Origin of the sequence: Dactylosporangium sp. NPDC006015, assembly GCF_040614215.1 — a bacterium.
Lineage (GTDB): Bacteria > Actinomycetota > Actinomycetes > Mycobacteriales > Micromonosporaceae > Dactylosporangium > Dactylosporangium maewongense.
Map to the genome: position 1 here is coordinate 172,212 of NZ_JBEXUD010000014.1, position 57,671 is coordinate 229,882.

Consider the following 57,671-nt stretch of genomic DNA (forward strand, 5'->3'; position numbering starts at 1 on the left):
TCGACGCGACCGACAGCCCGCAGCTCGGCCAGGTGGTCTTCGCCGCGCCTGACATCGATGCGGCCGTCTTCACCCAGCTGGCCGGGAAGTTCACGGGCAACGCCGCCGGCTGTACCCTCTATGCCTCGTCCAACGATCTCGCGCTGCGAGCCTCGGAGCAGTGGGCCACGCATCCGAGGGCCGGGCAGTCGGGTCCGGACATCGTGGTGGTCCCCGGCGTGGACACGATCGACGCCAGCGAGCTGGACACCGGCCTCATGGGCCACTCGTACTACGGCGACCGCCGGTCGGTGCTCGCCGACATGTTCTACGTGATCCGCAATGGCCTGGCACCCGCCGCCCGGTTCGGCCTCACCGCGATGAGCCACCCCAGTGGCCTCACCTACTGGAGCTTCACCCCCGGCGACGCCTGAGCGGTCACCCCAGGTCGGCAAAGATCTCGGCGAGGATCTCGGCGACGAACGCGGCCGCGTCTGCGTCGAGGCCAGCAAGCAGCGTGTCGCCGCGCTCACCGTCGACACGCCGAGCGAATGCCGGCGACAGCTCCTCCACATTGAACGGCCCGTAAGGTCGGTCAGCAGTACCCGCACAGTGCGGGCGCCGCAGTGTCGTTGGGGTGCCGGACGCACCGCGCGACGGTCTCCACGAGGGTGTTCACAGCGCCTCCCCATGGTCGGCGAGCGCGTCGCGCAGACCGGCGATGAGCGCATTCCGGTCTGCCCCGCGCTCCAGCGCCGTCAGTAACCGCAGATGGGCTTCGGCGTCGATGGCGTCCGTCGCGTCCCCGGGTGGCGCCGGCAGCTGCGCGACGACCTCCTCGGCGACGTCGATCAGGGCCGGGTAGCCGCCGGTCAACGTCAGCAGGCGCCGTAGCGGCTCACCGTCCCCGGTCGGGTCGCCGCCACCGGTACCGGACCGGGCGGGCCCCGCGACGGCGGGCAGCAGCCGGTTGAGTGCGTCGCGTTCGGCGAACGCCTGGACTCGCTCCAGCATGTTCATCGGTGGTACCGGCTGCACCTGCACCCGGCCGGTGTCCAGATCCGCAGGTGCCAGGCTGCCGGTGAGGATCACCCGCGAGTCACCGCCGTGGGCGGTGAGGACCGGGAACAGCCTGCTCCACCACGGGTCCCGCCAGGTCCCGGCCGAGGTCAGCAGCGCGTCCACGTCGTCGAGCACCAGCAGCAATGACCGCTGCTGCAGCAGCGCACGCAGCCGCGGCAGGAACGCGACCAGGGCTGCCTCACCGGCCAGGGCGTCCGCGAATGGCAGATCGAGCTGCACCTGCCAGGCGTCCGCCAGACTTTTGAGCGAGTCCCGCAGGTCACCGTCGCGGGGTGCCCGCCACCAGGCGAGCCCTTCCATCAAGTCCTTGTGCCGGTAAGCCAGCTCCAACGCGCACGAGGTGGTGCCGATACCGTGGCGGCCCAGGAACAACACGCCGTTGCGGCCGCTGTCCGGGCGCAGCGCCGCGCTCGCGGAGGCCAGGGCGGCGGTGCGGCCGACGAACGTTCGCGGCTCCGGCTCGAACCACGCCATCCGTTCCGCGTACGGGTCGAGGGTGATGACACCCTTCGGTGGGGCGAGGACCAGCCGGTCGGCCGCCGCACCGAACAGCACCGGTACCGCGGCCGAGGACGCCGCCACCGGAGCGTTCCGCAGCGCCGTTGGCAGGGCGAGGGCAACGGCACGGGCCACCGGCTGATGGTTGGCGAACAGCTGCGGATACAACTGGGCGCTGAGCTCTGCCGCGAACCGGTCCGCGACCGCGTACCGCATGGCGAGCACCACGGTGTCGAGCTCGGTGGCAAGGCCTTGCGCGAGCCCGATCGTCGGCGGGTGCGCAGCCGTCGCGGCCCGCTCCGCGTCGGCGACCTGCCGGGCCTCGTCGGCCTCGGGCAGGCCGGTACGCCGCAAGACCTCCGCCGCGGTGTCGGCGCCGGAATGACACACTGAGAGGTTCACCAGCTTGAGCGACGGACGGGTCGGGGCGAGCAGCTCGATCATGTCCTCGGTGGACACCTCGTCGGAGCCGCCGTCGGGCAGTTCCAGCAGCAGTGTGCCGAGCAGACCGTGGGCACTGACGTGCAACACGTCCCAGCCTGGCGCCTCCTCGACGATGTCCCGTAACCGTTCGCGGGTGACCCCGTACTGCAGGATCCGCAGCTCGATCGCCCGCCGTGAACTCGACGCCAGCCGCTGTAGGGTCCGCGTCAACTCATAGCGCTCCCGGCGCAATGCCAGCGGCAACTGCCGGGTCGGCATCGAGTACAGCGCGAGAATCCGCAGCGACGCGCCGACCGGCTGCTTCGGTCCAGCCGAGCCCAGGCCGTAGACCAGCGTCACACGACGCTCGGCCAACGATCTACCGTCCACTGTGGCCATTTCCAGCGGATACGCCGGCAGGAAGGCCGTCTCCGGCGAGACCGGCACGATAACGACGACGTCGCGGAGCCGCGCGCCGATCGTCGCCCCGAACACCGCCCGGCCGATCCACGCGGCAAGATCGGCCGCTGTGCGCTCCTGGTCGTCTCGCTGCAGGAACGCCACCATGTCTCGCAACGCCGCATACTCGGCGGAGTCCCGGTCGAGGTCGACCTGATGGTCGGCGAGCGCCGCACCGGCCTCGTCGGTGAGCAGCCACCGCCACCGGGTCGGCCCCACCACGTCAACGGCGGTCAGCGTCAGCGACACCAGACGATCCTCCTGCGTCGACATGATCGTTACTGAACGTAGGCTACCCATCCGGGCACGCCGACGCTCTCGGACCGTCGGCCGCCAAGCATCAGCCATTGAGGTCGACTTCCAGCACCGATCCCCACGCCCGACCTAGATGCGGGTCGATGCGGGTGAACCCTCGATGCGGAGAACACCGCCGGACGCGTCGCGGTCACGTAGGAAGTTGTCGCCCCACACGACTCGATCATGCGACTCCGACCGGACTTCCGTAACAGAGAAGTGTTCAGGGAACAGGCACGGAAGGTTGTCATCCTCGATCACGTCTCCGACCTGCACTTTGACGCCGTTGAACGCTGTTGAGCGCTGTTCGGCGACAACCTCCGTGTCAACTTTGCCCGGGCTGGCCGGTTGGCCTGCCGAAACGGCGTTTCGGCAGGCCAACCGGGTGCAGCAGGCGACCGTTGCCGACCGTTCGGCGCCGTTGATACCCGTTGGTTGCACCCACCAGACGGTCCGTGCCGGTGGACGGTTCGGGGAGCACAGCGACCGGCGTGATCGCCTGTGGGTGCCGTGTCATTGTGACGTGCTCCCGTGTTGCAGCGGCGGCACCGTCTTCACCAGAACAAACGCCTCAACGCGGGGAGCGTGCGCTCCCCGGCATCGGCGTCTTTCCATGGTCCTGCCGGAGGTCGGTGGTGGTCGGAGGGTTATGGGCGGGGCTGGTCGGTGTCGGTCGGGTTGGTTGGGTTGGTGAGTTGGGTGAGGACGGCGGTGGTGATGGCGGTGTCGGTGGGGTCCAGCCCGGTTTGGAGGGTGTGTCGGTTGCGTTGCCCGGCGATGATGTGCCGCAGGGTGGCGGCGAGCGTCGCCCACCCGTCACGGCTGGCGAGGTCGTCCAGGACAGGGTCGATATTGGTTGCGGCGGTGTGGTCGCCGTGTGCGGCGGCGACGACCGCGGCGATGATGGCGGGCCACGACTCTCGGGTTACCGGGTCAGGGTTTGGGTTTGGGGTTTCGAGGGGTTGGAGGGTGATGCGGCCGGTGACGGCGTCCAGGGCGCGGGTGACGATTGCGGTGTTGATCGGGTGGAGGTCGGTCCAGTCCTGACTGCCGGCCGTGTCGGTGAGGAGTTCGTCGAGGGCGGCAGCGGCGGCCTGGTCGCCATGAACAGCGGCGACCAGGACAGCGAGCGTCGGCTCCCACCGGTCCAGGGTGGTTACAGGTTGGAGATCTGGTCGGTGGGCAGGTTGTCGGCGGTGTGTAGCACGGTGTGGAGGGCGTGTTGGGCGGTGTCCGGGTCGCCGGCTAACGCGGTGACTAGGTCGGCGAATCGCACACCTTCCACCTGTTCGACGGTGGCGGTCAGGTCGGCGAGCGTCGCGGGCACCGCTGTGTCGGGTAGTTCGCGTAGCTGTCTCGCGAGTGTCCGAACGGCGTCGGTGAGCTGGTGGGTCTGTCCGGTGAGCTGGCTGATGACGGCGGCGGCGAGGTGGTGGGCGAGCTGGCCGGCCGGGTCGACGCCGGCCCCTCGCAGGTGGCCGGCCAGGTTGTGATGGGAAACGGCGAGGGCAGCGGCGTCGGGGTGGGTGTATGTGAGGCGGAGCGCGGCATGCTCCAGGCCGATCGCCTCGTCAAGGTGGCCGCGCTCGTCGGCCAGGCCGGCGCGGGCGCCGAGGGTCTTGGCCAGGTTGGGGACGTCGTGGTGCTGTTCGAATACCTGCTGGCAGGACAGCAGCAGTTGCTCGGCGTCCTCGAGGCGTCCGAGGCGGATCAGCGGGCCGTAGTCGATGAACCTGGCGGAGGCGATGGCGTGCTCGCCGGCAGCCCGGCCACGCAGGCTGGCGACGTTGCCGGCGTTGAAGTCCAGCGCCTCCTGCCATTGTCCCAGGGTGGTGGCGGCGTGGACGCCGAGGTTGAGCAGTATTTCCCGCACGTCGAACGGGTTAACCGCGTCGTCGGCGCCTGGCTGGGGCGGGAGTTGGTCCAGTCCGGCGATGAGTCGGCGGACCTCGGTCAGGACCTGCTCCGGCTGGCCCAGCAGGTAGACGATTTGCAGCCGGCGTGCCTGGTCGGCCAGTTGGGTCCAGCGGCCGCGTCCGGCCTGGCGGCTGTACTCGGCGGCCTGGCCAGCCAGGTCGAGCGCCTCACGCAGCCGTCCTAGACCGATGCACAGGATCACGAGATCCCAGGCGACAGCAGCGGCGTGCCGGTGGTCGCCCGCTGCGACGGCTCGGTCCAGGGCGGTGCGCAGCAACCGCTCACCCTCCACCACGTCCACCCCCGTGACAGCACGGCCCAGCGTGCCCAGGTACTTTGGATCGCCGGTGGCGGCGGCGATGCGGCGCAGGTGGGCGGCCGCGACCTGGGCGACCCCCGCCGTGGCGTCGCGCGCCAGGGCTTGCTCGACCGCCCACGCGGCGGTGTGCCATTCGGTGAGGCGGAGCAGGTAGGGGGCGGCGGACAGCCCAGCCAGCACCACCATCTGGGTGCGCTCACCATCCTGCTGCCGCTGCGCCTGGATGAGGCTGATCCAGAACGCGGCGAGCACGGTATCGATGGCGGTGCGCACGCTGGTTGGGGTGGCGGCGCGGACGGTCTCGGCCACCCCAGGATGCAACCGAAACCGCCACAGCGGCACCGCGTCACCGTCGGCGTCTCCGATGGTTTCCTGCTCTACCAGGGCGGCGGTCAGCAGCGGCGCCAGCGCGCCGGCGAGGACCGGCGCCGGATCGGTCAGCTCCAATCGCCGGCAGAGCTCGGGCCAGATCGGCTCGGCCACGCCGGAGAACCGGTCCTCGTCCTCGGTGCCGGCCAGTAGCTGCAGCAGCAACCGGGGCGCGTCAGGCAGAGTGTCCATTGCGGTGGTGGTCCAGCCGGCCAGCACCTGCATGAACCCGGCATCATCCAGAGCGGACTCACCCTCGGTGAAGAACGCCGTCAGGGCCTGCCCGCTGCCGTCCTGCCCGCTGGTGGTGGCGTGTTCGACGGCGTCGAGATGCCGGGCCAGGGTGGCCTCGTCGGCTGCGGCCCGATCGGCCAACTCCAGCAGTTTTGGGTGGCCCTGCACGAGGTGCAGGACCCGCCGCACCCGGGCCCGATCCGTCTCCACTACCGCGGTAGCGCGTTCGGGGCCGGGTTCGGCGTGCAGCAGCCGCCGCAGATTCGGCAACTCCCGCGCCAGCAACACCCCCTCATCCCGCGACAACGCATGCACCGCTTCCACCAACACACCCACCGACAACCCCGCCGGCAGGATGCGGCTGGTCAACACCACCCGCGACTCACCACCATGCCCGACAAGAGTGGTGATCAGGTCGGCCCAGCGCGGGTCCCGCCACCCACCATCAGCGGTGAGCAGGGTTTCCAGGTTGTCCAGCACGATGAGCAGGCCGTTGTCGCGCAGCAGCGCACGCAGCCGGGGCAGGAACCGGCGCAGCCCGTCCGTTGCGCCGATCTTGTCGACCATGGTGAAGCCCCGGTCACCGAGCTGGGCTTCCAGTGCGAGGGCGAGGCTGGTCAACGCGGTGGGCCACTCCTCCTCCCGCTGGGGGGCCTGCCACCACACCGGCTGATCGAAGCGATCCTGATGCCGATACGCCAACTCCAACGCACACGCCGTCTTCCCACCCCCCGCCATACCGTGCAACAGCACCCCACCCCGCCCGCTACGGGAGGCCAGAGCACGGCTGGCCCGGATCATCACCCCGCCGCGGCCCACGAACCGCTCCGGCTCCGGCGGAAACCCGTCCATCCGCGCCTCCGCCGGGTCCATCCGGGGGCGCCCGCTCGGCGGGGTCAGCACCATCCCAGCCGCAGGGCCGAGCAACGTCGGGGTAGCGATCGACAACGCCGGCCGCGCCGCAGACGGCCGCGACCCAGCCGCCACCGGCACCGCCCGACGCAACGCCACATCCACCGGCAGATCCAGCTCGAACAACCCCTCGTACAACGCCGACGTCAACGCGATGGCGAAGTCGTCGACCACCGGGTAGCGCATCGCTACCACCGCGCATCCCACCTGGTCAGCGACCAGGCTGGCTAGACCCGTCACCATCTCCGGCCCCTTGGCAGCGGTCAGTTCAGCGTCAGCGACCTCCTGCGCTGCGTCAGCAGCCTCGTCCAGATGCAGCCACCGCAGCGTCTCCGCTGTCGTGGCCGCGGCAGACTGGCATGCTGACAAGACCGCCAGGCGTAACCGGCCCCGCGCCGGCCGCAACAACCCCACCAGATCCGCAGCCTCGACCGTGTCCGCGCTGCCGTCCTCCGCCTCCAACAGGATCAACCCGCTGCCACCATGCCCGGACAGGTGCAACACATCCGGACCGCCCCCGGCCGTCATGCGCTTACCGAGCGATTGGCGGGTGACCCCGTACTGCAACACCTCCAACTCGATCATCCGCCGCGACCGGGCCGCCAGCGCATGCACCTGCCGGGCCAGCTCATACCGTTCCCGCCGCAACGCCAACGCCGAACTTTGCGTCGGCAAACTGAACACCGCCAACATCCGCAACCGACCCACTGGCACATCCGCCGCAACCGGAACTGTCGCGCCAGCAACCGACGGCTCACCGATATCGAAGACCAGGCTCACATCACCACGACGCGCCAACGGCACCCCACCCACATACGCCAACTCCAACGGCGCATACAACAAAAACCCCACCGCATCCGGCACCCGCACCCGCACCGTCACCGGCGCCCGCGCCGCGATCGCCGCGGTGATCGCCTCGCCGAGAACCCGATCCCCGATCCACTGACCGAGGCGGTCGACCCACTCCGCCTCCGACTCCACCCGCCGATCCGGCACCGCATTCCACCGCAGGAACCGATACAGATCCCGGAACGGCTCCACTTCTCGGTCACCAGCGAGGGCCTCGAAGTCGACCGTGTGATCGGCCAGCGCGGCGCCGGAACGCTCGTCGGTCAGCAGCCACCGCCACTTGGAACGGTTGACAACCTCGACCGCCTGCAACAGCAAACCCACCACACGCCCCCGTCCGAGACAGCCCGAAAGACTGACCGTAACCGGGGGAATACCGTGCCGATCAACCCTCGAACGGACAGAACCACCCAACCGCACGACATCCAACACCGACGATCAACCAACCGAACCCAGCGAACACCCGCGTACAAACCGGCACCCGAACGGCACATCACACCGACACACCGAACCACCACGTACGACTGTCACGGACGCACCGCAGCGAGCACTTTTACCATCCAGAAGCGATCACCCATGGGAGCGGGACTTCCACATCCCGAAAGCGCACACCGTCGCCCAACAGTTCGCCGAGGTCAGCGGTGACCTGCCGGGCTCTTCCACACCCCGGAAGTCGTCACAACCCCGTCGCCTGCAATGCGGAGAACACCGCTGAGCGGGCCGCGGTCACGTAGGAAGTTGTCGCCCCACACGACTCGATGACGCGACTCAGACCGGACTTCCGTAACGAAGAAGTGTTCGGGGAACGGACACGGAAGGTTGTCACCCTCGATCACACCTTCGACCTGCGGTTCAACGCCGTTCAACGCCGTTGAGCGCTGTTCGGCGCGGTTGAGCGACAACCTCCGTGTCAACTTTGCCCGGACTGGCCGGTTGACCTGCCGAAACAGCGTTCCAGCAGGTCAACCGGGTGCAGTCGGCGACCGTTGTCGACCGTTCAGCGCCGTTGACGCCCGTTGGTTGCACCCATCAGACGGTCCGTGCTGGTGGCCGGTTCGGGGAGCACAGCGATCGGCGTGATCGCTTGTGGGTGCTGTGTCATTGTGACGTGCTCCCGTAGTGCAGCGGCGGCACCGTCTTCACCAGTACCAACGTCCTCAACGCGGGGAGCGTGCGTTCCCCGGCATCGGCGTCTTTCCACGGTCCTGCCGGGAGTCGATGGTGGTCTGAGGGTTTATGGGCGGGGCTGGTCGGTGTCGGTTGGGTTGGTTGGGTTGGTGAGTTGGGTGAGGACGGCGGTGGTGATGGCGGTGTCGGTGGCATCCAGGTCGGTCTGGAGGGTGTTCGGGTCGCGTTGGCCGGCGATGATGTGGCGCAGTGCGGCGGCGAGCGCCGCCCACTCCTCGCGGCTGGCCAAGTCGTCCAGGACGGGGTCGATGGTGGCTGCGGCGGTGTGGTCGCCGTGGGCGGCGCCGACGACCGCGGCGATGATGGCGCGCCACGGCTCTCGGGTTGCCGGGTCGGGGTTCGGGGTTTCGGCGGGGTGGAGGGTGATGCGGCCGGTGACGGCGTCCAGGGCGCGGGTGACGATCGCGGTGTCGATCGGGTCGAGGCCGGTCAGCAGGGTGTCGGGGTCGCGGTCGCCGTTGAGGATGCGCCGGAGCGCGGCGGTGAGGTCGGCCCAGTCTTGACTGGCGGCAGCGTCGGTGAGGGTCTTGTCGAGGGCGGTGGCCGCGTCCTGGTCGCCGTGGACGGCGGCGACCAGGGCAGCGAGCGCCGGCTCCCACTGGTCCAGGAGTGGTTGCAGGTTGTAGGCCTGGTCGGTGGGCAGGTTGTGGGCGGCGTGGAGCACAGTGTCAAGGGCGTGTTGGGCGGCGTCCGGGTCACCGGCCAGTACGCCGATCAGGTCGGCGAATCGCACGCCTTCCACCTGTTCGACCGTGGCGGTCAGGTCGGCGAGCGTCGCGGGCACCGCTGTGTCGGGTAGTTCACGCAGCTCTCTCGCGAGCGCCCGAACGGTCCTGGTGAGTTCGTGGGTTTGTCCGGTGAGCTGGCTGATGATGGCGGCGGCGAGGCGGTGGGCGAGTTGGCCGGCCGGGTCGGCGCCGGTCCAACGCAGGTAGTTGGCCAGGTTGTGGTGGGAAACAGCGACGGCGTCCGGGTCAGGGTAGGTGTATTTGAGGCGGAGCGCGGCATGCTCCAGGCTGATCGCCTCGCCACGGTGGCCGCGCTTGTCGGCCAGGTCGGCGCGGGCGCTGAGGACCGTAGCCAGGCCGGGGATGTCCTGGTGCTGCTCGAACACCTGCTGGCAGGACAGCAGCAGTTCCTCGGCGTCGTCGAGGCGTCCGAGGCGGATCAGCGGTCCGTACTCGGCGAACCTGGCGAGGGCGATGGCGTGCTCGCCGGCGGCCCGCGTCCGCAGGCTGGCGACGGTGTCGGCGTTGAGGTCCAGCGCCTCCTGCCAATGTCGCAGGGCGCTTGCGGCGTGAACGCCGAGGTTGAGCAGCACTTCCCGCACGGCGAACGGGTCGATCGCGTCGTCGGCGCCGCGTTGGGGCGGGAGTTGGTCCATCTCGGCGATGAGTCGGCGGACCTCGGTCAGAACCTGCTCCGGCTGGCCCAGCAGGTAGACGATTTGCAGCCGTTGCCCCTTGTCGGCCAGTTGGGACCAGCGGCCGAGTCCGGCCTGGCGGCTGTGCTCGGCGGCCTGGTCAGCCAGGTCGAGCGCCTCACCCAGCCGCCCCGAACCGCTGCACAGGTTCACGAGCTCCCAGGCGACAGCAGCGGCAAGCCGGTGGTCGTCCGCTGCGACGGCTTGGGCCAGGACGGTGCGCAGCAGCCGCTCACCCTCCACCACGTCCACCCGCATGACGGCACGGCCCAGCGTGGCCAGGTCGTCGGGTTTGCCGGTGGCGGCGGCGATGCGGCGCAGGTGGGCGGCGGCGACCTGGGCGACCCCCGCCGTGACGTCGCGCACGAGGGCTTGATCGACCGCCCACGCGGCGTTGCCCCATTCGGCGAGGCGGAGCAAGTAGGGTGCGGCGGACAGCCCAGCCCGCACCACCGCCTGGGTGAGCTCATCACCCTGCTGCTCCTGCTGCGCCCGGATGAGGCCGGTCCAGAACGCGGCGAGTTCGGTGTCGATGGCGGTGCGCACGCCGGTTGGGGTGGCCGCGCGGACGGTCTCGGCCACCCCAGGATGCAACCGGAACCGCCGCACCGACACCGCATCACCGTCACCATCACCGTCGATGTCCCTGATGGTTACCTGCTCCACCAGAGCAGCGGTCAGCAGCGGCGCCAGCGTGCCGACGAAGACCGGCGCAGGATCGGCCAGCTCCAATCGCCAGCACAGCCCAGGCCAGACCGGCTCGGCCACGACCGAGAACCGGTCCTCGTCCTCGGCGCCGGCCAGCAACTGCAGCAGCAACCGGGGCGCATCCGGCAGGGTGTACATGGCAGTGGTGGTCCAACCGGCCAGCACCTGCATGAACCCGGCATCGTCCAGAGCCGACTCACCCTCGGCGAAAAACGCCGCCAAAGCCTGGCCACTGCCATCCTGCCCGCTGGCGGTGGCACGCTCGACGGCGTCGAGATGCCGCGCCAGGGTCACCTGGTCCGCTGCAGCCCGATCGGCCAACTCCAACAACTTGGGGTGGCCCTGCACGAGGTGCAGCACCCGCCGCACCCGCGCCCGATCCGTCTCTACCGCAGTGCGTTCGGGACCGGGTTCAGCGTGCAACAGCCGGCGCAGATTCGGCAACTCCCGCGCCAGCAACACCCCCTCATCCCGCGACAACGCATGCACCGCCTCCACCAACACCCCCACCGACAACCCAACCGGCGGAGTACGGCTGGTCAACACCACCCGGGACTCACCACCATGCCCGGCAAGAGTGGTGATCAGGTCGGCCCACCGCGGGTCCCGCCACCCACCATCCGCAGTCAGCAGCGTCTCCAAGTTGTCCAACACGATGAGCAGACCGTTGTCGCGCAGCAGCGCCGCCAGCCGGGGCAGGAACCGCCGCAACCCGTCCGCTGTGCCGACCTTGTCGACCATGGTGAAGCCCCGGTCACCGAGCTGGGCCTCCAACGCCAGGGCGAGGCTGGTCAACGCGATAGGCCACTCCTCCTCCCGCAACGGCGCCTGCCACCACACCGGCTGATCGAAACGATCCTGATGCCGATACGCCAACTCCAACGCACACGCCGTCTTCCCCCCACCAGCCATCCCATACAACAACACCCCACCCAGCCCACTACCAGAAGCCAGAGCACGGCTGGCCCGGATCATCACCCCAGTGCGGCCCACGAATCGCTCCGGCTCCGGCGGAAACGCAGCCATCCGCGCCTCGGCCGGATCGATCTGGGGCCGTCCGCTCGGCGGGGTCAGCAGAATCCCGGCCGCCGGGCCCAGCAGGGTCGGGGTGGCGATCGACACCGCCGGCCGCGCCGGAGACGGCCGCGACCCAGCCGCCACCGGCACCGCCCGACGCAACGCCACATCCACCGGCAGATCCAGCTTGAACAACCCCTCGTACAGCGCGGAGGTCAATGTGATGGCGAAGTCGTCGACCACCGGGTACCGCATCGCCACCACCGCGCACCCCACCTGGTCGGCGACCAGACGGGCCAGACCGGTCACCGTCTCCGGCCCGTCCGCAACTGCCAGTTCGGCGTCGGCGGCCGCCTGCGCCGTATCGGCGGCCTCGTCCAGATGCAGCCAGCGCAGCGTCTCCGCCGTCGTCGCCGCAGCCGACTGACACGCCGACAACACCGCCAACCGCAACCGGCCCCGCGCCGGTCGCAACAACCGCACCAGATCCGTCGCCTCGACCGTGTCCGCGCTGCCGTCCTCAGCCTCCAACAGCACCACACCGCTGCCACCATGCCCAGACAGATGCAACACATCCGGGCCGCCCCCGAACGCCATGCGCTCGCCGAGCGACTGGCGGGTCACCCCGTACTGCAACACCTCCAACGCGATCATCCGCCGCGACCGGGCCGCCAGCGCACGCACCTGCCGGGCCAGCTCATACCGCTCCCGCCGCAACGCCAACACCGAACTCCGCGTCGGCAAACTGAACACCGCCAACATCCGCAACGGGCCTGCCACAGGCGCATCCGCCGCGCCCGGAACCCTCGCGCCAGCAACCGACGGCTCACCGACCTCGAAGACCAAGCTCACATCACCACGACGCGCCAACGGCACCCCACCCACATACGCCAACTCCAACGGCGCATACAACAAAAACCCCACCGCATCCGGGACCCGCACCCGCACCGTCACCGGCGCCGCCGCCGCAATCGCCGCACCCACCGAACGGCCCAGAATCCGCTCACCGATCCATTGACCGAGACGGTCGACCCACGCCGCCTCCGACTCCACCCGCCGATCCGGCACCGCATTCCACCGTAGGAACCGATACAAATCCCGAAACGCCTCCGCCTCACGATCACCCGCAAGAGCACCGAAATCGACCGGGTGATCGGCCAGCGCGGCGCCGGAACGCTCGTCGGTCAGCAGCCACCGCCACCGGGAACGACCGACCACATCGACCGCCCGCAACAGCAAACCCACCACGCCACCACCGTCCAACACATCGGGAAAAGCTGACCGTAACCGGCAGCGCACCCTGCGGCACAACCCTCGAACAGGCAGACACACCCAACCGCCACGACGCCCACGAACAACAAACGGCATCCAACAACGACGATCAAACAAGCGAACCCGCGAACAACCTTCCCGCACGAACGAGTAGCCGGACCGCGCACCGCCCCGGCACGCTCCAACCACGAACCCCCAGGCGCATGCCCACAGCAACGAGCACCTCCACGATCGAGGAGCAGTCACCTATGGGAACGGGACCTCCACATCTCAGAAGTACTCACCGTCGCCGAACGGCTCACCGAGGTCAGACGTGACCTGCGGGGCTCTTCCACATCCCAGAAGTGTTCAGGGAACGGACACGGAAGGTTGTCACCCTCGATCAAGCCTCCGACCTGCGGTTCAACGCCGTTCAAGCGTGCGACCCGGTTGGTGGTCGAGGCTCGCCGGGACCCGGCGTCCGCGGTCGGGCGATCCGGCGGATCGCGGATCAGGTCGGGGTTCACCCGGAGGCGTTGCGCACGTGGGTGAAGCAGGCTGAGACCGACGCCGGGCAGCAGCCGGGCACGACCAGCAGCGACGCGGAACGGATCGCCGCGCTGGAGCGCGAGGTGCGTGAGCTGCGGCGGGCGAATCAGATCTTGAAGTCCGCGGCGTCTTCCTTCGCGGCCGAGTTGGACCTGCCGTCGCGATGAAGGTCGCGTTCGTCGGCTCCCAGAAGCAAAGCACGGTGTCCAGCCGATCCTGCAGGCCCTCGAAGGCACGTCGGCACCAGATCGCACCGTCCACCTACTACGCCGCCAAAACCGTCCGGCCTCGGCCCGTACCCGGCGCGACGAGGAACTGACCGTGCTGATCAAGCAGATTCACGCGGAGAACTACGGCGTCTACAGCGCCCGCAAGATCCGGCACGAGCTGCACCGGCGCGGTGTGCGGATGGCCCGGTGCACGGTCGAGCGGCTGATGCGTGCGGTCGGGCTGCGCGGGCTGCGGCGTGACAACCCACCACGCAAGACCCGGCCGGCCACCGAGACCGACCGGCCTGCTGACCTGGTCAAAGGAGATTTCACCGCGGCAGGCACGAACCAGCTGCGGGTTGCCGATCTGACCTACGTGCGTACCAGCGTGGGCTGGGTGTACACCGCGTTCGTCCTCGACGTGTTCTCTCGCGTGATCGTCGGTTGGCAGGTGTCCACCAGTCTCTACACCGATCTGGCATTGGACGCGTTGAAGATGGCGATCTGGCGCCGCCAGCATCAGGGCGCTGACCTGGGCGGACTCGTGCACCACTCCAGTATCGAGCGATTCGCTACAGTCAGCGGCTCGCCAAGGCTGGCGCGGTCGCCTCGGTCGGATCGAAGGGCGACTCCTGCGACACGCGATGGCCGAGGCGTTCAACTCGCTGTACAAGGCCGAACTCGTCCGAAACAAGGGGCCGTGGCGCAACCTGGACGACCTGGAGATGGCCACCGTCGAGTACATCGACTGGTATAACAACCGACGGCTGCACGGCGAACTCGGGCACGTCCCACCCGCCGACTACAAAGCACTACACGCAATGACCCAGCCGGTCACCGCAACTCTGGAAACCAGCTAACTAACTCTCCACCAAACCCGGGGCTTGACAGATGCCTCCCTGTCGGTCGGACTGATCTGGCCAGTTGCTAGGAACGCTGACCGGCTCGTGGTTGTGAGTATCGCCGTCTCACCTCGCGTGTCACCTGCTCTCCTGCACGCTGCCAACGCTACCTGGCTTGTAAAAAGCCAATCGTCGAAATACCCGCGGGCGGCGTAGAAATCGTGCGCAGTGATCACCAGATCCCAGCACCATTCGGTCAATCCGAGTTCGGCAGTGTGTACGACCGCAGCGCGGAGGTTCGGCCGTTCGACTTCGAACCAGTCGAGCGGAGATTGGTCAAGCTCGCTAAGGACACTAGGCGGCGCAGCCCAGTCTGCGACATCGCCGTGCAGCTCTTCGGCATCACCGATGCAGATGCCGCGATGTGCTCGGCGAGCGAGGGTCAGCAGCGCTGTGTATACCCGCCGCTGCACGTTGAGGCGCTCTTTTTGGGTTGGGTACCGAATTTCCAGCTGACTATGGGCATACTCGCGGATCAGGCTGTGGAAGGTGTATCGCATGCCCAGCCCAGCGGGCTGGAGGAGATGCGACGCTGCCAGCGTCAACAAGCTGTCGGTGGGATCCACTCTCATGTCACCGAGTACCGCTGCGGCGGTCCAGAGCCCCACATCGGGCATGGGCGTCAGGCCAAGCCCGAAAAACAGCGTCCTGGCCAGCTCGTCGAGTCGCTCGATCCCAGCGTTGATGGTGCGTGCGACGCTGCGGCCGCCATATTCCAACCCTTGCAGCGGTTGGTCGGCTAGCCGATCAGCCAGCAGCGCACCGCCATGGCCTTGGTATTGCCCGCGCAACGCACCCGCCAGGCCTAGCGCAAGCGGCAATCCGGCGCACACCTCAACGATCCGCGCCGTGGCCTGTGGCTCGGCCCGGCTGTTTACTCCAGAGCGGCCGACCACTCGCGTGTACAGTTCGACGGCCGACTCCTGGTCGAGCGGCTCGAGGGGCGGCAGGTGATGAGCGGACTCCAAGCCCGGAAGGCGTATACGAGATGTAATCAGCACCCCGCACTCCGGGCTCCCCGGAATCAGGTCGCGAACCTGTTCCTCATCGGCCGAGTCGTCGAATACAAACAACAGGCGTCGCCCTGCGGCCAGGCTCCGGAACAGCGCAGCCCGCTCGCCCAAGTGCTCGGGCAAGTCGGATACCCCCAGTGCCCGCAGCAACTGCGCCAGCGCCTCTGCGGTCCTGACTGGCGGATTTGTGGTCCCTTCGAGATCTATGTAGAGCTGACCGTCGGGATAGTGCTCGCGGACCAGATGTCCTACCCGTATGGCAAGGGCGGTCTTTCCGATCCCGGGCGGGCCGGTAATGACCGCCACCGTTACGGTGGCCTGTGGTTCGCGGGTCAACAGCCGGTGTGCCATGTCGAGATGGGCGTCTCGGCCGACGAAGTCGGCGGGGGCAGGCGGCAGTTGCCGCGGGGTGACGGCCGGAGCGGCGCGTGCTGCGACCGACTTCAAGACGAGCGCCTCGGCATAGCGGGCGACCTTGGACTCGTCTCGGCCTGCTATCGCATACGCGAGTTCGCGTACGACGGGGTCGGGCGCAGCGGCAATTGACACGTCCAAGGCGGTGCGATGCCGGTCATACACTTTAAGCGCTTCCATGGTGTGCCCGCCGCGGTACAGAGCGATCATCGACAGCTCGCACAGTCGTTGGTCATCCGGGTAATAGCCGGCGATGGTCGCGGCGTCGTCGAGGATCCGGTCACTCCGGCCTGCGGCGAGTTCCAGCTCGAACAGCCGTGCCGCCGCCCGTCTGCGCCGCTGCTCCAGCTCCGCGGCATACCTTCGAAGCGGGCCTTCCGTGATCCCAGGGAGTGCAAGCGGCCCGCTCCACAGCTGCAACGCCTTGCGCAGCAGGTCGACCTCATCTTCGGGCCGACCAATGGAGCCGGCTTCGCCCGCCTCACGGATGAACCGCTCAAACAGGATCTTGTCTAGGTCGTCGGCTTCGATCCGCAGCTCGTACCCGATACGCGGGTGCGTCAGCAGAACGTTGCGCTGGTCAGCGCCATTCAGCAGTCTGCGCAGGTCCGCAATCGCCTTGTGCAGCTGGGTATCTCCCACGCGAATGTCGCCCCAGGCGGCGCGCATCAGCTCTGCAGATCGAACCGGCTGGTTTGCATTGACGAGTAGTGTGCCGAGCACTGCTAGCCGGGTACCACCCGGCAGGGGCATATCGCGACCTTCTCTGCCTACGGACAACTCACCGAGGATGCGGTACTTCATGCTGTGCTCCACACCTGCTATGGCACGCCTACAGAAGATCTCTCGAAGCGCCCAGATGCAATGCCATTCCAGGTGCTTCGAGGGGGCCAGCGCCGGCGATGAGCCTAAGGGAGTCTGGCCATCGAGTGGCGTAGCTCATCCGAACCAAGGCGAGCTGCGCCACTCGATGGCGATCAAGATCGGACGACGGAATCAACCCCGGCACCCGAGCAACGACGGTTGGGCAACTGTTCTGGGCGTATCATTGCCTCAGGAAACGGCCGATACTCAGCAGGACGGATCTTCCGTAGACAGCCGTCAGGCCGAGGGCCGTGGCACCGGTGGCCGCCCGGAGGGCACCGGGCACATCCAGGCCGGCCCACCGAATGCCCGCAAACGTGAACGCTAGCTCGCCGAGCACCATCAGCACCGCTACGAACCCTGCGTAGCCACCGCGGTCGGCAGAACCGGCACCTGCCCCGGGAAGGTTAGGTGGCTGGCGTCCCAGACCACCGTTGGCGAACGACAACGATTCCACAGATCCCCTCTCCGCACGGGAAGCCGACGCGACCCCGCAGCAGCGGGACGTGCCGTTCCCTCACTCTATTGACCCGGATAGGACTTCGATCATCGCTGCTTATTGGCGTCGCACCGATGCATCCTGGGAATCGTTGCACAAGATCCGGGAGTAGAGTAGGGCTGTCTGTCAAGATGGCACAGAGTCACCGGTAGGAAATCGGAAGGTATCCGGAAGGAACCTAGGGTCATGATGGTTGGCAGGGCAGACGGTGCCCGAAGTTCCCCACGCTTGCCATGACCCGGATAGGCGCGCGGAACGCCAAGGCGGAGCACCCGTTGGCGCGGGCCCGCCGACGAAGCCTCCCAATATGGGAGGCTTCGTCATTTCACGCCCGCACACCTGTTGCGGGCCACACCAGCAAACAGGTACCGACGCCGGCGGGCAATCCTCTGCATCTACTCCCGGGCGAACGGGCCAGGAGCGTCGCCCGGGAGGGCGGCTCGACCTCCTGTCCGGTGATCATGGCCGGTTCGGCAGGTTCGACGGTGCCGCCACAGAGGCACCGGCGCCCTCGCACTCCAACAATCGCACCACAGCGGGCTTGGCGCGCGACGTCGCACGCCAAGCCCGCTGTGGCGTGAAGTCGGGATTTGCGGTTCGCGGAAATTCGCGGCGAGCCGTTTGGCACGGCTCCTCGTGGGCGCGAGGAGCCGTTCGACCACTTCGGGTCCCCTGAGTCCTTGCGAGACCGTCTTAGCGATCATTGCCCTCGATAGCCGTCCGATAGCTACAAGGTGTAACAGAACGTACTCAACGTGGCAGTGGTGATCATGCGCAAGAGCGGGGGTCGACCTCTGACCAATGGCTGACCACGCAGCCCGCCTGACGAACGGCCGTTCAATACACTGCGTGACAACCATCCCCCTGCCGCCCGGTCGGTCAAGTGCAGTCAAGATCACAACATATCGGGATGGATGTAATGCGACGCAAGTCTGACCGTTACCAATGGGTGAAACTGACGTGACCGAGCGACAAGGATGGCAAAATCCTGCTAGCGCGCAGTAGCTACCGGTCGATGGGCGTCGACCAGCGTGCCCCTGAGTCCCGTTCGTGTCCGTCCCTTACCCCCATGTTTGGGACGCCACCCGAGTGTTGTGAGGCCATCGTTGTCCGAAGCCCCCCGTCCGACGCTCCGTCATGTTCGCCCGCAGCACCCGGGGCGGCCACACTTTCGGCTTCGCCGACGACCCTGCGAGGTGGTTGGCCTCTTCGCCAGCCGGACCCGGCGGCGCGCACGCTGATGTCCAACACCAAGGAGAAGCCGATCCCGGAGGACGCCCCGGGCCGGCTCATCGCCGAATACCTTCGGTTGGTGCGTCGCCTCGTCGGCGGTCCCGCATACCGCACACTCGCAACACTCGCCTTCGTCAAGCAAAATGCCCTGTCTCAGCACGCCTCGGGTCAGCGCGTCATCCAGTGGGACTCGATGCGGCTTTATGTCGAAGCGGTACAGCGCTACGCAGACCAGCACGCCATCGACTTGCAGGCGGCGATGCGTCAGCACGCCGAGGAGGTCGGTGTCGACCCGGACAGCGACATCCTGACGCAGGCCCGCGTGGTGTACGACCGCAACGTTGCCCAGCACGCCGCGAAGACCGCGGCCAGGCGGGTGCCCAGTGCGGAGTTGGCCTCGGTCGGCCAGACAGACGAGCGCTCAGTGCTCGTTGACGAGGTTGTGGTGGCGAGCATCCCCGGGCCGACACCACCCGAGACGCTCTTCAGCGCCAACACCTTGCACGAGATCGTTGGGGCGCTCAATGACCAGATCATTCAGCTCGGCTGGGACCTGTCCGCCCGTACGTGGGACGTCCACCGCGTCGGTGTACCGCCATACCTGCTGGATCGTGAGGCGCTCGACGCACTGACCGGCCGCGTCGCGCTGACCGACCGTGTCTTCGCCCTCATCCTGCACGCCTGTGGAGCCGGCACCTTCGACGAGCAGACATTCCACCCTCATGACAAGGAGTGGACGCTCGGGTGGCAACGGGCAACGAGCAACCCGGAGCCGCAGCAAGAGCAGCCGTTGGAAGACGCCGGAGCCGCTGGCATCCCGATGACCGAGGTGGTTGACCCGGACCGAAAGCAGGGCTGGTGGGCCGTGGTCCGGTCGTGGCCACGGTGGCGCCTCACTCGCTGGCAATGGCGCCGCCGCGTCGATGCTGCGGCGGCCGCCCAGCCGAACCGGGTCCCGCTGGCGCCGGCCCAGCGGCCCGGAGGGCACGACTCGGAGCAGGGTGTGTCGGGGCGATCACGGAACAATCTGGAGGTCTCGTGATGCGGCGTGCTGCGGCGCCGCATCACGGCGGTTGAGTCGTGCTGTTGCAGCCGTTTCGGCCGCCGCCCGCACAGCCGAACTGCCCCACCTCGTCACCTGGCCGTTGTCGATCTGCTCGTTGAGCTTCGATCTACTGCATCGCTTGGATAGGCATCGAGAACCGGGCATCAGCCGCACAACGCGCTGCCCGCCCACCATGCTGCTCATCGAGATGAAGCTGTAGGTGGCCTCCCGGTTCTCGGAGGACCGCAACCGGCCTGGTGCTTTGTCAATGACGCGTGTCGGGCGGCCGGAAGACGAGCAAGTGGTGACTCCTGCCGACGGTCGGGATCAGATGGGCTAGCGCCGTGTTCGCGGCGGCAGCCCATGATCACGACCTGGGTCAGCTGACCAAGGAGCTGGAGCTGGTCATTGTGTGGGTCCCGACAGCGTGCTCGTCGGCGCTATGGCTGCCCGCCAGCACCGCCATCCGTGCGATAGGAGACGTGAGATTCGCGAAGTTCGCAATGTGGGTGATCGGCGTGGCACCGACGGTCTCGAAGGCAGCTGCCCCACGTATCGGCGATACACCCCCGCCGCCCTGCAACTGGCAGCCGATGGCTCCGCGACCCGGCTCGTCATGTCGTGCCAGCCCACAGCGAAAGTCGCCGCGCGTGGAGGTGATGGCCGTCGCGATGATCACAAGTGCGACCGCCCATGGTCGCGCACCTGCCGGCGTTCTCGCGGTCTCAGCCTCGTACACCCGCTCGAGCAAGCAGGAGGTCGACATGGACGGCCTGCTGTTGATGACGATGAGCAGCTGCCCAACCTGGGTTTGACCAGCGCCGACCGGATGGCGATCACCATCGGCATCATGATCGTTACTGCGCCACTACTGTAGGTCGCCGTCGTACGGGTGTTCCGACCGGCGCATTGATCACAATTTGAGAAAGACGCGGGCCGGCGCGGGAGTTTGACCATTCCCCTACCGGGGAGGGGATCCGCCAGCCGCCGACCTGATGCACGCAGCATGCAGAAAGCTGGTCAGTGGCCCTATAAGACCACCGCGCACGTTGCCCCGGCGCACCTGCACGGTGAGGGCGATGCAGGTCGAGCACGCAAGCCCGAAAGCTACACATCGACCTCGGCCGCTAGATCGGCGTGAGCCGTACCGCAATGAGCTGGGCAGAATTACGGGGACCGCAACGTTGCCATACGCGCGGTCCCCGTCACCTCGGCGTCACCACATGTCATTGAGAGGCACCGTGGTAAGCGGCAGCGGTCCCGGGTGGCCCGTACACCGCATCACACCACCGTGTCCATCAAACTTGTTTACTGACTGTCCGGCAACGGATTCTCCGGACTATGTGAACAAACCCCTGTCCGGGAATGTAAACAATCCCCTCGGCAATGGTCAGACGGCCAGCGCTAAACAAGTCGATGGTGCTCGGGGTGAGCATCGCGCCCATCAACTCCGCCACGCGTTCACCCGTCTGCGGCTGGCAGAATGACAGACGGCTGACCTGCCCTGCGGAACGATCCCCCGCGAGTTCACCTTTTTGGTGGACCGCGCGAACGAGACGCTGGTCAGCCACCTCCGCGTCTGCGCCAAGCACCCGGGCGCCATCCCGGGAATATACGGCCAGTAGTGCGGATCGGGCGAAATCCACATGTCAGGCCGGTGACCGCTGTTGTGCGGTCACCGGCCACCAACCGAGAGGCACCGATGTCTGCACACCAGCGCGACGGCGGCGGCCGGCCCCGCACCGGCCGACCACCGAGCAGCACCGTCATGACCATCATCTTGCTCACCATGCTGCTGTTGATGGCCTTCGCCATCGTAACCGCCAAGATGGGCTTTCCCGAGATGGGCTTCGCTGCGGGAACGGGGGTGATCACGCTTGTCGGCGAGTTCGTCCGTCGCCTGCTGAGCTTCACCCGCACCGACAACGAGAACACGGACACCAGGTCCGTCATCTCGTTGCCGGCCCCGAAGGACGACCCCTTCGACCCGCCACTCGATCAGGAGAACAGCCAGGGAAACAGCGATGCCCGGACGGCCTGAACTCCCGATCGACCCGACCTCCGGGCCTGTAGCCACGTTCGCGTGCGCCTTGCGCGAGCGGAGGATTGACGCTGGCACGCCGACCTACCGGGTGATGTCCACGCGAGCGCACTACTCACCGGCCGCGCTGTCCCAGGCTGCCGCCGGCCGACGCCTGCCCACCTGGGACGTGACGCGCGCCTTCCTGAGCGCCTGCAACACTCCGGAGCTTGAGTTGCGACGCTGGCAGGACCGATGGGAGGAGGTCAACCAAGCGGTGCGCCCAGACACCGCGATACTGCCGACCACGCAGGTCAACATCTCTGCGACGTCGCCGACGACGGCGATGCAGCTCCGATACGTCACAGATCTGGCAGACTTCCGCGACCTACTGTCCGCCCTCCGCAGGGAACGGCGGCTGAGCCTGCGGCAAGTGGCAGACCTCTCGGCCGGCAAACTTAGCAAGACCACCATCTCCGACATGCTCGTCGGCAAGATCACGCTGCGGGCAGAGATGGTCGAGGCATACCTGACCGCGTGCGGGTTGCCCACTAGCGACATCACCGAATGGAGCACCGTGCTGCGCCGGCTGACCTTCCAGCACAAGCGGGTGCAGGCTGCCCTACGCGCACTCATCGACGACGACCCGGCAGCACTAGACGAACGTTCCTCGAGTCACGCGGCTCCAGCGGTGACCATCGCCGCCGAACAGGACGGTCGAGGCGGCGCTCATCGGCGCCTGGGCTGGCTGGGCCGGTTGCTTGCGAGGAACATCGACAAGTAGAAGCACCTATTTCCATGGGGAGGCAAGCGGTCGCCCACCTCCCCATGGAAATTTTTGGAGGACACCACGGAGGCTCTCACCCCACCGTAACAACGCGACACCGGTAAGCCGCCCGCTGAGCGAGATGACGGCGACCGGCCCGCACCGACGCGCCGACCGTGCTCGTCGTAGAAGTCACCGATGAACTGCTCCAAGAGGTCCGCCAGGACGACGTGCCTACCGGGGCGCTGGAGCCATCGAGCACAGGCCGCGAGCTGCGCGTCGAACTCACGCATGGCCCGGACGACGGCCAATGCAGAATGATCGCCCGGCAGCTCGAACGCGTCGGTCATCCGCGCTTCCGACAGTGCCCCCATGCCCGCGGTCGTGGCCGCATTTCTGCATCACATCAGCAAAGGCGCGCCGGTGGCGCGGCGCACGATCGCGTTGAAGGTGCCGAGGAAACTGCCGCGGGTGCTGACCACCGCAGAAGTGCAGGCGATTCTGGATGCTTGCGAGCATCTGCGGGATCGGTTGTTGTTCGCGGTGTTGTATGACAGCGGCTGCCGGATCGGCGAAGCGCTCGGGCTGCGCCATGAAGACCTCGCCGCCGCCGAACGCGAGTTGACCATTTGCCGGCGCGACAACGACAACGGTGCCCGCAGCGACGAGGAGCGCCGCCGGCAGGCGGCGACTGAGCAGGCCCGTGCCGCCTGCCTCGAGGCGCAGCGTGCGGAACATTTCCACGAGCAGGTACGGCGATGGCGCCTCGTCCCGCAGGCAGCCGCGTTTCTCGATGCGCTCCGCGCCGAGGTCGCCGACCGTGCTGCCGCCGGCGACGACGTCGCCGCGGCACAGCAGTGGTTGACGTGGGCGGAACAGTACGTCGCCGGCCTCGACCCGCTTCGCGGTGACCTTCGCCTACCCGACATCACCGAGCCGACACTTCAGCGACTGCAGACGTTCCTGCGTGACACGGGCCGCCCATAAACAGGCTGAGGGACACGCCAGCTCCCGGCCTGAGCGCCTGCGCCCGACCGGCTGGATCGGCGGGTCAACGTGCGGTATTGGCGCACCCCACCCGATACTGCCAGATCTGCGACCATCGGCCGAAATCGTGAGATCAGTGAACTCTTTGTCGTCGTTTACATGGACTTGCGTAACCGTATGAACCTCAGTCGTACCGTTGATTGGATCTGTCGTAAGCACAGCTTCGCCAACCTCAACCAACTCAATGGGCTTGGCTGCGCCGTCAGCAAGCAGCACCAACGCGGGGCGGCAATCGGCGAAATGTTTAGCACGGCCGCCGCCTCGGCCGCCGGAGTCCGTCGACGGCAATGAGTCCCGCAGTCGGCGCTTCGACTCCGAGACGTTGGCCAACGCGTGGTACACCCGGCGGCCGAACTCTCGGCGTCGATGCACCCCTCAAGTCGGGCGATGTCGGCGGCGTCAAGCAGCCGACGCCCGGCAATGCAGCGGGCGTCGCCGCGACCTGGTCGCCGTTCGGCGAGAAGCGGGAGGACATCGTTCAGGACACTCAGCGGATATTAATGATCACTTACGGTCGACTATTGTATTGGGATGTCAGCGGCAGAGTCGGTGCAGCAGAAGGGTATCGATGGCGCCGACCTGGCGAAGCGCTGGCTGGAGAGCACGACCTGGATCGAGCTTCCATTCGATGCATACCATAATGCGCCAATCTGCACGCTACGGCGCCTTGATGGGGAGAAGAAGGTCTACGACCTGTTTGGGTGGATTCACGGGAGCCCAAAGATACCCCTGTACATCGAGTCGAAGGGCTACGACTCGGTGGGCGGAAAGCAAGGAAAAGAGTTCTGGGAGTTCCTCGCCAACGCGTACAGCATTACGGCGAAGGACCTCAAGGACGGGGAGGACGCGCGTCGCGAGTTCTGGTGGATCACGCGAATGCCGTTCAACTCGACCGATTGGTCGAGTCTGACCACGGCAGAGCGGATCAAAACGGCGCTTGAGGATCATCACCCGGCTGCGCTCGGCGGCGAGAAGATCAACGTCGACGTGTTGGCTAAAGTCGCCGCCCGGGTTGAAGTGTTCGTAGTCAACCGGCGTCAGGAGGACTTCATGCTTACCCCACAGGAGTTGGCCCTGGTGGAGGGCACGCTCAACCGGAAGGGCATGAAGTGAACACCCGCAGCCTTGCTGTGACCGAGCGGATCCGGTCGGCGATGGCGTCGAACAACGCGGACGACATCGTCACTGGCGTGAAACAGGCAGTTGCGCAAGAGGTCACCTCGCTTAGTCCCGATGCCAAGATCGTCCTCACGAATTATTTCAATCACTCGTACATGCCGGACCTTGTCCTGGAGTGGAACGACGCCGGCCGGCGTGCCGAGCGCCCGATCTTCCTAAGGAATGATCTTCGACCAGACGTGACCGAGGTCGAGGTGCTCAGCCTGGCCCGCCAGGCGCCCGTTGTCCTGTCCCTTACCGCATTCAACGAGCCTTCCGCTGGGCCGAGCCCATTGCGGGAGCGCGCCCGTGAGGTGGACCGCATACTCGTGACCGACATGGTCTCGCTGGCGGACATGGCGACACCGTTCAGCGCTCAGCACCCCGGACCGTACGGTCAGGACGAAGCTCCACTGCTGCGTCTGGTGCAGACAAACCTCCTCAAAGGTGGCCGTGGACTCTTGACTCCACAGGACGTAGGGCGCCTTGCGCAGAGTGCTGCACCACCGGGGGGAGAGGGAGCTCTCACCGAGCAGTTCCTTGCCACCTTCCAAGAAACTACCGACGAGATGTTCACTCCGGACGCTGCCCTACGCTTGCGTCGCTCGGCTCAACTTCTCAGGTTCGGGCTCTCGAATGAGGCCATCGAGGCCGTCACCGCGGCGACCGGAGAACTCTCAGACATTGAGCTTCGGGTCCTCATCCCATACCTGCTCGCAGACGAGACCGCTCGCGCCAACACGCGGTTGTGGACCTACATCGGCTCGATGATGTCCCTCGACAGGCTCGAAGAGCTGGGCGATGCGCTGGGCGAGGTGGACATAACCGTCCTTGTCGTACCGAACCTGGAGACCTGGACAGCCAAACGGGCGCAACTAGTGATCAACGGCTCGTACGAGGGGTCGGTCGACACGCTTCCGGCGCGCCGCGACGTCGACTCTGAAGAGGAGGGCGTGTCGAGGCCAAAGCGGACGCACGACGGCGAGCCGTTCTGGTACATCAGCAACCGGCTACTCACCGCCGACGCGGGTCCGTGGCGCTTGCTCATCGCGTCGGACGCTCGCCGGCTCAAGGGGCGTATCGACAGTGCCGCCGCGAACTGGGACGACATCTCTCAGATGATCAGCGGATTCGCGCTCGACTCTGTCGATCTGCGTGGCCTGTCGCGTCGGATCTACGTCGGCGCTGAGGGAAGCGGCGACGTTAGCTCAGATGTGGCGCGGATCCGCGCATCAATTGACGACAGCTTCCAGGTCACCGAGATCCATGTCCGCCGACCGAGCGACGCATCTCTGGCAGGTCTAAGCGTGGACTTCACCGAGATGACGGTGACCGCCCGGCACGGGGGCGCGCCGATCGCATCATTGGTCCGAGCGGCGGAGCTACTTGCGCATCGCCATCCGCCCGACTTCTCCACCCTCACCGGCAGCCGTGCGGCGACTGTCGCCGAAATTCTCGACCGACAGCCGACACAAGGCGACTGAGTCCCTCAACGACTGCGTCCTGATCAGGGCTGAGCAATGCAACGAGTCCCGAGTCCCGGCACAGGTTGCCGGGACTCATTGCATTCGTCAGTCAACGAGGTAGTGGGCTTCGATGTAAGCGACGGTGGAGTCATACGGCTCTCCCACCGGCTTCAACATGTACCTGCGGAAGACCGCAGCGGTGGCGCGGCGGACGCCTCGGTTGCGAGCGTCGGCGTTGTCCCATGATCGGGCGAGGGTGTGAGTGACCACCTGGTCGATCTCCTCGGCCAGGTTCCTTTCTGTGACGGTGAGGCCAGACGGTGCGTGGTCATGGATGATCCGCGACAGGACGCCCACGTGGTCGTCGTCCAGCACGACGACGGCTTCGTCGGGGTGCTTCCCGGCGTTCACGATGGCGCGGGCGACCCGGAGTGCTTCAGACAGGAACTCCAGGGCGTCCTGGGCGTTCTGGATGATCCGGTCCCGCAGCAGCCTGATCCGTTCCGCGAGGGCGGTGTACTTCGCGGAACCCGGTTCGACTCCCTTTTCGAGAGCGGCCTTGATCTGGTCCAGAATCTCCGCCGCGGACGGAGGCGTTTTGTCGTCACCGTCACCCTTGTCGGACTTGGGGCGGACGAGGGCCAGCAGCTCCTTGAGGACGGCGATGCCCTGGGCGTCTAGGACCAGGGCTTCCTCCTGGGAGGCGGCTACGGAGAAGGAGTGGACGTGGGCGTTGATGATCTCCAGGACCATCGGCCCCAGCTCGCCCAGCCGTTCCTTCCTCTCCTCGTCGGAGGACTTCTTGAACAGGGTTGTGTACACGGACCCGAACAGCCCGAAGCCGTCCCGGTACTTGGCGATGCGTTTGTCGGTGCTGATGAGTGCATACAGGCGGGCAAGGAGCCGGTAGTCCTTGGCGAACACCTCAGCGGCGCCGAGGTTGGCGTCCAGGAAAGCGTTAATGGCTCGCACGGACTCGTATCCGTGGATCGTGAGGTCCAGGTCGTCCACATCGGCGAGGAGGTCCTCGATGCGGGCGAAGGTGGTGCGGAACTCGGCGACCAGCTCGGACAAGTCGGTGACGAATCCACCGCCCTTGCCTGCGCCCTCCGAGGTGGGGTCGACGACGGCACGTTGGACCTCTTCGGCCAGGCCGATGTAGTCCACGATCACACCGCAGGTTTTCACGAACCCGGTCGGAGACACCCAGGTGCGGTTCGGACGAGTGATTGTCTGGAACAAGTTGTGAGCCTTCAGCGGCTTGTCCAAGTAGAGGACGCCCTCGTTCGGGGCGTCGAACCCGGTCATCAGTTTCGCGGTCACCACCAGGAAGCACAGCGGGTTGTCCGGCGTGAGAAACCGCCGTTTCTGTTCCTCCTCGTCGGCCTCCGAGAGGTTGAACGGCCGCATGGCGGGGTCTTCGTCCTTGGAGTCTGAGACGGAGATGTTCACCTCGGCGGTGATCCGGCTGTGTCTCCCGACTTCGGCGAGTACGTGTGACGCCTCGAAGCCGGTCAGCAGTTCGTTGATCTTGTCCGTGTAGGTCACGGCTAGTTCGCGGTTGTATGCGACGACCTGGGCCTTCAGGCCGTTGCGGTAGGCGCCGGCCAGGTAGTGGTCCACGATGTTCTGGCAGACCGCGTGGATGCGGTCTGGATTGGCGAACACTGAGGTGAGGCGCCCGAACTTGCGGGACAGGGATTCGCGGTCGGGATCATCGAGGTCGAAGTCGTCGGCGAACCGGTCGAACTCAGCCTGCAACTCCTGGTCGTTCATCTCGAAGGCAACCGGGTGTGGGTCCAGCACGACTGGGACGGTCGCCTCGTCCTGCAGAGACCGGGACACCGAGTACCGGTGCAGCACCCTGCCCGGGTCGGTCTCCTCGCCGAAGAGGGCGAAGGTGTCGGTGGCGAGGTTCCTGACGGGGGTGCCGGTCATGCCGAAGAACTTCGCGTGCGGCAATGCTGCACGCATCTGGCCGGCCAGCGACTTCGATTTATCGGACTGGGTGCGGTGTGCCTCATCAACTAGGACAATGATGTTGCTACGGGTCGACAGGTTCTTGCCTGCGTCGGCGAACTTGTGGATGGTCGTGGAGATGACGCCGCGCACGTTGCCGGCCAGCAGGGCACGCAACTCCTGACTGGTGGCGGGCTGGTGGAAGTATGCGTGCCCCATCGCGGAGGTGAACACCCCAGAGGTCTGCCGGACGAGCTGGGTTCGGTCCGAGAGCAGGATGATCGTGGGTGACTCGGTGCGTGTGTCGGCCAGCAGCAGCGAGGCGGCGAACACCATCAATAGTGTCTTCCCAGATCCCTGGTGGTGCCAGATCAGGCCCTTCGATCCGCCTTCCAGGACTCGCTTCTGGATCAGGTGCGCAGCCTCCATCTGCGGGTAGCGAGGCAGGTACTTCTTGTCCGCCCCACCACCAGAGGTGTCAAACAAGGTGAAGTTCGCCATCATGTCCAGGACGGTGGCCGGGTTAAGCAGCAGCTCAACGGAGCGCTGCACGTCGGCCTGGCCAGACAGGTTCTCGTCGTCGGCGGTGGACCGGAACGGCTGCCACAGGTTCGTGGGCGCGCCGGCGGCGCCGAATCGCAGTTTCAGCCCGTCGGAGGCGACGGCGAAGACGCTGGGGGTGAAGAACCACGGGTACTCGGCGGCGTACACGTCGTTGATCTCGCGGGCCGCGCCAGCCCACCCGGACTTGGCGGTCGGAGATTTCACCTCAACCACAATCAGCGGCAGCCCGTTGACCCAGTACACGAGGTCGAACCGGCGGGAGGGCTTGCCCGGTACGGTGATGGTCACTTCGTCCGACACGACCAACGTGTTGACAGTCGGGCGCTCGACGTCGATGACCTTCAGGGCATGCCATACGCCATCCGCGTCCCGGAACTCTTTTTGCCCGAGGAGCAGGTGCAGGACCTGCTCGTTCGCCCGCACGAGTCCGCCTTCAACGGCGTTGACCGTAGCAACGATCTCCTGGACCACCGTGTCCACGTCAAACCCGTCGATCACCGCCGGATTGAGACGGATGATGGCGTCTCGCAGCTGGCCGGCAACCACCGTCTGCGTCATCTCACGCGGCAACAATCTGCCAGCCGTGAAGCCCCAACCCATCGGGAGAGACCACTGGATCATCAGGTTCTGAAACTCGCGCTCGGCGATGCCCTTAGCCATCAGACGACCTCTAGCTGGGCGGACTCAATTCCGATCGGATTGAGTAGTTTCGACAGCAGACTTGCCCGAACCTGACGGAGACTGGCGGCCTCAGCTCGCAGCGTGACGATCAGTGAATCTACCGCTTCAGCCCTCTCAGCGAGTCCTGCCTGCTCTTCCAACGAAGGCAGAGAAATCTCGCGGGCGATGTACTCCGTTACCGACAGATTCGTGATCCCAGTCGTGCGGCGGGAGTAGTTGCGGGTCAGCCCCGATTCCCAGTCGTTTCGGAGCCGCCAGAACACGTACTTGGGGAGCGCCTTCTCCGGATCCACTCGTACCAACCGCTGAAAGTCGGTGGGCACACAAGGTTCCAGGCCAGGGCCTGCGATAGCGACTCGGCCCACAGGCTGGTCGGGCGAACCGCCAGACCGCTCTAAAACAATATCCTGCTCCCGCACCGTCCGGGTGTTCGCCTGCTTGGTCGTGAACGACCGAACTGGCGAGCCGTCGGTTACGAAGTCGGAGGTACCCGGCGTGTAGATGCGAGGCCCGAGCGCGAGCCGATCAACCTCGTCCTCGCCCGCGGGCCTGCCCCAGACGCCCCCGATCACATGGGAACACAGATCGACTATCCGATGCGGCTGCCCATCGACGGCCGTGAAATGCTCCGCGAGCACCATGTTGAGGAGGCTTCGTGCAGTGCCGGCCTCGGCGTCGAGTGCTGCGATCTGGTCGTCGACTGCACCGATAACCTCGACGATCTGCTCTTGCACCTGCTGAGGGGGCACGGGAATCTCGATCATGCCCAGGTTCGACCCCGAGATTCGCACGACCTTTGTCTCAGACACATACTTGATCTTCTGCAAGCGGAACAGAGAAGACATGAAAAAGTACGAGACGTACACAGGATTCAAGTTGTGACGGAAGATATAGCAGTCATCGTGAACCGCAACATCGCCGTCGCCCAGCCATGCGACCGCCTTCCCAACGTCATCAACGTTCTCGCTGGTCGCGGCGATGACTAGATCCCCCGGGTGAGCAAGTCGCATTCGCGCACGGGATTCTTCGGCCAAAAAAGTGAGGGACTCCCTCGCAACGGGCCCGAAGCCAGTGTGGACCTGTGCGTAATGGATACAGCCGAGCCCGGAGTCCACATAGTCGCTCTTCGTGAAACGCCGACCGCGGATCAATTCCCCGACTTCCGAAAGCTTCTTCTGCGTCCATCCTGAATACTCATTCATCGAAGCCCTCGATTCCGGCGGCCGCAAGGATCGTGAGCATGCGCTGCTCGACCTTCTGGCGAACAGCACGGGCGACGCGGTAGGTGTCGATGAGAGTGCCGAGGTCTTCCTGTTCGACAGCAGCATGGCTCACGTAGCGTCCAATGTTGAGGTCATATCCGTTCGTCGCGATCTGTGCGCCGGGGACGAATCTCGCTGCAACCCCGCCGTCGCCGCCAAGGTCGATCGGGCTGCCAACAGCGTCGAATTTCGAGTGATACGCCATCACGGTGTCGGCGATATCGGCGGCAGTGAGGATGTTGCGATTCTTGGCCTTGGTGAACCGCCTGGACGCGTCGATGAACAGCACGCCGCCCTGCCGCTCTGGGGCTTTGGTACCGGGTGCACGGAACACCAGGATTGCCGTAGGGATGTTGGTGCTGTAGAAGAGATTCGCAGGCAGGCCGATGACCGCTTCGAGCAGGTCGTCGTCCAAAACACGCTGGCGGATGACCGCTTCCTGGCCGCCGCGAAAGAGGACGCCATGGGGCAGGACGACGCCGGCACGTCCCTTCTTCGGGTCCATCGACGCGATCATATGTTGCACAAACGCCCAGTCCGCCGACGACTGCGGAGCAACACCACCGAGGGTGCGCGGGTCTTCGGTCCAGGGCTTCCACTTCAGGCTGTAGGGCGGGTTAGCGACGATCACATCGAACTGTGCGATAGACCCATCGGGCTTCTTGAAGCGCGGGTCCCTCAGGGTGTCGCCGACCTCGACCTCGAACTGGGTGAGGTTGTGCATGAACAGGTTCATGCGTGCCACACCCGCAGTGTCCAGTACGGCCTCCTGCCCGTACAGGCTGAGCGTGTAACCACGCCCGCCGCGAGCCTTCAGCAGGTTCGCAGAGGCGATGAGCATGCCACCCGACCCGCAGGCCGGGTCATACACCGACTCGAACCCCTTCGGGTTCAGAACTTCGACGATCAGCTCGACGACCTCGCGCGGAGTGAAGAACTGGCCGGCGCGGGTGCCGGACCCGTCGGAGAACCGCTTCAGCAGGTACTCGTACGCGCCACCGAGCACGTCGTGGGACATGTTGCCTTCGTGCATCTTCGGGGTGCGGTCCATCGCCTGCATGACCGATGCCAACACCTCACTCGACAGCACCTCCTCTGAGGTCCAAGTCATAGACCCGAACAGGCGGGAAAACTTGTCAGGGTTGGCCGTCTCGATGGCCTGCAGGGACACGCGGACCCGCTTGCCTAGGCCGGGCTGGGTGATAGTGGCGAGGATGGATGACCAGGAGGCGCGACGCTCGTGGGCGGTGCCGCGTTGGATGAACGGGATCTCAAACGACTGGTAGTCGCGGTACTCGATCTCGTAGGCTTCCTCGGCGGAGAGATCTTCCAGACCCTTGTTGTCGTCCAGGAACTCCTGGTGGTGGTGCTCCCAGGTGTCAGACAGGTACTTCCAGAACATCAGCGGGAAGACGACCGAGGAGTATTGCGCCTCGGGCATCGCCACGCGCAGCTCGTCGGCGGCGTCCCACAACCGGTTCTCGATCTCCTGCTGGGTCACTGCCATCAGTCGAGGTGTCCTTGCTCGTCAAAGGGTGGCGACCCGGAGGGCCGCAGTATCCAGCTGGCCACCCTATGTGGGCATGCCCGGCATGTAAACGCAGGATGAGTCCTGCGGGTGACCACTTCCAGTAGTGTTCCGCAGCCGGACGTTCGGGCTAGGAAGGGACTGGCTCAGTCGGCACCGGTTGACGACGGCTCGGCGTTGTACCTCGAGTACCACCTCATTTACGCAATGGACGGGCATACACCATAAGAGCGATTCCGGGCGCAGCCGGACACCAGGCGGGGCCACACCACCCCGCGCCGTGGCCCGCGCACGACACCGCGATCGCCGCCCGGAACACTGCCGCGCTACCGCGAGCCGACGACGGGCGGTGACGGCCGTCCGACCGTCGACCGCGGCGGGCTTCGGTGGGACAGCGAGCGCCGCCGGTCGCCGTGGGGCAGCCGGTGGTCCTACGGCATAGCTCGTCGAAACTCGTGCCAGTCGTTCGCCGCCGTCATGATGCGGTGGGTCCATGGATCTGCCTGCTCGCCGGCGGTCGCGGACCAGAGTCGTGCGTTAGCGGCTGCGAAGGCCTCCAGTCCCTCGGCGGTGGCGGCCTGCCAGGCGGGGATCCGTGCACCGTGACGCTCGGCAGATGCCGGGGTGTGCCCAGCGGCGATCAGCCAGATCGTCCAATAGCCGGCGTCCAGCCACGGGGCGCCCCGGGTTGCCCAGCCCCAGTCCACGATCCTGGTGTCGGCGCCGACGATGACGTTGCTGCTGTTCCAGTCGGTGTGCAGCAGTGTGGTACCGGCGAAGTGCTGCAGGTCGTTCTCGACGGTGACGTAGGCGGCGAGGCGCTGGGTGGCGTCCCGGAGCTCGATCGGTGGTGTTGGGAGTTCACCGATCCGCTGGATGAGGTCGGCGACGCTGGACAGGTCTGCGGAGCCGGGTCGGTAGTCGGCGTGGCGGCCCGGAAGGGCCTCGAAGATGAGGATGTCCCACCCGCTCGTGACGAGGTGGGCGATGAGCGCTGGGCCGACTGGTCGCACGTAGGGAGCGATGTCGGCCTCGCGCTGCTGTGTCCACACCCACCGGTGGTCGCTCGGCAGCGCCTTCACGAAGTACGTCGCGGTGGCCGTGTGGACCTTGGCGGCGACCGCGCTGTTGAACCCTTCGGCTGGCGAGTCGAAGGACAGCACAGGTCCGGTCGTCGCTTCGATCGCTGCCAGCGCGGCGGGGGGCAGGGCGTCGTACGGGATGCGGGCGGTTGGCACGGCTGCTCCTCACCAACGCGGGGCCCGGGCGGTGCCGCTATGGCACGGCAACCGCCCGGGCTCTATTGCGTCTACGTCCGGGGTTAGCGGTAGGGGTTGTCGTCGCTGCAGCCGGGCTGGTTCGTGCGGGTGAGGGTTTCGATGTCGGCGACGATGACGACGTCGGCGGGCTCACCGGTGGGGTCATTGGTGCGGGCGGTTGGCGCCGGTGTGGTGCTGGCCGGTGCCGGGCGGCGGGTGATCTGGACAGCGGTGACGGTCATGCCGGGTTCCTTTCGCCGTGCTGACAGTAGTGTTCCAGTGGTGCCTCCGCTGCCTGGTACACGCGCGCCATGGGTCGGCATACCCGGCAGGTGGCGGAGAGCGTGCAGCCGCTACATCCACCGGTGCGAAGCATCTGGGCGTCGGCGATCGCGGGCAGACGCAGCAGCCCTTCCGGGCCCTCCGTGACCAGGTTGATCGGGTGGTCGCGGCCGATCTTGCACATGGTGGCGTTGCCGTACGGGTCGACGTGGAAGGACGTGTGTCCGGCCGGACACCCGGCGAAGATGGCGTTCCTGTCGAGGTAGCCGGCCGCCTGCGTGGTGAGGGGTGCGCCGTTGCCGGTGTAGGTCGGTGAGATGGACCCGTACTCGGTGCGGGGGAAGCCGAGCTCGTCGACCAGCGCCCGCATGTCGGCGAGTTCGTCGACGTTGTGGTGGGTGACGACGATCGTGACCGTGACGGGCAGGCCTGCGGCGGCTGCTGCTTGCAGGCCGCGGTAGGTGTTGTTGAACGCGCCTCGGGTCTGGGTGAGCGCGTCGGCGGTGTCGGGGCTCGCGCCGTACATCGAGACGGTGATCTTGTGTGGGCGTCGTGTCGTGAACAGGTGGAGGTGTTCGGGGCGGGCGAGGCGGGATCCGTTGGTGAGGATCTCGAGCATCATGCCGGCGTCATGGGCTCGTTCGTAGGCCGGCGGGAAGTCGGGGTCGATGAGGGGTTCACCGCCGGTGATCTGGAACCAGAGCACGCCCATGTCGCGCAGCATGTCGATCAGCGCCAGCTTCTGCTCGAGGGGCAGTCCGGCGAACGGTCGTTGTTCCAGGTAGCAGTGTTCGCAGGAGAAGTTGCAGCCTTTGTTGATCTCCCAGGTGGCGCGGCTGTAGGTGACCGGTGCGGTGGAGCGACCGCGAACCACCACGACGGTGTCGGTCCGCTGCCCGGTGAGGTCGATGTGCCACGCCTGCCATGCGGCAGCGGCGAACCACGGCGGCACCGCAGCGCCGTGGCCGGCCGCGGCGGCGAGTTCCTCGTAGTGCGCTCGGGGTAGGCGCATACCGGCCTGGGCGCCCGGCTGCACGGCGACGTAGGTGTCTTCCTGCGGGCTAACGATCACTCGCATCTGCGGCCTTTCCGGTATGGCGTCGAGATCCGTGGCTGTTCGCCGACCTGTATCCGAACCGTCCGCTCCCCCGGTCTCCGAGGACCGAACAGCGCCGCTGGCCGTAGGCGTGAAGGCCGTTGCAGTCTCGGCTGCGGCCGGTGCCGTCATGCGGACGGGCTGGTGCGTCGGTCGCCGAACATCCGCTGCACGAGCGTGGCGATCTGGGCGTCGTGGTTGTCGCAGGATCCGTCAGGGTGCAGGCTGGCGTGACGTTCCCGGCGGAGAGCGATGGCAGCGTTGGCCGCCTGCCAGCGCTGCTGTCGTTCATGGTCGGTGCCTGGCGCCGCGTACCGCTGGATGGCGGCTTCGATGGTGGTGTCGGCGTGTTGGTGGCGGTGACAGTCGCCATGCATCGCCCCGACGTTGATCCCGGTGAGCAAAGCGGTGAATCGTTCCTCGCGAATGTCGGGGTCGTAGTGGCGTTGGGCGTCGGACCAGGCGATGTCGGCCTCGGTGCCGGCATTGCCGCAGCGGCCGGCGGCTTGCAGCGCGTCGGCGAGGTCGAGGCGGGCGGTGATCGCGCCGGCAGTGTCGGCCGTGGCGTGCTGGTGTTCGAGGACTTCGTGGGCGATCTGGATCGCCTCGGCGTGGGCGCCGCACAGGCTTGCCGCGTGGGACAGGGTCCGGCTCGCGTTGATCCACTGTGTTCGGTTGGGGTCGAGCTCCTGCACTGCGCGCAGGACGTATCGGGTCCAGGCGAGCACTGAGGTGCGTACGGCGTTGACGGTGGCGGGGTCGCTGCTGGTGCTGGCGGTGATGGCGGCGCTGTCGCAGTGCAGTAGCGCGAGCGCGGCCAGCGTCTGGCTGGTTGGGCTGGTGTCAGGGTCGATGTCGGCGAGGTGTGCGCTGGTCACGGCAGTGACCTCGGCGTGCTGTCCGTCGTCGTAGCGGGGTGAGACGGTGCGTAGGACGTGTCGGTGCGGAATGTCCGCGGCGGAGCGGAGCTGGTCGCGGCATTCCGGGTCGATGCACGGGTCGTCGGGGTGGTAGGTGCGGGCGTGTCGGGCCATGACTGTCAGGCCGTGGCAGTACATCGCGAACAGGTTGGCGTTGTCGTCGTTGTCGAGCGTTGACAGGTCGATGGGCTGGTTGTGGGGGTGGCCGGTGTGGCGGTGGCAGCCGTCGAACAGTAGATCGGTGCGGATCATGGCGACCATCCCACGGAGGGTGGTGCGGGGCTGCTGCGCCTGCCATGCGGCGATGGCGGCGCTGGAGGTGGCGAGGGCTTTGTCGCAGCGGCCTTCGCGGTAGTGCTCCTCGGCGATGACCATGCGGCAGGTGACGGCGTCGTCGGGGTCGAGGCGGTCGGTGAAGTCGGCGAGGCGCTGCCACGCCTGGTCGACTTCATGGGGGTGGCCGAGTCGCTGGAACGTGGTTGCAACGTCCCGGGTTGTGGTGATCGCCAGCGCCAGGTCTTGGTTCGGGTCCTGGAGGTGGGCGTTGTGGACGTACCGGGCCCAGTCCAGCGGCGATGCGGATCGCGTGTGAGGTCGAGGGGCCGCTACGGTCGTGTACCGGCTCGCGACCTTGGTCAGCACCGGATGCGGTGGAGCGGTGGCTGGGTTATACCCGGCCAGCAGCAGTTCGTAGACCCGGGTGGTCATGGTTCGCTGCGGTTCGGCGGGCGCGGTGTCGCCGGTCGGATTCTGCACGGGGCAGTCGGCGCGGTCGCAGACGACGTCGGCGTGGACTCGGGCGGTGTGGTCGATGTACTGCTCGGCGAACTGTTCGGTGATGTCGAGGATGTCGTCCAGGAGGCTGGTGTCCTTCAGGTCCTTCAGGTCCGTCAGCCGGATCCGGGCGGCGATGGTGTCGGCTGCTTCGTGCTGGTGGCAGGTTTCCAGGCAGGCCAGGATCGGCAGGGCCTGGGTGAGGCTGGTGATGGTGGTTTCGGGGTGGCGGTCCTGCAGTTGGGTAAGTGCGGTGATGGCGTCGTGGTTGGCGTCGCCGCAGCGCCAATCGTGCTGGCCGGCGGCGAGGAGGATCCGACGGTCGAGGGCGTCGTCGATGTCGCCGCGGGCGAATGCCAGATCGATGCCTTCGCGGCAGATCGCGAACGCCTCCTCGAAGTGTCCAAGCCGGTTCAGGGCGCTGGCGTAGGCGTCGATGCTGTCGCGTCGCAGGTCCAGGTCGAGGGGCTTGTCGGAGAGGGTCCGGCCGGCGTGGTAGGCGCGGCGTGCCCAGTCCAACCGCGCGGGGTAGGTGTCGGGGTCGTCGTCGGTCAGCTGGACCCACAGCGCGGTGGCGTCGATCAGCCAACGGTCGAATGCCCCGCCGGCGGGTGGTTTCGTCGGCAGCGTCTGCTCCAGCAGTGTCCGGGCCTCGCGATCTCGGCCCTCGTCGAGCAGTCGGCTGGCGCGGCTCATCGCGGCGCTGCGGGCGTTCAGGCGCGGGATCCGGTGGCCGGGGCGGCGGCTCATCGCAGCAGGTCCTGCCAGACGGCACCGCGACCAGCGGGGTGCAACGGGCCGCACGGTGCGGGCGGCGGTGAGCCGTCCCGGCGTTCTGCGTGGACACGGGCTGGACCGTTCGTAGTGCGCGGGGGTGGACACCGCAGAGAAATGGGCATTGCAGGCTGCCTATCGGAAGGTGGTGTGCGGGATGGTCAACGTGGCCGGTGCAGGTGCACCGGGGCGGGGTCCGGTGGGTGCGGGGTGGCCCGGTACCCAGGGAGGCGCGGGCAGGGGCCACCCCGCAGGACAGCGACTCGCCCTCGGCGGTGAAGGGGTTGATGCCGCTGTCTGCCTGCTCGTCCCGAGCCGGAACGCGGGAACGGTCCGGGACGAGCGATACACCGCCTGGAATGCCTAATGCCGGTACACCGCTACCGCCGTCTCGGCGATCAGGTCGTCGGTAGCGGCCAGGATCTGACGCACGGCAGGGCTCGCCGCGTCAACCCGGTCGGTCATCTGCCCGAGCAGTCCCTGCAGGTCCAGACCGGACCCGTCGAGGTAGAGCTCGGAGGCCAGATCCAGCGCGCGGAGCAGTCCGCCGAGCGCGTCGGTCTGCGGGTCGGGGTGCGTGTAGCCGGTCAGGACGCTGCACAATCGACCGCGGACCCGGGCGATGTTGGCCGGGTCCGTCGGCGGGTACCGAGGTCGGCCTCGGCCCAGGCGCCGCCGGTTGACGTCGCGGACGAGGTCCCCGGCATACAGGCCGGCCGTGGTGCGGTCGTAGGCGTGCGCGGCGAGTGCCCGGATCGCGTCGCGGACTCCCACCGACCGCTGCCGTTCCAGACCCTGACCGGCCGTGAACCCGCCGAGCGCCCGGATCGCCCAGTCCGCGACCGGGTCACCGGAGACGGCCGGGTTGACCACGATGACCTGCGGACCGATCAGGCGGAGCCGTTCGATCGGCCGGAGCAGGTCGTCGATGATGACCGCCCCGGCCAGGGCCACGGCGAGGGCGCCGGCGTGGGCGAGGGGTTCGCCGGTCTCGGAGTGGGTGAGGAAGAACAGTTCCACCCGCAGCGGCTGCCGCAGATTCGGTGGCGGGGCCTCGCCGATCGGATACGTCACGGCAGCTCACCCCGCTGCGCCGGCGTGTTGCCGCAGTCGGCGATGGACGCCGCCGTACGCGGTCGCGCCCCGCAGCACCGAGGTGGGGATCGCGGCGTGCATCGTGTACAGCGGGTCGCAGACGTTGCCAGGCGCAGCCTGCCCGGCCTGCGAGACCAGCTGGTACGCGTCGAGCACGTCAAGGCCGGTCAGGTCCGTCACCCAGTGGACGAGGTCGAGCTGACTGATGCGGTAGGCGTCCTCGAGCGGCCGCGCCGCCCCGATCGACAGCAGGCGGGAGTTCGTCTCGATCCGTGGCCACGGCGTCCACACGCCCCTGATCACATCGGCGACGAGGACGACGCGCATCGCACATTCGACGCCGACACCGCACACCTCGCCGTGGCCCTGGCGGGCGTGCCCGTCCCCGAGCGAGAACAGCGCGCCGGGCACGTTGACGCCGAGATACAGGGTGGTCCCGGCCCGCAGCTCCGGCACGTCGAGGTTCCCGCCGTGCGCGTCCGGGACGATCGACTGCCGGACTTCACCGTTGGCCGGCGCCACCCCGACGGTGCCGAGCATCGGATCGAGCGGCAGCTCGACGGTGAACTGCGACCGGCGGGCGCGGTACCGCACGACACCGGCCGGCCGGTCGATGTCGTACTGCCAGACCCGCTCCTCCAGGGGCGGGTGCAGCATCGCTGTGGTGTGGGTGGCGGTCAGGGCCCCGAAGTGCGGGAACGTCGCCGACATCGCCCGGTCCCGTGCCGGGGTCAGCGAGATCAGATGCAGGGCGAGGGTGTCGCCGGGCTCGGCGCCCTGCACGTGGAACGGGCCGGTGACCGGGTTGAACGCCTCGCACACCTTCGACGGCAGGTCGTCCACGCTCAGTACGGACCCGCCGAAGCAGTCCTCGGTGTATGTGCGCAGAATCTGCCCGGGACGGATCATCGCGACCGGTTCGACGCCGCCGAACGTGTAGAGGGTCGGCTCGTCGGGCTGGTAATCCACCACTTCGGTTGGTAGCGCCGTCATGACCGGTCCTCGTGGCTGAGGCCCGACAGCGTCGGGCGACGGCCGGCGGCATACAGACCGATCAAGATCACGGCGCCGACGCCGATCCAGACGAAGCCGAGCTGCTGGGCGGCGACGTTGGTGTTGACGACGACGTAGGCGAGGATCGCGAACCCGGCCGCCGGGACGAGCAGGTGCGACCACAGGTTCCGGGACCGCATGCGGATTAGGTAGTGCCAGACCACCGCGATGTGCAGGACCAGGAACGCGGTCAACGCACCGAAGTTGATCAGCGAGGACAGCAACGCGACCCCGTCGGAACGCCACGCCATGTAGAGACCGATCGCCACGGACAGCAGTCCGGTGAGCGTGATCGCGTTGGCCGGGACACCGTATCGGACGGAGATCTTGCGCAGGAACGACGGCAGTTGCCGGTCACGGGCCATCGCGAACAACAATCTGGAGGTCGCGACCTGCGCGACCAGGGAGTTCGCCACACCCCAAGCGATCGCGGTCGCGACGGCGCACAACGTCGCCAACCACGCCCCACCCGCCTGCCGCGCGGCGTCGTAGAACGCGACGCCCTCCGGGTCACCGCTGGCCAGCAGACCCGCCGGGTCGGGCACGAGGAGCGCGGTGACCCAGGTCTGCACGATGAACAGCACGCCGGCCAACCCGAGCGCGGCGGCCATCGCCCAACCGATCTGGTTCGGCCCGTCCTTGTTCTCCTCGGCCAGCATCGAGATGCCGTCGAAGCCGAGGAACGACAGCATCGCGATCGACACCGCACCGAACACCAGCGGCCACGTGAAGGTGCCACCGTTGAACAGCGGCTCCCACCATGCCCCGCGACCGCGGCCCTCCAGCAGGGTATTGACGCCGACGGCCAGAAAGACCGCCAAGACGACGAGTTCCCCGATCAGCATGACCTTCGTGATCCGGGCCGTCATCCGGATGCCCAGCAGGTTGACGACCGTGTTGAACAGCACGAACACGAGCAGCCACAACCACACCGGCACCACCGGGACGGTGGCATGCATCGCAACCGCCGCGACCAGATACAACAGGCTCGGCACGAGCAGGTAGTCCAACAGGATCGCCCACCCCGCGAGGAACCCGACCGGCGCGCCGATACCCCGACCGGCATAGTTGTAGACCGACCCGGCGAGCGGGAACGCACGAACCATCTGCGCATACGACGCAGCCGTGAACACCATCGCCACCATGCCGATCAAGTACGCAAGCGCGACCATGCCACCGGAGCCGGCATACACCGACCCGAAGATCCCCATCGGCGCAATGGGCACCATGTAGATGAGCCCGTAGGACACCAGGTCACGCAGCCCCAACGTCCGCCGGAGCCCTGGCTCACCCCGCGACCCGGCCGTCGATCTCGATCTGCCGTCCTCGACTGGCAGACGCTGTTCGGTGCTCATCGCTGAACTTCCTCCCATTGATCTTCATCACCGCCAGCTGCAGGGGACTGACGGGCGTGACCATCAGCGCGTCACCGCCTGAGCGCGCCGATGATCGAACCGATCTAGCTGGTCTGGACTGTTCGCCGCCCACAGCTAACGCAGGAACGGCGAACAGGGCCCCTAGAACCGTCAAACGCGCTCAACGTCTGACGTCCGCATCGTTCGCAGTTGCAATGGCAGTCACGCACATGAGACTGGCGGCGCATCGTACGAACCTCACGTCACCACTTCCCACGCTGTTGTGCAGATTGGTAGTGCCGATGGCTTGTTCAGCACACCTCGCCGTTCGCGATGCCGGAACGTCATCAGACCGTCAAAAACGTCAATCAGATGCACATGGCGGCGAACACAATCAGCTAACCTTGCGTTGCCCTGCGACAGCCCAAGGAGCAGCCTTGCCAGCGCCGTCAGATCGCACCAATCCCGCCCTCGCTGCGCGTCTGAGCGAAGCTGGTTTGACGCCACGAGCGCTGGCGCGCGAACTTAACCGGCTTCTGGGTGTGGGCACCCTGGCTGAGACCGCGCCGTACTACTGGCGCGATGCCGGCGGCGTTCCTCGCACCCCCCTGCCCGCTCTGACCGCGTACGTCGTCTCCCGCCGGCTTGGCAAAATCGTCACTGCTAGTGACCTTTGGCCCGGGCGAAGCGAGGTCGGTGATGGCACACTGATACTCGACGCCAGCGCGGGCATGACCGGACCGTGGTCGCTCACGAGCACGATGCTGATCGCGGAAGACTGGCTGTTGGGTGGGCTAATGGACCGCAGGATGTTCCTATCCGTGTCGGGGGCTGCCCTCACACGAGCGGTAGGGATTTACCTCGACACCCAGGGCGGCGAGGCGCCTACTACCCTTCCTGCCGCCGCATCGGTTGACGATCCACTTGTCGATCAGATCGAGGAGATCGTGCCTCGTTTGCAGGTTCTCGACGACGAACAGGGTGGCGGGACCGGCCTCAACTACGTCGATGCCCAGATGCGAGCGGTCCTGTTAGTGCTCCGCGACGGTGCCCACTCAGACGGCGTGCGCCGACGGCTGCTCTATGCAGTTGCCGACCTGGCGCAGCTTGCAGGCTGGAAGGCGATCGATGCGGCTCGGCCTGGGCTAGCTCAGCGGTACTTGTTCACCGGGCTCCGCGCCGCACATGAAGCAGGATATCGCGCAATGGAGGCGCACATCCTCGCAGATCTCTCGTTCCAGGCAGCTTCACTTGGCGACACCTCCGATGGCGTAGCGCTCGGAGAAGCTGCTCGACGGATCTCGGAGCGGTCCGCCGAGAGCGTCCGGGCATCGGTGCAGTCAAGACTCTCGTATGCATACGCCGCTGCCGGACGTCTAGATGACTGCGAACGAAGCTGGAAGCGTTCACATGACCACCTCGCCCAACGCCAAGTCGAGCGCGATCCTCCTTGGATGTACTACCTCACGGCCAACCACCTCGATTGCCAAGCCGGATACGCCATGGTGCTCGCCGGGCGGCAATCAGTCGCTGCTGGAGACGGCGCAAGCGGACGCGCACAGCTTCGTCACGGTGCAGCGCTCCTGCGAAAAGGCGCCTACGCTCGTAAACCTGACCTCCCATACCAGCGCCGCGCGCTGTACGAAGGTGCATGGCTGGCCCTTGCCTACACTGCTCACGGCAAGCTGGACGACGCCTGCGAGGTAACAGAGCTAGCGCTTCCTCGCCTCGACCGGGTGCGCTCGCCACGCAGTACAGCGCTCCTCGGCGTTCTAGCAACCGAACTTCGCCGAAGGAAGCGCAACCACACCGTCGCGGACCTATTGCCCAAGTTGGAGACGGCGCTGAGCAACCAAGCAGTCCAACGTCTAACGTCACTCTCGTGAACGAGGCGAAGCCAGACGCGATCGTGATCGGCGCTGGCGTGTCCGGGCTGACCACAGCAATGTGCCTCGCCGAGGCCGGCACCCGCGTCGCTATCTGGACCTCTGAGCCCACCGAGGCAACAACATCGATGGCGGCTGGAGCGATGTGGGGCCCGTATCACGTCGAGCCACTCGACATGGTGACGGCCTGGAGTTCCGTCACGCTCGAAGCGTTGCAAGAACTTGCAACGCAAACCGGTGCAGGCGTACGGCTGGTCCCCGGCGTTGAAGCAGCACGCCATGAGGTCGACCCACCGTCGTGGGGCAATCAGCTCGACGGGTTCCGAATGTGCGACCGCAGTGAACTGCCACCGGGATTTTCAACAGGATGGCGATACACAGCGCCGCTCGTCGACATGTCGATGTACCTCACATATCTCCGGCGACGACTAGATGCCAACGGTGTCCAGATCCATCGGCAACGTGTAGCAGCGTTAGTGGAGATGGCTGGCAAAGCGGACGTCATCGTCAACTGTGCCGGCCTCGGCGCACGCGACCTGGTTCCCGACCCCGGCGTCTTCCCCGTCCGCGGGCAGATCGTTGTCGTCAAGAACCCAGGCATCACAGAGTTCTTCTCGGAAGACACGGGAGCGGGCGAAGACCTCCTTCACTACTACCCACACCAAAACACGGTCGTGCTGGGTGGAACCGCTCAGCCGGGTAGCTGGAACCCCAACTCCGATCCTGAGACCGCCGCGGCGATCGTCCGTCGATGCGCAGAGGTTGAACCAAGCTTGGGGGGTGCGGAAATCATCGCGCACCGTGTCGGACTTCGACCAACGCGTAGCCGAGTCCGAGTCGACAGCGAACAGCTGAACGGAACTCGAATAGTCCACAACTACGGCCATGGCGGCGCCGGGGTAACCCTCTCCTGGGGATGTGCAATGACCGCAACAAAGCTCGCGTTGGGCGCCTGACACTCATTGGAGCCGGCTCGTTCAAGGCCGCTCCCGCCTCGTGGATCAATGGGGTGTCCTCATTGCGCTGGAGCACGAGGCGGCTCGGCGCCCTGGGTGCGGTGGAGTACTCAAAGACCGAGCCACAGCTACTCATCTTCGGCTGTATGTGACGTCCAGGTCACCTTCGGTTGACAAATACAGCTAAGAATTCCAATGTGTCGATTGGCGATAAGGTCCGGCTTGGGCTGGACTTCGGGCCATCTCGGTTGCGGGCTGCGGTTGCTTGGCCGGATGGCACTGCGATGGTGCTTCCGTTGGCTGGGATCGGCTGGCTCGACACCAGCGCGCTGGCCGATGCTGGCTTGGCCGCGGCCGCGGCGGCGCGGACGCGGGTGCGAGGTGAGGGTTCGGGCCGCGGCAAGGAAGGCACCCAGCCGCAACCGAATGAATCTGCGGTGGTGGCGTTGTTTCGGCAGGTTGCGTCGGCAGCGCGGCAGGCTGTTGGTGGCGATGTCGATGTGGTGACGCTTGCGGTTCCGGCTGGATGGAGTTCCCGGCGCGCGGCGGCATTGCGTGATGCGTGTCAGCGCGCTGGGCTGGGTGTCGGGAAGCTGGTAACCGCGCCAGTGGCGGTGGGCTGGCATCTGCTCGCTGGTGGTGTCCAGTTGCCGGCGGGCGCTTCGGTTCTGGTGTGTCAGGTTGGGCAGGACGACTGCACCGCAACGGTGCTACGCCGGACCGAGACCGGCTTCGAGGGCCTGTCCAGTGTGGATTCCTCGACGGTGGCCGCTGGGATGGCTGGTCCGGGAGCCGACGTTCTTGATGCTCATGGCGTCATTGGAGCTGGCGTGTCCGTGGGTGATGTCGCTGTTCGTGCTGTTGTTGGTGCGCAGTTGCCCTTGGGGTCGCTCGGGTTGGTGTGCGCGGTCGGCTCGGTAGCGGACAGCCCGCAGGTTGCTGAGGATCTCGCGCGGGCGACGGGTGTGGCGCCGAAGGTGGTGGCGGAGGCTGATCTGGCGGTGGTGTTGGGGGCGGTGCAGGCGCCGACGTCGGCGCCTGTGGTGGATGCGGCGCCGGAGGTTGGCTGGTTGGACTTGATGGCCGCGATGGTGCCGGTGGTGTGGTCGGTGGTGCTGTTCTGGCAGGTCCTTGCTGGTGGTGAGCGGTACGGGCTGCGGGAGAAGGTGTTTGACCGGGGGATGGTGCTTGCCGCGTGGGGTGGGCTCGCGGTGGCTGCGCAGCTCGGGATGGTAGCGGTGGTGGGCGGGTTGGCGGTGACGACCGCATTGCGTGGTGGTGCTGGAGAGGCTGGAGGTGGTGGCACGGCCTTGGTCGGCTGGGTGCGGCATCGGCTGCTCGCGCTGGCGTTGGTGGGTGGCGCGGCGGGTGGGCTGCTGGTGGCAGCGGTGTTCGCGATGATCGCGGCCGGATACTTCGATCTGGATGTGGGGCCGTTGCTGCGGTGGTCGGTGTTGCCGGTCCTGCCGACTGCGGTGGTCGTGATGATCCTTGCGTTGGTGGTGTGGCGTCGGCCGGAACCGCCTGGCGGGTCGTGGTTGACGTGGCTGCGGTTTCCGCCAGCGGTGACGATGTTGGCCGGCGCAGGTGCGTTGCTGGTGTCGTTCGATGAGCACGGCAGCCCGTTGGTGTTGAATCTGCTCGCTTGGCAGTTGGAGCAGTGGTTCCCGACGACCGGCGTGGAGATCATCGGCCCTGTCGGGCGGCTGGGCGGGGCGTGTATCGGCGCGGCGGTGGGCCTGCTCGTCGTACGCCGAGTCCTGCACCGCCTGCTGGTGGCGGTGCCATTGGCGCTGCTGGTCGCTGGGACGCTGGTCTGGCGGATCACTGGGACGGTCGCCGTCGGGTTCTCGCTCGCTGTCGCTGGTTGGTGGGCAGCCCGGACAGCGTGGCTGCTGCTACGGCCGAAGCTGCTCACCCCGCCGCCGGAGCCGGCTGAGCAACCACACCCGAGCAATGTAGGCCAGCCTGGTTGGGCGAACGACGGTTCTGGTTCGGGCTTGCCGTCTCACGGCGCAGGGGGCGGCTGGTGATCGGTCGGCTGTTCCGCAGCGTCGTCTCTGGGCTCGGGTTGCTGCTCGTGCTCGCCGGGTTGCCGGCGGGGCTGGTGATGGTGCAGCGGGCGGCGCAGTGGGATGGGCGGCAGGTTGTCGTGGATCCGCTGTCGGAGGGCGGCGCGGTGGCGGCGGTCGTCACCGCGGGGTGGTTGCTGTGGCTGGCCCTGCTGTGGATGGTCGTGCTCGATGCCGTTGACACCGTCCGGCGTGTTGGGCGGGCTCCTCGACTTCCGGTGCCGCTGCATGCCGCAGTGACCGCACTGGTCAGCGGGGTCCTGCTGGCGGTCGAGGCGGCCCGGGGCGGTGGCACTGCAGGTCCGGCAGGTCATGATGTGCGCGCCTCAACCGCTGCAGTCGCGCCACAGGCCGTTCACGGACCTCGTGACGCAGGAGGCGTTGTCCCGGCGGCCGGCGAGGGTGCCGCGGCCCGCTCGGTGTTGGCGGTTATGGGTGTGGAGGTGCCGGGTGGGTGGCTGCCGGTGCCGGTTGCCGCTGCCATCACCGCGGCGGCAACGCTCGTGTGGGCGCAGCGGCGTCGCCAGTACCTGCCGCAACCTCCTGGCAGGTGGCGTCGCCACGATGAGGACCTGGCACCGTTGTCGCCCGCGGTGGACCGCATCGCCCGGCTGACCCGCTCAGCGATGGAGGCCGACGCCAACTACGCTGCAACGGCCTCGGACGACGTCGACGTGCTGGAACCGGACGCGGTGAGGGTGTGGTCGGTCGAGGAGGTGCTGCCGCCCGCCGGCGTCGCTCTCGTCGGGCCGGGCGCTGACGACGCCGCACGTGGCCTCCTGATCGCTGTCACCATCGGGCAGACCGCCAGCACGGAGGTGCTGGTGTCAGAACGCCTGTGGCGGGCGCTGCTCGGCGCCGACACCGAGGCCAATGATTCCGGACCAGTTCAGGTCGTCGCCGACGACGCGTGGCGGCCGGCCTCGTCAGCACCCAAGGGTTCAGGAGCAACCACGATCGTCGTCCTTGCCGACGCGGCAACGGCGAGCGTGCCGGTCCAACCAAGGCGCCCGGCAGCAGGTGACGATGCCACAGTCCGGACCGTTATGATCGGCACGGCGGCAAGTCTGCCCACGTGGCATGTGGCTAGCGACGGTCGACTACACGCGGTAGCTGGGCCTACGCCGGTCTTCGGCCGGCTGCCCGTGCTGAACCTGCCCACGGCACGCACGTTGCTCGGCGCACTCGGCGTCACAACACCCATCGTCGGGAACCTCGATGCTCCAATCGACGGCCCTGTCCAGCCCTCCGATCAACAGCACAGCAGCCACGCCGTGCCCGGCACCTGGTCAGCAGGCACCTCGAGTAGCCACCCGACAGGCATACCTGCCGGTGGGTCGCACCTGCTGTCGTGGCCAGAGCCCCCGCCGGAGGAAGCCGTTCAGCCGCGGCGGCTCCTGGTCCGCGTCCTCGGTGTCCCTGCGATCCTGATGCCGCACCCGGATGGCAGCCACAGCCCGGTGCAGATCCGCCGGTCCGCCGGCCAACAGATGCTTGTACTGCTCGCCGTGCACCGCACCGGGCTGAGCGCGGCGGAGCTGAAAGAGTCGGTTTGGCCGGATATCCCCAGCCGCGCGGCGCACCGCAGCTTCCAGACCACCATGTCCGAGCTCCGCCGCACCCTGCACGACGCCGCCCACGTTCCCGTGCTCCTGCAGCGCCAGCGACGCGGCGACCCCACCGGGGCGTGGTACCGCCTCGACACCAGCACCGTCCAGGTTGACCTCTGGCGACTCCAAGCCCTGCTGAATGCGGCGGCAGCCACCATCGATGCGGTCCACCGCCACCAGCTGCTCACCGAAGTCGCTGGCCTCTGCCGCGCCGATGCGTCCGGTGAACTGGCGCAGGGCTGGGACTACGAGTGGCTTGCCGCCGTCCGGGAGCACGTCACCCGCCATCAGATCGACGTGCTCACCCACCTGGCCGAAACCGAGCCCGACCCGTCGACGGCAATCCAGCTCCTGCGGCAGGCGCTGCACGTGTCCCCGACGAACGAGGCCGTCCACCGCAGGCTGATGACCCTGTACGCAGCCGCCGGCGACAGCACCGCAATGCGCTGCGCCGCCGCCAGCTACACCGAACACCTCGCCGCGCATCACCTCACGCAGGACCCGACGACCGTGCACCCGCTCGACACACCGCGCCCGGCGCAGGCGGCACGACACGGTCCGTCCGCATCCACGAGGAACTAGCATGCAGACCCCTGACCAGCAACAACACGCGGCACCCCCCGGCCAAGAGCACACCGCCGATCTGTCCACCGCGTCCGCCCACGGAGACGGAGCCTCGGCCACCAACAACGCGACTCCCACCGTGCTGGTCGCCTTCGGCACGCCACGCGCTGCGCAGATCCGGCCCGGTCAGCGCGTCCGGCTTCCCCGACTGCCCGACACGCAACGCCCGCCCGCTGTCGCACCGTCACGGGGGCCCGCCGCACGGACCCGGCGCCGCGTGCTGCAGGCCGGAGCCCTCGTCGTCGCGGTCGTCATCGGCGTTGTCGCCGTCATCGCTTTCCTCAACACGTCCGGACCCGGCCCGCAGGAACTCGTCCGCGACTTCTTCAGCCAGCTGACCGCCCGCGACACCAGCCGGCTCCCCGCCGCCGCACCCTGCTCGATGAACCCGCTGTGCCAGCCGGCGGCGCTGCGGACCAGCTACCAGCCACCGGAGCGCCTGCGCATCGACAGCGACATCTCGCAGACACCGTCATCGTCCAGGTCCGGGGCGAAGCAGCGGTACCTCGAGATCTCCTACGACGTCGCCGGGCAACACCTGACCGACACCGTCACCGTGCGGTACAAGCGCACCGGCCTCTTCAGCGGCTTCTGGTCCATCTCCGACCTGCCAGGCTCGACCATCACCATGCCCAAACCCGCAATCGCCACCGTCACCCTCGCCGCCGCCGAACTCGACAAAGCGAACCCCGACGAGCCATGGACGTTCTGGGCGCCGCCCGGCCGCTACACCGCCACCAGACCCGGCAACGCACTCTACGAACCCGCCGAAGCCACCGCCGTCGTCTCCGACACCCCAGTCACCATCGACCTGCCTGCCACACTCAAACCGGCCCTCACCACCAACGTCGAGCAACAGCTCCGCCACCGCATCAACGCCTGCGCAGCGCAGCGCGTCTTCAAACCCGACACCGACGTGACCTCACCCAACCTGCACACCTGCCCGATGGTGCACCTCACCCCGTACACGATCACCACCGAGCCACGCTGGACCGTGCAGCGGTACCCCACCATCCGGCTCGACACCCGCGCCGACGGCGTCGTCACCGTCACCACCCTCACGCCTGGCAAGGTCACCATCCACTACCAGTGGACGCTGTCCATCCTCGAACCCCGCGACTGGAACACCGTCGACGCCACCTACGACCTCAACGTCGACGGTTTCCTCCGCGACGTCGACGGCAAGACCGAATGGATCGCGGCCTAACGGCCGGCACACTCCAACGCCGCGCCACCAGATCCACCCGACCACGACAGCGCCAGACACCGACAACAACGAGCGGGACACAGCCACCTGACCTGCGGTGTTACCGCTGTGATCGGTGTGACGCCGTGTGACTCCGCACAGCAGTCGCTGCGGCCCTGATGCGCAGTAGCGTCATCGCCATTCATCGGCGGCCATCATCAGGAGCAACCACCATGGCGCCAGACAGTCACCGTCGCCTTCTTCCCATTCATCACCACCGTCGCCTTCAGCGGCGCCACCCATGGCGTACTCGATCGAACCTCGACAGGGTGTACGCGAGGCGCATCACCGCCGCGGTCGCTGGTGCAGCCGGCCTGCTCGCGGTGCTCATTGGCCTGCCCGTCGCGCTCCTCATCGTGCAACGCGCGCTGTGCGAGGCATTCGACGCCGCGACCGCGGTCACCCGGCCACTGAGCCCGCAGGTCCTGCTCCTGGCCGCCGTAGCCGCCGGCTGGTTGCTGTGGACCTGGCTCGTCATCGCCACCATCGCAGACATCGCCGCAGCGCTGACCCGCAGCTCACGTCGACCTCAGCTGCTGCCCGCACCCCTACGAGCTGTTGTCACAGCGCTCGCCAGTTCGGTGATCGCCGCAGTCACGACAACGGACCCCGCCGCTGCTGCCGCACCATCGCCGGTAACCGTCTTCACACATGCCGCCAACCCGACGGCGACGCCGCTAACACCGGTTGCCCCGAACGCTGTGACCGCATTGCCCACACTCGCCTCGACCGTGTCGGCGACACCCCAAGCTACCTCACCTCCGCCGCGAACCGTCACCGTCCGGTCCGGCGACTGCCTCTGGAACATCGCAAAACAGCAGCTCGGCGACTCGCACCGCTGGCCTGAACTGTTCAACGCCAACAAAGGTCGCGTCCAAGCCAACGGCTACGCCCTGACCAACCCGAACGAACTACACATCGGCTGGACGCTCACCCTGCCCACCACGGCTGCGGCGACGCCCGCCGCGTCGGAGGCGGAACCGGCCGACCCGACAAACACCAACGCCCCAGCCGAGACCGCACCGGCCACCCCCGGACCATCGGACACGGCTGCCACAAAGCCCAGCGACACAACAAGCCCCGCACCCCCGAGTGGCACAGCTACCGCAACATCCACCGCCGACTCCGTCGCCACCGACCACGACACCGAACGGCACGACGATCAACACCCAGGTGTCCGGCTTCCTTCACAGGGCTGGATCAGCCTCAGCCTCGCTGCGACCATCGCCGCCATCGCCGGCTTGCTGCGCCTGCAGCGCCGCCGCCATGCCCGCCTTCACACGCCGATCCCCGTCCAGACCGGACCGACGCGAACGCCGGTGCCTGCCGGGCTCGCGATCGCCGACTCTGGCTGCCGTGACGGCACCCTGAACCGTGCGCCGAAGACACACAACGACGAAGCCCGGTCCGGTCCAGCAGCGGTAGCGTCCATCGGAGTCAACGCCGCCGGAACCGAGATCAGCCTATTCACCCTGCCGCACTGCGGACTTGCATTGAACGGTCCGGGAGCCGTCGCGGTCGCCCGCGCCGTACTCGGCAGCACCCTTGCCACCATCCTCGGCAACCCGGCCGAGCGACCCGTCATCATCACCACGCCCGGCCTCCTCGCCCGGCTGTTCCCCGACGGTCCCGAGGTGACCGGCCTTGACCCGCTCGGCACCACGTACGACGGGGAACGCCTCCTCGTCCTGGCCGACACCACCGCCGCCGTCACCCGCGCCGAAGAGGAACTGATCGGCCGGCGACGCCTACTCGACACATACAACGCCGAGTCGATCACCGACTTCAACTCCCGCACCGACCACGCCGAATCCCAGCCACCATGCATACTGCTCATCGAGGCCGACAGCCGCTACACGGGTCGCGTCGCCGCGGTCGCAGCCCAGAGCGCGGCGCTCCAACTCCACATCGTCGTGCTCGGCAACCTCGACGGGCTTCCCACCGTCACCGTCACCGGCGCCGGAACTGTCGCCCACACCGACTCGAAAGTCCTTCTCGGCGGGCGCCTGGCAACACTCACCGACGCCGACCTCCGATCGCTCCTCACGATGATCGCCGACGCTGCCGCCCGCCCCGAGGCCGGCACCGACATCGGCGAGTTCACGAACGCCAAGCCACACGACAAGATGCCAGCCGCGGACCTCCACCCGGTCCCCGACCTACCGACCTCGACAACCGACAGCCCTACGCCAGTCCGGCTCACAGTCCTAGGACCGGTCACGCTAACGACCGACGCCGGACCAATCACCACCGGCATGCGCACCGGGTCATACGCCGTACTCGCCCTCCTCGCCGCCTACCCGCACGGCCGAACCCTCGACCAAATCACCGCCGACCTACACCCAGACATCGACCCGGCCGCCGCCATCAAACGGGTCCGCACCGACATCAACACCACCCGCCGGGTCCTCCGCGCCGCAACCGGCAACACCACAGCGATGTTCATCGAACACGACCCGGCCAGCCACCGATACCGAATCGACCCCAACCTCGTCGATGTCGACCTGTGGCGGATGCTCGCGGCGATCGGCCGCGCGAACACGGCCGCCGATGACCCCACAGCACTGACCGCACTGCACGAGGCCGCCGACCTCTACGCCGGCGACTTCGCCGAGAACCAGGACCGAGCCTGGATCACCGACTACGCAACAACACACCGACACCAGATCCTCAGCGTCTACGCCCGCATCGCCGAACTCCTCGAGCCAGACCAACCCGACGCCGCCATCGCCGCCCTCGAAACCGCGGCTCGACTCGACCCGGTCAACGAAGAGCTCTACCAGCGCATCATGCGCATCCACGGCCGCCACCACCGACCCGACGCCGTCCGCCGCACCCTACGACGCCTCGAGGCAGTACTCGCCGAACTCGGAGACGCCGAACCATCCGACACCACCCGCCGACTCGCTGAACGACAGCTGCGCCCCACGCCCGCCGGAGCTCGACCATGAACCTGGACCGGCTGCGCCGGATGCAGTGGATACTGCGCGCCGCCCTCGGCTTCGCACTACTGATCAGCATGGCAACGAACATCCTGCACGCAGAAGCTGATCCGATCGCGCAAGGCGTCGCAGCATGGTCACCGATCGCCCTGTTCGTCGCGATCGAGGTCATGATGCGCGTCCCGATCCGCAGCACGCTACGTGCCGGGCTCCGCATCATCGCCACCGCCGCCATCGCCGGCATCGCCGCATGGACGAGCTACTGGCACATGGTCGGAGTCGTCGCCCGCTACGAACACGGCGAAGTGCCCTACCTGCTGCCCGTCAGCGTAGACGGCCTCATCGTCGTGCTGTCGGTGTCGCTGTTCGACGTCGCCAACCAGATCCGCGAACGCCTCGACGCCGCGTCGCCCCAGGAGGTGGCCGCTGCTGCCGATGCCACTGACCATGCATTGGAAAGCGCGCACGACCCGACATCGCCTGCAACAGCGCAGTTCGCCATCGCTTTCGAGACGCCCAGCGAGGCAACACCCGATGACGAGGAAGCCAGCGCTCACCGGTGCAACGAGCGCAACAGGTACGACAGATCGCAACGCAGCGGACCGCACCGAGACGATGAGGAACGCCGTGATGGCGGTGTGTCGATGCAAGACAGGAATGCGGATCCCGCCCCGGACCTCGCTCTGCTCCTTCCTGCCGCCCGAGCCGCTCGCAATGAACTCGTGGATGAGGGCGCGACGGTAAGTCGGGACGCCCTCGCCCGCCGGCTACGGCGTAACGGCACGTCCATCCGCAACGACCGGGTGTCAGAGTTGCTGGCAGCTCTCAAAGCTGAGACTGGACCCGTCGACGAACCACGCCCCAAGGCGTCGATGTGACCAGCTGTGATGGTTTGTGACGGGAGGAAGTTGGCTCCACCAGAACTACCTTACTGGGCCAATCGGGAGTTGCTGTGGCGGCCTACCTGGCACTAACGGAGTTCGGTGGCCCCACCAGGACGCCCTAACTGGGCCCACCGACGTCGAGCGTGCGCCGGATCGTCATCACTCTCGGTGATCGCATCCGTGTTGTTCTCACGCTCGCGAGCGTTATCCGCGGCATGAGCGGAACCAAGATCACCGCCGTTGTCGAGCCACGGTACGTCGATCGACAGTGGTCTGCCAACGCTCCGTCGGCGGCAGACGCAGGTTCGTGTTACCTACCGGACAGCTGCTCGGCGATCCACGGTGGTGCCTGTTGGACGCTCCCGGCGGCAAGGACGGCCCGCCCGCGGCGAGCGCAACGTGTCCACTTCGAGGTAGGCCGTGCCTGAGTAGGCCGTCGAGCGCGATGACGTACTTGAAGGGCCCGCTGCACTCCTCGCGGTCCATGATGCCGAGCCGGTCGACGAACGTGGCTGGCGCGTCCCGCGCGACGGCATCCACTGCGGTTACCCGGTGACGCGCCGAGGTTAGTGCCATCAACAGCATACCGCGGACATCGTCACCGGTCATTCGGTCATACAGGCCTGTTGACCTGCGGTTTCTTCCGCCTAAACTCGCCGAGCCACCAGGGCGGAAGGAGAACGGATGACCGTTGGCGGCCAAGACACCGTGGGCTACGAACTCGAGACGTGGGCACGCACGATCCTGATCGGATCGCGCGGGCCGAGTCCCTACGAAAAGGTCAAGGCGTACCGGATTTTGACCCGGGCCAACCACCACGCCTACCAGGCTCACCTGGCAAAGGCGCTGCTGAGCCTCAGCTACCAGTCCGGCCACCATGCCTCGCCGCAGACCCGGCTGGCGTTGCTGGAGGAGGCAGCCGCCGCCGCCCGAAGCGTGCAACGCGACGAGCCGCGACGCGGCGAACTTGTCGTGCAGACTCTCGACTCGTACCAGCACACCCTGTATGAACTCGGCCGCCGCGCTGAAGGACTCGCGGTCCGCGAAGAAATGGCCACGGCGAACCGCCTGGCGTTCGCGGCCGGGGAACGCGGCTGGGTCGAATGGGGACTCCGTTACTGGGCCCACGGGCTCGCCGAGGAAGGCCGGCACGCCGACGCGGCGGCCGCCCTCACCGAACTCCTCGACGTCACCCTGCGGGAGGACGCCTGGGGCGCCTGCACCTGGGATCGGCTGAGCCTGACCGCCGAACTGGACGCTGCCGGCAACACAGACGCCGCGGTCACGACACTGGGTGCGATCCTCGACGAGGACCGGGCCAAACTGGCCGCAGGCAGGACCTCTCTCAGCGGCGTTTTCCACACCCTGATCTGGCACGTACTGCTCCTCGACCGCGCGGGCCGCGCCGACGACGCCGACGCAGCCCGCCACGAGGCACTCGACCTGCTCCACCGGCTGGCCGCCACCGGAGAACCCAAGAACTGGAGTGGGTATCGGTACTCCTACGCCGGCGTGCTACTGGCCGTTCAGGCCAGCAACGCCGAGCCGCACACAGCCGGCCAGCCCCGACCCGCGTTCGGCGTCGACCCCAGCCAATGGTCGCCCGACCTGCGGGAGCGCTACTTCGACGAATCCGGGATCGCCCGGCGCGAGGCCCCCGCCTCCGACCGACCCGACACCCTACGCGACACGGCCCGCCGCGAACACCGCCTGCCCGAACTCGCCGCGCTGCGACGCCGGCTGGCCATCCGCACCGGCGCGTACTGGCTGTGGCGCCACGGCCACCGCTTCCTCGAACCAGCCCTACCCGCCTTCAACGACAGCGTCGACATCGCCCGCCGCCTACACACCCAAACCACTGCAACCGGCGGGCCGTCGCTCATCCACGCTCTGACCGACCGGGCGATGATCCTCACCGCCGGACACCACTACCCCGACGCCCTCAACGACTACCACGAAGCACTGACTCTGCACTCGACGACCTGACCGACCGGCCGGGCGCACCGACCAGCCGTGACGCCACGCAGCGCCCGGCTCGCGGCATGTGCGTGCACCGGCGCGTGCGCCGATCACGCTGGCTGGAGCGCTTCACGCAGCCGTACGGCGGCCTCGTGGAGATCTCGGACCGTTGTCAGCCACAGGACCGCCTACCTGATGTTGGCATGGCGTCGCCGTCGTGCGAGGATCTGCCGTCACTGTGAACGCCAGAGCTGAGAGGGGCCGGCGTCATGGCGCCACGCAAGTGGGTGTTCGTGCTTGGCTCAGGGCTCTTCCTGTCCGGTCTGCTGTGCTGTGGCGGGTTGATGGTTATCGGCGCCTTGGTCGAACAGGCCGAGCAGGGCGGCCGGGAACTGGAATCGTGGCCACCAGCGTCGGTGGCCCTATTCGCGGCGGCGTTCATCGCTCTGGCTGCCGTCGTGCCCGTCACCTTCGTGACGTTCCACCGCGAACGGCGCAGCAGGACCAGCAGCTGAAACGCTTGGCCATCGGCGCGAGAGCGCGGCAGCACCATAGGGCGTGCCGCAAGGCGGCGTACGTGGCGTGATGATGGTCGCCGTGCCGCAGCGCGCAACCAGCGGCATGAGTGGCTTCATTCGTTAGAACTGGGCTCTGGCGCACATTCCGTGAAACCAGGCCGCAGGCCACCAACGACCGTCTGAGGGCCGAGAGGCGGACCGCGCACGAACAGCGCCGCCCTCGACGGCGGCAGCGTGATCGCAGCGACCATTCACGGAGATTGCGCCAGAGCCTAGAACTGGGCCCAGATGTGCATGACTTCTGGGCCCACAGGCATCGCGTTTCCCTGATCGTTGTACACAAGTTCGGGACCCACCGGGCAGCATCCTGCTGCAGGCCGCGAGCATTACGGCGAGTCGGATGTTGATTTCCGCCGACCATGTTCGCGGCCACGCTGAGTAGCAGAAGCGAGCCGGGAGGCGGGGTCTCACAAAAAATTCGACGTTGCAGAACAATGCAGAGGCACCCCGCGGCTCTGCTCGATCTGCGTATGGGCAAAGAACGTCGAGTCCACGGCCCCATGCATCCGGACCGGAGACGCGCTGGCCCGGACGCCTGACGGCGTCGGCGCGAACGTCCGGGCGCGACCGGGACGGCGGGCCCGACGTTGATCGCCGGTGACAGTCGGCGGTGGACTACCGTGGGGTAGCGGAGCCGTACGGGTGCAACTGCCGGAGCTGCCGGAACTCAACTACGCTGTCCATGTGGCCCACCTCGAACTCAGTGATGCCGATGCCGCGTTCGTGCTCGCCCTTACCCCGGATGAGCTGCCGCGAGAGGTCATGCTGCCAAGTGGCCGTATGTGCTGGGTTGTCCGAGATGAGGCTCAGAATGCCGCAACTACGCCAGCCGCTTCGCTCGACCGGATCGCTCGCGGCGGAAGAAGCCGAGCCGATGGCGATCACTGAACGCCTCGGCACCTCAGTTCTCCGTTCGCAGAGGCGAACCAAAGTCGGTCGGCAAGACTCCCCAAGGTCCACTCGATCCTGGAAATGCGTCTGATAAAACGCGCGTAGGGGCTTCCCGGTGTCCGCATCTGCCGCAGCCTGTGCGCGGCCGCTACGCTCCGTACCACGCATCCCCGGGTGAGACTCAGCTACACATCCGGTGGCCCGCGCGGCGTTGGCTCGCATGTGTGATTCTCTTGCCGGCCCCATGAGTGGGCCCCGAACTCACGAACACAAGAATCGACCGCTGGCTCGTGGGACCCACGCTCACCGACAAACGGGTCCCGAAGTCACCGACGAAGCCACATGAGCGTGCGCCGCGTTGCATTGAGGATCTCTACGCTGTCGTACGTGGCAGAGCGCTGGACGATGGTCTACGAACAGCAAGCGATAGAGCAGGCTGGAGACCTCCGGCGCTCGGCTCAGCCGCTGGTCGGTGCCGGACGGGCGCGGACGCCGAGCCAGCTGAAGCCGCCCAGGGCGGCGAGGAACAGCCACAGCGGTACGAGCACGAACAGCAGCGGCGGCCACACCGTCCAAAACGGCAGCCACAACCTACGCTGCCGGATGCTCGCCGCTCAGTTCGCTCCGTTGAATCCGCCCAAGACCGCGATGCCGACCACGCTGCACCACACGATCATGAACAATCCGTAGAGCACGCTCAGGATCCAGCCAGCAATGACACCCACGTTGGCCAGTTCGATCCCGCGTTCTCCGCTCTGCGCGATCTGCTCCTTGGCCTTACGCCCGAAGTAGATCCCTAGAGGTGGGAAGACGACGAAGGCGAACACAGCAGCGAGGATGGCGTACGTGTTCACGGGCGGAAGCGGGACGTACTGGAACTTCGGTGGTTCGGTCATTTGCCCGTCAGCTCCCACAGGACGATCACACCATCATGGCCCGAGCAGTATCGCAACCCTTTGATCACCAGGACATCGTTCTTTCGGTAAGGCATAGCATCTTCAGCCAACCCGAGGACGGCTGGGATCATCCGCGACGTCGACCACTCCAGCTGCGGCCGGTGCACGGCACATCCTCAATTCGGCTATGAGTGCGCGCCAAGGTCACCGGCTCGACCGTGACGATGTCACTGTCTATAGCGAGCGCATTGCGGCATGTCCGCGCACCTGATCAAGGCGTCCCGATAGGTCACCGCACTCGATCGGCAAGGGCGTGCACGTGGTTGTGGTCGACCTGTGTGCGCGTCCTGGCCCGCACCCACGTGGACTGTCAGAGGAGGGCGATCTGGCCCGGCAACGGCTCGTCGTCAAGGGGGT

General features: G+C 67.0%; 40 protein-coding genes (2 of these 40 cut by a window edge). 20 read left to right on the plus strand and 20 right to left on the minus strand.

Annotated features, from left to right (window positions below; all coding sequences use genetic code 11):
• Positions 1–413, plus strand: partial view of an alpha/beta hydrolase gene (locus ABZ321_RS25805; protein ID WP_354895471.1) — the final stretch only. It extends 883 nt beyond the left edge of the window; the window shows 413 of its 1,296 coding nt (coding positions 884–1,296); the start codon falls outside the window, past its left edge; its stop codon occupies positions 411–413.
• Between the two features lie 4 nt (positions 414–417).
• On the opposite strand, the gene ABZ321_RS25810 is transcribed toward ABZ321_RS25805, so the two are convergent.
• The 5 genes from ABZ321_RS25810 to ABZ321_RS25830 all read right to left on the minus strand — a co-directional run bounded on the left by ABZ321_RS25810 (position 418) and on the right by ABZ321_RS25830 (position 12,920).
• Positions 418–552, minus strand: coding sequence for a hypothetical protein (locus tag ABZ321_RS25810; RefSeq protein WP_354895474.1), 135 nt, complete (start codon positions 550–552; stop codon positions 418–420).
• Between the two features lie 102 nt (positions 553–654).
• Positions 655–2,715, minus strand: coding sequence for a CHAT domain-containing protein (locus ABZ321_RS25815; protein WP_354895477.1), 2,061 nt, complete (start codon positions 2,713–2,715; stop codon positions 655–657).
• Positions 2,716–2,826: 111 nt separating this feature from the next.
• Positions 2,827–3,177 carry a hypothetical protein gene (locus ABZ321_RS25820; protein WP_354895480.1) on the minus strand — a complete coding sequence of 117 codons (351 nt, stop codon included), beginning with the start codon at positions 3,175–3,177 and terminating at the stop codon, positions 2,827–2,829.
• Between the two features lie 715 nt (positions 3,178–3,892).
• Entirely contained in the window at positions 3,893–7,660 is a 3,768-nt protein-coding gene (locus ABZ321_RS25825; protein WP_354895483.1) for an AAA family ATPase, read from the minus strand.
• A gap of 910 nt (positions 7,661–8,570) precedes the next feature.
• The gene (locus tag ABZ321_RS25830; protein ID WP_354895486.1) at positions 8,571–12,920 is read right to left on the minus strand and encodes a hypothetical protein; all 4,350 of its coding nucleotides are present in this window, start codon (positions 12,918–12,920) and stop codon (positions 8,571–8,573) included.
• A gap of 368 nt (positions 12,921–13,288) precedes the next feature.
• Here ABZ321_RS25830 and ABZ321_RS25835 point away from each other — a divergent pair, with 368 nt between their 5' ends.
• From ABZ321_RS25835 to ABZ321_RS25845, 3 genes are all read left to right on the plus strand, one after another.
• Positions 13,289–13,639, plus strand: coding sequence for a transposase (locus ABZ321_RS25835; RefSeq protein WP_354895489.1), 351 nt, complete (start codon positions 13,289–13,291; stop codon positions 13,637–13,639).
• A 148-nt stretch (positions 13,640–13,787) separates the two neighbouring features.
• Positions 13,788–14,438, plus strand: coding sequence for an IS3 family transposase (locus tag ABZ321_RS25840; protein ID WP_354895592.1), 651 nt, complete (start codon positions 13,788–13,790; stop codon positions 14,436–14,438).
• A complete protein-coding gene (locus ABZ321_RS25845) occupies positions 14,347–14,541 on the plus strand; it encodes an IS3 family transposase (protein ID WP_354895594.1) in 195 nt (64 codons plus the stop codon). Before ABZ321_RS25840 ends, ABZ321_RS25845 begins: the two co-directional genes overlap by 92 nt.
• Here the strand turns inward: ABZ321_RS25845 and ABZ321_RS25850 are convergent.
• On the minus strand, positions 14,538–16,814 hold the full coding sequence (locus ABZ321_RS25850; RefSeq protein ID WP_354895492.1) for a BTAD domain-containing putative transcriptional regulator: 2,277 nt from the start codon (positions 16,812–16,814) through the stop codon (positions 14,538–14,540). The genes ABZ321_RS25845 and ABZ321_RS25850 overlap by 4 nt on opposite strands.
• Before the next feature lie 1,799 nt (positions 16,815–18,613).
• On the opposite strand from ABZ321_RS25850, the gene ABZ321_RS25855 reads away from it, so the two are divergent.
• The 7 genes from ABZ321_RS25855 (at position 18,614) to ABZ321_RS25885 (ending at position 26,126) form a co-directional block, all read left to right on the plus strand.
• Positions 18,614–19,648: a hypothetical protein gene (locus ABZ321_RS25855; protein WP_354895495.1), complete on the plus strand. Its 1,035-nt coding sequence runs from the start codon at positions 18,614–18,616 to the stop codon at positions 19,646–19,648.
• Between the two features lie 347 nt (positions 19,649–19,995).
• Positions 19,996–20,466: a hypothetical protein gene (locus ABZ321_RS25860; RefSeq protein WP_354895497.1), complete on the plus strand. Its 471-nt coding sequence runs from the start codon at positions 19,996–19,998 to the stop codon at positions 20,464–20,466.
• A gap of 953 nt (positions 20,467–21,419) precedes the next feature.
• Positions 21,420–21,692 carry a hypothetical protein gene (locus tag ABZ321_RS25865; RefSeq protein ID WP_354895499.1) on the plus strand — a complete coding sequence of 91 codons (273 nt, stop codon included), beginning with the start codon at positions 21,420–21,422 and terminating at the stop codon, positions 21,690–21,692.
• A 49-nt stretch (positions 21,693–21,741) separates the two neighbouring features.
• Positions 21,742–22,455, plus strand: coding sequence for a helix-turn-helix domain-containing protein (locus ABZ321_RS25870; protein ID WP_354895502.1), 714 nt, complete (start codon positions 21,742–21,744; stop codon positions 22,453–22,455).
• A gap of 354 nt (positions 22,456–22,809) precedes the next feature.
• Positions 22,810–23,424, plus strand: a complete 615-nt coding sequence (locus ABZ321_RS25875) for a tyrosine-type recombinase/integrase (RefSeq protein WP_354895505.1) — start codon at positions 22,810–22,812, stop codon at positions 23,422–23,424.
• A gap of 591 nt (positions 23,425–24,015) precedes the next feature.
• Positions 24,016–24,597, plus strand: a complete 582-nt coding sequence (locus ABZ321_RS25880) for a hypothetical protein (protein WP_354895508.1) — start codon at positions 24,016–24,018, stop codon at positions 24,595–24,597.
• Positions 24,594–26,126, plus strand: a complete 1,533-nt coding sequence (locus ABZ321_RS25885) for a hypothetical protein (protein ID WP_354895511.1) — start codon at positions 24,594–24,596, stop codon at positions 26,124–26,126. Before ABZ321_RS25880 ends, ABZ321_RS25885 begins: the two co-directional genes overlap by 4 nt.
• An 87-nt stretch (positions 26,127–26,213) precedes the next feature.
• Here the strand turns inward: ABZ321_RS25885 and ABZ321_RS25890 are convergent, their stop codons facing one another.
• The 10 genes from ABZ321_RS25890 to ABZ321_RS25935 form a co-directional block, all read right to left on the minus strand.
• Positions 26,214–29,291 (minus strand): HsdR family type I site-specific deoxyribonuclease, encoded by a 3,078-nt coding sequence (locus tag ABZ321_RS25890; protein ID WP_354895514.1) that lies wholly within the window; start codon positions 29,289–29,291, stop codon positions 26,214–26,216.
• Positions 29,291–30,514 (minus strand): restriction endonuclease subunit S, encoded by a 1,224-nt coding sequence (locus ABZ321_RS25895; protein WP_354895517.1) that lies wholly within the window; start codon positions 30,512–30,514, stop codon positions 29,291–29,293. Before ABZ321_RS25895 ends, ABZ321_RS25890 begins: the two co-directional genes overlap by 1 nt.
• Complete coding sequence (locus tag ABZ321_RS25900; protein WP_354895520.1) at positions 30,507–32,081, minus strand: N-6 DNA methylase; 1,575 nt, start codon at positions 32,079–32,081, stop codon at positions 30,507–30,509. The genes ABZ321_RS25895 and ABZ321_RS25900 overlap by 8 nt, the downstream gene beginning before the upstream one ends.
• A gap of 452 nt (positions 32,082–32,533) precedes the next feature.
• The gene (locus tag ABZ321_RS25905) at positions 32,534–33,340 is read right to left on the minus strand and encodes a hypothetical protein (RefSeq protein WP_354895523.1); all 807 of its coding nucleotides are present in this window, start codon (positions 33,338–33,340) and stop codon (positions 32,534–32,536) included.
• 83 nt (positions 33,341–33,423) lie between these two features.
• A complete protein-coding gene (locus ABZ321_RS25910) occupies positions 33,424–33,603 on the minus strand; it encodes a hypothetical protein (RefSeq protein WP_354895526.1) in 180 nt (59 codons plus the stop codon).
• The gene (locus ABZ321_RS25915; protein WP_354895529.1) at positions 33,600–34,871 is read right to left on the minus strand and encodes a radical SAM protein; all 1,272 of its coding nucleotides are present in this window, start codon (positions 34,869–34,871) and stop codon (positions 33,600–33,602) included. The genes ABZ321_RS25910 and ABZ321_RS25915 overlap by 4 nt, the downstream gene beginning before the upstream one ends.
• Positions 34,868–37,183: a hypothetical protein gene (locus ABZ321_RS25920; protein ID WP_354895532.1), complete on the minus strand. Its 2,316-nt coding sequence runs from the start codon at positions 37,181–37,183 to the stop codon at positions 34,868–34,870. Before ABZ321_RS25920 ends, ABZ321_RS25915 begins: the two co-directional genes overlap by 4 nt.
• Positions 37,184–37,570: 387 nt before the next feature.
• Positions 37,571–38,281, minus strand: a complete 711-nt coding sequence (locus ABZ321_RS25925) for a GPP34 family phosphoprotein (protein ID WP_354895535.1) — start codon at positions 38,279–38,281, stop codon at positions 37,571–37,573.
• A gap of 6 nt (positions 38,282–38,287) precedes the next feature.
• Positions 38,288–39,295 carry an acetamidase/formamidase family protein gene (locus ABZ321_RS25930; RefSeq protein ID WP_354895538.1) on the minus strand — a complete coding sequence of 336 codons (1,008 nt, stop codon included), beginning with the start codon at positions 39,293–39,295 and terminating at the stop codon, positions 38,288–38,290.
• A complete protein-coding gene (locus ABZ321_RS25935) occupies positions 39,292–40,584 on the minus strand; it encodes an APC family permease (protein WP_354895596.1) in 1,293 nt (430 codons plus the stop codon). Before ABZ321_RS25935 ends, ABZ321_RS25930 begins: the two co-directional genes overlap by 4 nt.
• 563 nt (positions 40,585–41,147) lie before the next feature.
• On the opposite strand from ABZ321_RS25935, the gene ABZ321_RS25940 reads away from it, so the two are divergent.
• The 9 genes from ABZ321_RS25940 to ABZ321_RS25980 all read left to right on the plus strand — a co-directional run bounded on the left by ABZ321_RS25940 (position 41,148) and on the right by ABZ321_RS25980 (position 55,404).
• Positions 41,148–42,596 carry a carph-isopro domain-containing protein gene (locus tag ABZ321_RS25940; RefSeq protein WP_354895541.1) on the plus strand — a complete coding sequence of 483 codons (1,449 nt, stop codon included), beginning with the start codon at positions 41,148–41,150 and terminating at the stop codon, positions 42,594–42,596.
• Positions 42,593–43,552: an FAD-dependent oxidoreductase gene (locus ABZ321_RS25945; RefSeq protein WP_354895544.1), complete on the plus strand. Its 960-nt coding sequence runs from the start codon at positions 42,593–42,595 to the stop codon at positions 43,550–43,552. Before ABZ321_RS25940 ends, ABZ321_RS25945 begins: the two co-directional genes overlap by 4 nt.
• A 284-nt stretch (positions 43,553–43,836) precedes the next feature.
• On the plus strand, positions 43,837–45,585 hold the full coding sequence (locus tag ABZ321_RS25950; RefSeq protein ID WP_354895547.1) for a hypothetical protein: 1,749 nt from the start codon (positions 43,837–43,839) through the stop codon (positions 45,583–45,585).
• The gene (locus ABZ321_RS25955) at positions 45,582–47,816 is read left to right on the plus strand and encodes a hypothetical protein (RefSeq protein WP_354895550.1); all 2,235 of its coding nucleotides are present in this window, start codon (positions 45,582–45,584) and stop codon (positions 47,814–47,816) included. Before ABZ321_RS25950 ends, ABZ321_RS25955 begins: the two co-directional genes overlap by 4 nt.
• 259 nt (positions 47,817–48,075) lie before the next feature.
• Complete coding sequence (locus tag ABZ321_RS25960; protein ID WP_354895553.1) at positions 48,076–49,065, plus strand: hypothetical protein; 990 nt, start codon at positions 48,076–48,078, stop codon at positions 49,063–49,065.
• Positions 49,066–49,277: 212 nt separating this feature from the next.
• Entirely contained in the window at positions 49,278–52,055 is a 2,778-nt protein-coding gene (locus ABZ321_RS25965; protein ID WP_354895556.1) for a BTAD domain-containing putative transcriptional regulator, read from the plus strand.
• Complete coding sequence (locus ABZ321_RS25970; RefSeq protein WP_354895559.1) at positions 52,052–52,924, plus strand: DUF2637 domain-containing protein; 873 nt, start codon at positions 52,052–52,054, stop codon at positions 52,922–52,924. The genes ABZ321_RS25965 and ABZ321_RS25970 overlap by 4 nt, the downstream gene beginning before the upstream one ends.
• Positions 52,925–53,614: 690 nt before the next feature.
• The gene (locus ABZ321_RS25975; protein WP_354895562.1) at positions 53,615–54,916 is read left to right on the plus strand and encodes a hypothetical protein; all 1,302 of its coding nucleotides are present in this window, start codon (positions 53,615–53,617) and stop codon (positions 54,914–54,916) included.
• 242 nt (positions 54,917–55,158) lie between these two features.
• Complete coding sequence (locus ABZ321_RS25980) at positions 55,159–55,404, plus strand: hypothetical protein (RefSeq protein ID WP_354895564.1); 246 nt, start codon at positions 55,159–55,161, stop codon at positions 55,402–55,404.
• Positions 55,405–56,082: 678 nt separating this feature from the next.
• Here the strand turns inward: ABZ321_RS25980 and ABZ321_RS25985 are convergent.
• From ABZ321_RS25985 to ABZ321_RS26000, 4 genes are all read right to left on the minus strand, one after another.
• Positions 56,083–56,352 carry a hypothetical protein gene (locus ABZ321_RS25985; protein ID WP_354895567.1) on the minus strand — a complete coding sequence of 90 codons (270 nt, stop codon included), beginning with the start codon at positions 56,350–56,352 and terminating at the stop codon, positions 56,083–56,085.
• A 464-nt stretch (positions 56,353–56,816) separates the two neighbouring features.
• Positions 56,817–56,948, minus strand: coding sequence for a hypothetical protein (locus tag ABZ321_RS25990; protein ID WP_354895570.1), 132 nt, complete (start codon positions 56,946–56,948; stop codon positions 56,817–56,819).
• Between the two features lie 24 nt (positions 56,949–56,972).
• Entirely contained in the window at positions 56,973–57,254 is a 282-nt protein-coding gene (locus ABZ321_RS25995) for a DUF4190 domain-containing protein (protein ID WP_344511206.1), read from the minus strand.
• A gap of 370 nt (positions 57,255–57,624) precedes the next feature.
• Positions 57,625–57,671 carry the 3' portion of a hypothetical protein gene (locus ABZ321_RS26000; RefSeq protein WP_354895599.1) on the minus strand. The gene runs 1,012 nt beyond the window's last position, so the window shows 47 of its 1,059 coding nt (coding positions 1,013–1,059); its start codon lies beyond the right edge, outside the window; its stop codon occupies positions 57,625–57,627.

Coding starts and splice junctions, on each gene's coding strand:
- ABZ321_RS25975 (WP_354895562.1), top strand. CDS start 53,615: ATGACCGTTGGCGGCCAAGACACCGTGGGCTACGAACTCGAGACGTGG.
- ABZ321_RS25900 (WP_354895520.1), bottom strand. CDS start 32,081: ATGGCAGTGACCCAGCAGGAGATCGAGAACCGGTTGTGGGACGCCGCC.
- ABZ321_RS25980 (WP_354895564.1), top strand. CDS start 55,159: ATGGCGCCACGCAAGTGGGTGTTCGTGCTTGGCTCAGGGCTCTTCCTG.
- ABZ321_RS25850 (WP_354895492.1), bottom strand. CDS start 16,814: ATGAAGTACCGCATCCTCGGTGAGTTGTCCGTAGGCAGAGAAGGTCGC.
- ABZ321_RS25970 (WP_354895559.1), top strand. CDS start 52,052: ATGAACCTGGACCGGCTGCGCCGGATGCAGTGGATACTGCGCGCCGCC.
- ABZ321_RS25965 (WP_354895556.1), top strand. CDS start 49,278: ATGGCGCCAGACAGTCACCGTCGCCTTCTTCCCATTCATCACCACCGT.
- ABZ321_RS25930 (WP_354895538.1), bottom strand. CDS start 39,295: ATGACGGCGCTACCAACCGAAGTGGTGGATTACCAGCCCGACGAGCCG.
- ABZ321_RS25890 (WP_354895514.1), bottom strand. CDS start 29,291: ATGGCTAAGGGCATCGCCGAGCGCGAGTTTCAGAACCTGATGATCCAG.
- ABZ321_RS25950 (WP_354895547.1), top strand. CDS start 43,837: ATGGTGCTTCCGTTGGCTGGGATCGGCTGGCTCGACACCAGCGCGCTG.
- ABZ321_RS25880 (WP_354895508.1), top strand. CDS start 24,016: ATGTCAGCGGCAGAGTCGGTGCAGCAGAAGGGTATCGATGGCGCCGAC.
- ABZ321_RS25935 (WP_354895596.1), bottom strand. CDS start 40,584: ATGGTGCCCATTGCGCCGATGGGGATCTTCGGGTCGGTGTATGCCGGC.
- ABZ321_RS25895 (WP_354895517.1), bottom strand. CDS start 30,514: ATGAATGAGTATTCAGGATGGACGCAGAAGAAGCTTTCGGAAGTCGGG.
- ABZ321_RS25915 (WP_354895529.1), bottom strand. CDS start 34,871: ATGACGGCACCGGCCGCAGCCGAGACTGCAACGGCCTTCACGCCTACG.
- ABZ321_RS25910 (WP_354895526.1), bottom strand. CDS start 33,603: ATGACCGTCACCGCTGTCCAGATCACCCGCCGCCCGGCACCGGCCAGC.
- ABZ321_RS25815 (WP_354895477.1), bottom strand. CDS start 2,715: ATGTCGACGCAGGAGGATCGTCTGGTGTCGCTGACGCTGACCGCCGTT.
- ABZ321_RS25920 (WP_354895532.1), bottom strand. CDS start 37,183: ATGAGCCGCCGCCCCGGCCACCGGATCCCGCGCCTGAACGCCCGCAGC.
- ABZ321_RS25865 (WP_354895499.1), top strand. CDS start 21,420: ATGACCATCATCTTGCTCACCATGCTGCTGTTGATGGCCTTCGCCATC.
- ABZ321_RS25855 (WP_354895495.1), top strand. CDS start 18,614: ATGTCCAACACCAAGGAGAAGCCGATCCCGGAGGACGCCCCGGGCCGG.
- ABZ321_RS25875 (WP_354895505.1), top strand. CDS start 22,810: ATGCCCGCGGTCGTGGCCGCATTTCTGCATCACATCAGCAAAGGCGCG.
- ABZ321_RS25995 (WP_344511206.1), bottom strand. CDS start 57,254: ATGACCGAACCACCGAAGTTCCAGTACGTCCCGCTTCCGCCCGTGAAC.